The 50331-nt window shown below is 69.8% G+C and carries 44 protein-coding genes and 7 pseudogenes; 18 read left to right on the plus strand and 33 right to left on the minus strand.

Features of this window, described 5'->3' with window-relative positions; translation table 11 throughout:
• Positions 1-722 precede the first annotated feature (722 nt).
• Entirely contained in the window at positions 723-1001 is a 279-nt protein-coding gene (locus ACFV3E_RS41020; RefSeq protein ID WP_500540802.1) for a hypothetical protein, read from the plus strand.
• Between the two features lie 79 nt (positions 1002-1080).
• On the opposite strand, the gene ACFV3E_RS41025 is transcribed toward ACFV3E_RS41020, so the two are convergent.
• The 3 genes from ACFV3E_RS41025 to ACFV3E_RS41035 all read right to left on the minus strand — a co-directional run bounded on the left by ACFV3E_RS41025 (position 1081) and on the right by ACFV3E_RS41035 (position 3310).
• Entirely contained in the window at positions 1081-1284 is a 204-nt protein-coding gene (locus tag ACFV3E_RS41025; RefSeq protein ID WP_500540804.1) for a hypothetical protein, read from the minus strand.
• Positions 1285-2087: 803 nt separating this feature from the next.
• Positions 2088-2726: a PP2C family protein-serine/threonine phosphatase gene (locus ACFV3E_RS41030; protein WP_500540806.1), complete on the minus strand. Its 639-nt coding sequence runs from the start codon at positions 2724-2726 to the stop codon at positions 2088-2090.
• Complete coding sequence (locus tag ACFV3E_RS41035) at positions 2726-3310, minus strand: GAF domain-containing protein (protein ID WP_500540808.1); 585 nt, start codon at positions 3308-3310, stop codon at positions 2726-2728. The genes ACFV3E_RS41030 and ACFV3E_RS41035 overlap by 1 nt, the downstream gene beginning before the upstream one ends.
• A 1578-nt stretch (positions 3311-4888) precedes the next feature.
• On the opposite strand from ACFV3E_RS41035, the gene ku (ACFV3E_RS41040) reads away from it, so the two are divergent.
• Complete coding sequence (ku, locus tag ACFV3E_RS41040) at positions 4889-5425, plus strand: non-homologous end joining protein Ku (protein WP_500540810.1); 537 nt, start codon at positions 4889-4891, stop codon at positions 5423-5425.
• A gap of 417 nt (positions 5426-5842) precedes the next feature.
• Here ku (ACFV3E_RS41040) and ACFV3E_RS41045 read toward each other — a convergent pair whose 3' ends face one another.
• A complete protein-coding gene (locus ACFV3E_RS41045; protein ID WP_018562898.1) occupies positions 5843-6010 on the minus strand; it encodes a hypothetical protein in 168 nt (55 codons plus the stop codon).
• 172 nt (positions 6011-6182) lie between these two features.
• Here ACFV3E_RS41045 and ku (ACFV3E_RS41050) point away from each other — a divergent pair, with 172 nt between their 5' ends.
• The 5 genes and pseudogenes from ku (ACFV3E_RS41050) to ACFV3E_RS41070 all read left to right on the plus strand — a co-directional run bounded on the left by ku (ACFV3E_RS41050) (position 6183) and on the right by ACFV3E_RS41070 (position 14906).
• Positions 6183-6734, plus strand: coding sequence for a non-homologous end joining protein Ku (gene ku / locus ACFV3E_RS41050; RefSeq protein WP_500540812.1), 552 nt, complete (start codon positions 6183-6185; stop codon positions 6732-6734).
• A gap of 172 nt (positions 6735-6906) precedes the next feature.
• Positions 6907-8189 (plus strand): annotated as a pseudogene (locus tag ACFV3E_RS41055) (IS701 family transposase).
• Between the two features lie 230 nt (positions 8190-8419).
• Entirely contained in the window at positions 8420-9061 is a 642-nt protein-coding gene (locus ACFV3E_RS41060; RefSeq protein ID WP_500540814.1) for an SH3 domain-containing protein, read from the plus strand.
• A gap of 194 nt (positions 9062-9255) precedes the next feature.
• Entirely contained in the window at positions 9256-12033 is a 2778-nt protein-coding gene (locus ACFV3E_RS41065) for a helix-turn-helix transcriptional regulator (protein ID WP_500540816.1), read from the plus strand.
• Positions 12034-12140: 107 nt separating this feature from the next.
• A complete protein-coding gene (locus tag ACFV3E_RS41070) occupies positions 12141-14906 on the plus strand; it encodes an ATP-binding protein (protein ID WP_500540818.1) in 2766 nt (921 codons plus the stop codon).
• A 73-nt stretch (positions 14907-14979) separates the two neighbouring features.
• On the opposite strand, the gene ACFV3E_RS41075 is transcribed toward ACFV3E_RS41070, so the two are convergent.
• The 9 genes from ACFV3E_RS41075 to ACFV3E_RS41115 form a co-directional block, all read right to left on the minus strand.
• Positions 14980-15837, minus strand: a complete 858-nt coding sequence (locus ACFV3E_RS41075) for an alpha/beta fold hydrolase (protein WP_500540820.1) — start codon at positions 15835-15837, stop codon at positions 14980-14982.
• A 38-nt stretch (positions 15838-15875) separates the two neighbouring features.
• Positions 15876-16352, minus strand: a complete 477-nt coding sequence (locus ACFV3E_RS41080) for a cupin domain-containing protein (protein ID WP_500540821.1) — start codon at positions 16350-16352, stop codon at positions 15876-15878.
• A gap of 2 nt (positions 16353-16354) precedes the next feature.
• Entirely contained in the window at positions 16355-17359 is a 1005-nt protein-coding gene (locus tag ACFV3E_RS41085) for an alpha/beta fold hydrolase (RefSeq protein ID WP_500540823.1), read from the minus strand.
• Between the two features lie 16 nt (positions 17360-17375).
• Positions 17376-18182 (minus strand): SDR family NAD(P)-dependent oxidoreductase, encoded by an 807-nt coding sequence (locus tag ACFV3E_RS41090; RefSeq protein WP_500540825.1) that lies wholly within the window; start codon positions 18180-18182, stop codon positions 17376-17378.
• Positions 18179-18988 (minus strand): alpha/beta hydrolase, encoded by an 810-nt coding sequence (locus tag ACFV3E_RS41095; RefSeq protein WP_500540827.1) that lies wholly within the window; start codon positions 18986-18988, stop codon positions 18179-18181. The genes ACFV3E_RS41090 and ACFV3E_RS41095 overlap by 4 nt, the downstream gene beginning before the upstream one ends.
• A 93-nt stretch (positions 18989-19081) precedes the next feature.
• Positions 19082-20161 (minus strand): MBL fold metallo-hydrolase, encoded by a 1080-nt coding sequence (locus tag ACFV3E_RS41100; protein WP_500540829.1) that lies wholly within the window; start codon positions 20159-20161, stop codon positions 19082-19084.
• Positions 20162-20527: 366 nt separating this feature from the next.
• Entirely contained in the window at positions 20528-20806 is a 279-nt protein-coding gene (locus tag ACFV3E_RS41105) for a hypothetical protein (protein WP_500540831.1), read from the minus strand.
• The gene (locus ACFV3E_RS41110) at positions 20803-23577 is read right to left on the minus strand and encodes a tetratricopeptide repeat protein (RefSeq protein WP_500540833.1); all 2775 of its coding nucleotides are present in this window, start codon (positions 23575-23577) and stop codon (positions 20803-20805) included. Before ACFV3E_RS41110 ends, ACFV3E_RS41105 begins: the two co-directional genes overlap by 4 nt.
• A 50-nt stretch (positions 23578-23627) precedes the next feature.
• A complete protein-coding gene (locus ACFV3E_RS41115) occupies positions 23628-24098 on the minus strand; it encodes a hypothetical protein (protein ID WP_500540837.1) in 471 nt (156 codons plus the stop codon).
• An 806-nt stretch (positions 24099-24904) separates the two neighbouring features.
• Between ACFV3E_RS41115 and ACFV3E_RS41120 the strand changes: the two genes are divergently transcribed.
• Entirely contained in the window at positions 24905-25639 is a 735-nt protein-coding gene (locus ACFV3E_RS41120) for a spermidine synthase (protein ID WP_500540839.1), read from the plus strand.
• A 102-nt stretch (positions 25640-25741) separates the two neighbouring features.
• Here ACFV3E_RS41120 and ACFV3E_RS41125 read toward each other — a convergent pair whose 3' ends face one another.
• Positions 25742-25906, minus strand: coding sequence for a hypothetical protein (locus ACFV3E_RS41125; protein WP_500540841.1), 165 nt, complete (start codon positions 25904-25906; stop codon positions 25742-25744).
• Between the two features lie 84 nt (positions 25907-25990).
• On the opposite strand from ACFV3E_RS41125, the pseudogene ACFV3E_RS41130 reads away from it, so the two are divergent.
• Positions 25991-26116 (plus strand): annotated as a pseudogene (locus ACFV3E_RS41130) (IS630 family transposase); the annotation flags it as partial.
• 2 nt (positions 26117-26118) lie between these two features.
• Complete coding sequence (locus ACFV3E_RS41135; RefSeq protein ID WP_500540843.1) at positions 26119-26730, plus strand: SMI1/KNR4 family protein; 612 nt, start codon at positions 26119-26121, stop codon at positions 26728-26730.
• Positions 26731-27101: 371 nt separating this feature from the next.
• Here ACFV3E_RS41135 and ACFV3E_RS41140 read toward each other — a convergent pair whose 3' ends face one another.
• Positions 27102-28085 carry a helix-turn-helix domain-containing protein gene (locus ACFV3E_RS41140; RefSeq protein WP_500540845.1) on the minus strand — a complete coding sequence of 328 codons (984 nt, stop codon included), beginning with the start codon at positions 28083-28085 and terminating at the stop codon, positions 27102-27104.
• Between the two features lie 635 nt (positions 28086-28720).
• On the minus strand, positions 28721-29731 hold the full coding sequence (locus ACFV3E_RS41145) for a helix-turn-helix domain-containing protein (protein WP_500540847.1): 1011 nt from the start codon (positions 29729-29731) through the stop codon (positions 28721-28723).
• A 301-nt stretch (positions 29732-30032) separates the two neighbouring features.
• Between ACFV3E_RS41145 and ACFV3E_RS41150 the strand changes: the two genes are divergently transcribed.
• From ACFV3E_RS41150 to ACFV3E_RS41165, 4 genes are all read left to right on the plus strand, one after another.
• Positions 30033-30380 carry a hypothetical protein gene (locus tag ACFV3E_RS41150; RefSeq protein ID WP_500540849.1) on the plus strand — a complete coding sequence of 116 codons (348 nt, stop codon included), beginning with the start codon at positions 30033-30035 and terminating at the stop codon, positions 30378-30380.
• Between the two features lie 397 nt (positions 30381-30777).
• A complete protein-coding gene (locus ACFV3E_RS41155) occupies positions 30778-31257 on the plus strand; it encodes a TRADD-N-associated membrane domain-containing protein (protein ID WP_500540851.1) in 480 nt (159 codons plus the stop codon).
• A gap of 180 nt (positions 31258-31437) precedes the next feature.
• Positions 31438-31737 (plus strand): transposase, encoded by a 300-nt coding sequence (locus ACFV3E_RS41160; RefSeq protein WP_500540854.1) that lies wholly within the window; start codon positions 31438-31440, stop codon positions 31735-31737.
• On the plus strand, positions 31734-32657 hold the full coding sequence (locus ACFV3E_RS41165) for an IS3 family transposase (RefSeq protein WP_500540856.1): 924 nt from the start codon (positions 31734-31736) through the stop codon (positions 32655-32657). Before ACFV3E_RS41160 ends, ACFV3E_RS41165 begins: the two co-directional genes overlap by 4 nt.
• 174 nt (positions 32658-32831) lie before the next feature.
• On the opposite strand, the pseudogene ACFV3E_RS41170 reads toward ACFV3E_RS41165, so the two are convergent.
• The 5 genes and pseudogenes from ACFV3E_RS41170 to ACFV3E_RS41190 form a co-directional block, all read right to left on the minus strand.
• A pseudogene (locus ACFV3E_RS41170) lies at positions 32832-33500 on the minus strand (3'-5' exonuclease); the annotation flags it as partial.
• Between the two features lie 50 nt (positions 33501-33550).
• Entirely contained in the window at positions 33551-34354 is an 804-nt protein-coding gene (locus ACFV3E_RS41175) for a phosphatidate cytidylyltransferase (RefSeq protein ID WP_500540859.1), read from the minus strand.
• Positions 34351-36114 carry an aminotransferase class I/II-fold pyridoxal phosphate-dependent enzyme gene (locus ACFV3E_RS41180; protein WP_500540861.1) on the minus strand — a complete coding sequence of 588 codons (1764 nt, stop codon included), beginning with the start codon at positions 36112-36114 and terminating at the stop codon, positions 34351-34353. The genes ACFV3E_RS41175 and ACFV3E_RS41180 overlap by 4 nt, the downstream gene beginning before the upstream one ends.
• A gap of 944 nt (positions 36115-37058) precedes the next feature.
• A pseudogene (locus tag ACFV3E_RS41185) lies at positions 37059-37304 on the minus strand (transposase family protein); the annotation flags it as partial.
• 180 nt (positions 37305-37484) lie between these two features.
• Positions 37485-38315 carry a glycine-rich domain-containing protein gene (locus ACFV3E_RS41190; protein ID WP_500540863.1) on the minus strand — a complete coding sequence of 277 codons (831 nt, stop codon included), beginning with the start codon at positions 38313-38315 and terminating at the stop codon, positions 37485-37487.
• 643 nt (positions 38316-38958) lie between these two features.
• Here ACFV3E_RS41190 and ACFV3E_RS41195 point away from each other — a divergent pair.
• The gene (locus ACFV3E_RS41195; protein ID WP_500540865.1) at positions 38959-39303 is read left to right on the plus strand and encodes an Imm32 family immunity protein; all 345 of its coding nucleotides are present in this window, start codon (positions 38959-38961) and stop codon (positions 39301-39303) included.
• A 585-nt stretch (positions 39304-39888) separates the two neighbouring features.
• Positions 39889-40446 (plus strand): GNAT family N-acetyltransferase, encoded by a 558-nt coding sequence (locus ACFV3E_RS41200; RefSeq protein ID WP_500540867.1) that lies wholly within the window; start codon positions 39889-39891, stop codon positions 40444-40446.
• A 110-nt stretch (positions 40447-40556) separates the two neighbouring features.
• Here the strand turns inward: ACFV3E_RS41200 and ACFV3E_RS41205 are convergent, their stop codons facing one another.
• The 11 genes and pseudogenes from ACFV3E_RS41205 to ACFV3E_RS41255 form a co-directional block, all read right to left on the minus strand.
• The gene (locus ACFV3E_RS41205; RefSeq protein ID WP_500540881.1) at positions 40557-41765 is read right to left on the minus strand and encodes a cytochrome P450; all 1209 of its coding nucleotides are present in this window, start codon (positions 41763-41765) and stop codon (positions 40557-40559) included.
• Positions 41766-41816: 51 nt separating this feature from the next.
• Positions 41817-43184: pseudogene (locus ACFV3E_RS41210) on the minus strand (NAD(P)/FAD-dependent oxidoreductase); the annotation flags it as partial.
• Positions 43181-43408: a ferredoxin gene (locus ACFV3E_RS41215; protein ID WP_500362223.1), complete on the minus strand. Its 228-nt coding sequence runs from the start codon at positions 43406-43408 to the stop codon at positions 43181-43183. The gene ACFV3E_RS41215 and the pseudogene ACFV3E_RS41210, both read right to left, overlap by 4 nt.
• A 52-nt stretch (positions 43409-43460) precedes the next feature.
• Complete coding sequence (locus ACFV3E_RS41220) at positions 43461-44837, minus strand: cytochrome P450 (RefSeq protein WP_500540869.1); 1377 nt, start codon at positions 44835-44837, stop codon at positions 43461-43463.
• A 166-nt stretch (positions 44838-45003) separates the two neighbouring features.
• The gene (locus ACFV3E_RS41225) at positions 45004-45459 is read right to left on the minus strand and encodes a DUF6529 family protein (protein WP_500540871.1); all 456 of its coding nucleotides are present in this window, start codon (positions 45457-45459) and stop codon (positions 45004-45006) included.
• A gap of 55 nt (positions 45460-45514) precedes the next feature.
• Positions 45515-45715: pseudogene (locus ACFV3E_RS41230) on the minus strand (hypothetical protein); the annotation flags it as partial.
• Positions 45633-45833: a hypothetical protein gene (locus ACFV3E_RS41235; protein ID WP_500540873.1), complete on the minus strand. Its 201-nt coding sequence runs from the start codon at positions 45831-45833 to the stop codon at positions 45633-45635. The gene ACFV3E_RS41235 and the pseudogene ACFV3E_RS41230, both read right to left, overlap by 83 nt.
• Positions 45834-45837: 4 nt before the next feature.
• The gene (locus ACFV3E_RS41240) at positions 45838-46275 is read right to left on the minus strand and encodes a hypothetical protein (protein ID WP_500540883.1); all 438 of its coding nucleotides are present in this window, start codon (positions 46273-46275) and stop codon (positions 45838-45840) included.
• A 53-nt stretch (positions 46276-46328) separates the two neighbouring features.
• Complete coding sequence (locus ACFV3E_RS41245; protein WP_500540875.1) at positions 46329-46568, minus strand: hypothetical protein; 240 nt, start codon at positions 46566-46568, stop codon at positions 46329-46331.
• 226 nt (positions 46569-46794) lie between these two features.
• Entirely contained in the window at positions 46795-47325 is a 531-nt protein-coding gene (locus tag ACFV3E_RS41250) for an SMI1/KNR4 family protein (RefSeq protein WP_500540877.1), read from the minus strand.
• Between the two features lie 230 nt (positions 47326-47555).
• Entirely contained in the window at positions 47556-47948 is a 393-nt protein-coding gene (locus ACFV3E_RS41255; RefSeq protein ID WP_500540878.1) for a hypothetical protein, read from the minus strand.
• Positions 47949-48315: 367 nt separating this feature from the next.
• Between ACFV3E_RS41255 and ACFV3E_RS41260 the strand changes: the two genes are divergently transcribed.
• Both ACFV3E_RS41260 and ACFV3E_RS41265 read left to right on the plus strand, forming a co-directional pair.
• Complete coding sequence (locus ACFV3E_RS41260) at positions 48316-48918, plus strand: sigma-70 family RNA polymerase sigma factor (protein WP_500362231.1); 603 nt, start codon at positions 48316-48318, stop codon at positions 48916-48918.
• A gap of 7 nt (positions 48919-48925) precedes the next feature.
• On the plus strand, positions 48926-49738 hold the full coding sequence (locus ACFV3E_RS41265; protein WP_500540880.1) for an anti-sigma factor family protein: 813 nt from the start codon (positions 48926-48928) through the stop codon (positions 49736-49738).
• 395 nt (positions 49739-50133) lie between these two features.
• Here ACFV3E_RS41265 and ACFV3E_RS41270 read toward each other — a convergent pair.
• Positions 50134-50251 (minus strand): annotated as a pseudogene (locus ACFV3E_RS41270) (IS5/IS1182 family transposase); the annotation flags it as partial.
• Positions 50252-50331: the final 80 nt, after the last annotated feature.

Raw genomic sequence — 50331 nt, forward strand, 5'->3', positions numbered from 1 at the left:
GTGGCTGTGCCGGTCTCGGCGCGCTTCACACAGATCTCCAATGTCTTCCGGTACGCGTTTCCCCCGGCCCGCGTGCGTCGCGGGCCACGGCCCTCTGGCCCTCGATCGAGCCTTGCTTTGCATACGTACGACCTGCCGGGGTCGTCGGTCCGTGACCGCATCCCGGGAAGTGTGGGGCAGAACACGTGCATGACCGGGCTCGCTTTCGTGTCCCATGCAACGCTCCTGGCCCATGAGGGATCGGGGCTGGGCTGGCAGATTGCGCACTTGCCAGGGCGTGCCTCTCGACCCGCACGCTGAACTGGTGGGCTTGATGCGCTTCGACAGACATCTGAGATCAGGGGTTGAGTCCCCGGAAAGGATGTCCACCATGGAGAGCATGAGGAAGAAGAAGCCACGTCCTCGCCGCTCGTTCACGCCGGATTCCGAGGCCGAGATCGACCACCACACCATTGGTGTCCGTCAAAGCGGAACAAGCTCAAGAAGCCCCCGCAGGATCCACCGGCGAGGGGCTCCTTAGCTTGGGGCCGACGTGCACACCGTGCCCTCATTGCCCTCGTCACGTCCGCGTAACGCACCTTCCGGGCCGCCGGAAGTAGGGTCCCGCCATGCTGCTTTTCCACTTCACCAGACCGGGGTCATGGCCGCTGATCCTGGCCGACGGGGAGATCCGGCCGACCTGACCGTTAGACCCGGCTGAGCTGCCGGAACTGTCGCGGACCGTGCACCTCACCGCCGATCCGAACCCGGCTGCCCTCCCCGATTCCTTCCGCGACTGCACGGTGCGAATCACGGTGGAGGTGTCCGAGCCAGCACACCGGTGGCATGCCTGGGCCGGGAGCATGTTGCCGAGTTCTGCCGCCGACGTACTGACGGCGACGCACTTTGGCGGCGGTCGGCCCGACGAATGGTTCGTGCTGGAGCGGGCAATCCCAGCCGCCGAATGGGTCTCGGTCATCGACCTGGCCGCGCGGACACCCCTTTGGCCCGAGGCGGTATAGCCGCCAGGCCGGGGTAGCCGCTCCTTAGGATCTCCTGCCCGACCACGAGTGATCCCAGCAACCGGGTCAGGCAGGGGATTCACCACACTGTTGGACCTGCACCGCGCCAATCGAACAACTCCTCGTCCAGATGGAACGAGTCGGGGTCGAGTCCAGCCCGCCGCAGGAACTCCATCAGGTCCCGAAGGTCGTACGCGATGCCGAGGTCCTGGCAATCCAGGCGCACCCGCCGGCCGCCACCCTCAGAAGGCGGCGGATACACGACCACCTGGTGCCCCTCCATACGCTCAGGGTGCCTCCGCCCTAGGACAGGGCGCATCCTGAGAGTGCGGCCCTGCCCGTCTGTCCGCACCCGTCGCGCACTCCAGGGCGGGGCCGTTCATCACTCGGGCGATCCGCCCGGCTTGTGACGCAGAACTAAGGGGAGCACGCTGGAACGAGTGCTTGAGGGCTCTCCCTCCCCCCCTCGATCCCTCGGGCACGATAGAGGCCCCCGCCGCGGCGAAGCGACGGGGGCTTGTCTCTTTCTTCGGACCGGCGCCCGCTTCACGGAAGGGGGCCTCTTCCGCGGCTGCCCGGGCACGCCGGCCACCGCTCGTCGAAGGCGGTTGGACGACCACTCGACTTCCCTCAGGGTGCACCGGCCCGGTCCGACTCGCACCCTGAGAAGCTCGCTTCGAGAGCCTGTCTCCACGCATCGCCGGGCCACGTGAGCGACTATCGGCCGTGCAGTCCGCGGGTTGCACAGCGAGCTGCCTCGTTCTGTGAAAGAGGCGCATGCTGGAGATGCGGCCCCGCCCAAAGCGGACGAGATCCAGCCCTCGGGGGCGGGGCCGCGTTGCCGCAGGTGTCCGCCCGACTGGTCGTGTGAGTGCTCCACTAGGCCCGGGCCATAGCCCGGCGGGCTCGGCAAGCCTCCCGCTGCGCGCGCCGCGGTAGGAAGGTCATGGCCGATGCCGAGCGCTGACCAAAGAAGACGAATCGCGCTGGACTCATCGCCGTCGACGCCCAGGCTTACGGGTCCCGTCGCGGCCAGACGCAACGAAGGGGTGCAGTGCGGTGGCTGCCTCGTCTTCGCGTTGAGGGTCAGTGGCGTGGTGGAACGCGTAGGGCGAGGAGGGCGGTGTCATCGCTGGCCCAGTCGCCGGTGTATTCGGCAAGGAGGTCGCCGATGTGGGTGACGATGCCTTGCGCGTCCAGTTCGTGGCACGCGGCGAGTGCAGCGACGAGGGAGTGTTCGCCGTATTCGGGCTGGGTGCCGGATGAGGCGGTGCGGCGGGCTCGGGCTTCGGTGGCACCGTCGGTGTAGAGCAGCAAGGTGTCCCCGGGGGCAAGCCGGAAGGGTGTGTCGGCGAGGGTTACGTCGGTCAGGACTCCAAGCAGGCTTCCGTGTCGGCCGACCTCCTGAACGCGGCCGTTAGCGCGGCGGATCAGCGCCGGCGGGTGGCCTGCTGTGCACAGCCGGCCTGTGACGCCGGCGGCCGTGGTGCGGAAGGTGGCATAGACGGCGGTCAGAAATCGCTCGCCCTTGCGCTGTTCGATGAGGGCGGTGTTCAGGCGGTCCAGGACGGCCGCGGGGGACATGTGCTGGGTGGCCTCCGCCCGCAATGTGTAGCGGGCCAGGGCGGTGACCTTGGCCGCTTCGGTCCCCTTGCCGCACACATCGCCCATCACCGTGCACCACCAGGGCCCCTTGGCGTGGAAGAGGTCGTAGAAGTCGCCCACTACGGTGGTGCCACCCGCTGCGGGCAAATACGAGGCGGCCGCCCCAGGCCGGGCACCTTCTGCAGGATCGGCGGCAGCAGGCTGTTTTGAAGGCTGCGAGCCAGTTCGGTGGCGGTCCCCAGGGCGTGCTCCGCGACGGCGAGCGAGGTGCGGAGGTTGATCTCATTGCTCACCGCCCGTGCCATCGTGCCCAAGGCTGCTAGTTCATCGGGCTGCCAAGCGTGGGGATTCTCGTCGATCACGCACATGCTGCCGAGTACTTCCCCGCCGGGGGCAAGGATCGGATACCCGGCCCAGGCTCCGATCTTCATGCGCGTGATCGCCGGATGAGCATTTGTGCGGGGGTCAGCGGCGGCGTCCTCGACCACGAACGGGTCCCCATGAAGGCCGACTAGGAAGTAGCAGAAGCTTTCGGCAACTGGGTTCTGCCGTTCGGCCGGCCCCTCGGAGTCCACTCCGACAGTGGATTTCCAGAACGATCGGTGATCGTCGACCAGGGTGATGAAGGCTCGTCCGCAGCCGGTCACTGCGGTCGCAAGCTGGGCCAGGTCATCGAAAGCGGCCTCCGGGTCGGTGTCCAGCAACCCGGTGGCCTCCACCGCAGCCAATCGGTGGGGATCAGACAAGGACGCGGGCAGACCGTCGGCTCGCAACCGGCCAGCGAACACGTCGCCCTCCGGCCAGCCTCTACCAGCTCCCAAAGCGGCCTCCGTGAGATCGGACGGTGCCGGAATGCGTGCAGACCGGCGTCTTCAGAACACTTGCCCAACGGCAACGGTAGCCATTAGCGATACGCGGGTTCCAGACTCGGCGGCGATCGCCACGGGATTGGGTATGGCTGACTAACGTATGGCTTGGTGCGCCGGTGTTTCCACAGCGAGCAACGGGTCGGGCGTGCATCGTCGCCGCCGGGCCCGCTGCTCCTCTGTCCACTCCAGCACTAGGCCCGTGGCACAGCGGTGCTTGCGCACCTCCTTGCGGGCCACATCGTACGATCTCTGCAGGTCAGCCCGGGGATCGAGAACGCTGAGGCCACGCGGAGCGTACGCGTCGGCCCCGACATCGCCGGGGAGCCCCGGCCACCGGCCCCGGGACGACGGGGCCGCGTCGTCGACCAACCCAACCGTCGCGCGCCATCACCGCACATGGGTCGGGCGGCCAGCTGGGTTGCCCCTACGGACTCCGTTCCGCGTGGGCGGGGGTCAGCAGGTCCAGCCACCGCCAAACCAATTTTTCGGGACCGGCGGGAAGGCGTGCCCCTGCACATCTGTGCTGGTGAAGCAGTAAGCGTCACTGCAAGCACACTCGCAAATGCTGCTGACCTGCACTTTCTTGCCAGGGCGATCATGCGGGTCGTCTCGTGCATGCTGACCTCCTCGCCGACCGAGGCCCTGAGTGGGCGGGACCTCGGTCTGCAAGGGCGCTAACCGCCGAGGGACGGGAGGCCGCCCCGGGGAGCCGCCCGACGGGAGGAGTCAAAGGCGGACGGCTCCGCAGGTCGCCTTGCCTCACACCTGCCGCCGAAACCCGGCGAACGAAAACCTCACCACGAATCCGGCTTGGGGAACGCAACGATCCGCATGCGCGCCCGCCCGGGCGGAGCGGTCCGCGCTCGACTTCCAGGGACTCGGCCGTCTTCGAGGTCCGGGCATCGGTCACCGCCGTCAGCCCCGCCGAGCAGCAGCTCCTGGACGGCGACGCGGTCCGGATCGGCCGCGGTGAGATCCCGCCGGACCAGATCCCGAAATACGAGAGCTTCCAGCCCGGGCGGCAGCCGCGGGTGCAAGTGCGGGTGGGCGGCCGGTGGCACGACGGAGTGGTCTGGCACAAGATCCGGTACCGGGACGGGAGGCACGCGGTCCAGGTGAAGGTGACATTTCTGGAAGGCGACGGCTTCCCCGTCGTGTACTGGCGCACGTATTGGTGGAACCCGGACGCGATCCGCGTTGTGCGCTGATCACCTGGAAGGTGGTGCGGCTCCGCCCAAGGTGGAGGAGGGCGAAGCCGCGTCCCATTTCTACCTCGTTAAGGAGGGTGTCAATCGCGATGGTTCACAGCCCGGCCATGACCCGAGCTGCTGACTTGTCGCTGGCGTGCCCTTCCAGAGCGGCCCACTCGGCGACGTCGAAGGGCCAGCCCGTGTCGGAGTAGGCGATGACGACGTGGCGGCCGTCCTGCCGGACGGTGTGCTGCCGGTCGCCAGGCTCAGCCCCGGCGGCTACGACGGCGGCAGCCGAAGCAGCATTGCGGCACAGGTCCACGCGAGCGACGGAGCCCGCATCCGGCACCGGAGGGTGTGTGAGCGCGAAGATGTGGAGGTCCCGCAGTCGGAAGTCGCGCGCGGCTGGGAGCGGCCAGACGGCCGCACCGTCGTGCTCCTCGATGAGGACCTTGCCGCGCTTCCCCTCCCGACCAAGCGAACGGTCGACGTTCTCGGCTTCGTCGACGAGCGTGACGTCGACCCGGTGCTCTACGCCAGGCCCTATTGGGTGGGGGCCGCCGGCGAGCAGGGCCAGCGTCCGTACGCGTTCCTGGTGGAAGCACTGGCCCGGCACGGGACGGTCGCGGTCGCCGAGGTCACCTTGCGCACCCGGGAGCGGCTGGCGGTACTGAGGCCGCGGCACGGCATGCTCGTGCTCCACACGCTGCTGTGGCCGGAGGAGATCCGGGAGGCAGACGACCTGTCGCGGCTCCGGTGACGGAACGGGAGCGGGCGGGGCACGGCCCCGCCCGAGTGCGTGCGACGGAGGTCTGGACAGGCCCGCAGCCCCAGGGTGCGCGACGTGCCGGGCGAGAGCACGCTGCGCAGCGCGACTCGAGCGGTCGTCCTACCGCCATCGAGGACCGGTAGCCGCGCGGCGAAGGGGCTCTGGGAGTGGCCCGCACCAGGCATACGCGCATTGTTGTCTGTGGCCACCTCTACTCGGCCACTTCTACTCGGCGGCCGAGGAGCACGGCACCGGCTTCCACCAGATCCACGCAGGCGACGGAACGCGCATCCGACACCGGCGGTGTGAACGCGAGGACGCGTAGCGGAGGCCACGCTGCTCGACGAGGCGGAGCGGGAGTTTCAGCAGGCCAAGGGCCGACAGCGGCCGAGCCGTGGAGGCGGCCCCTCAGCGCAGCAGACTTTGACGCCTGTGACGCCCTCTCGCGACGATGTAGACGAAGTCGAGCACGAGGACCACGATGCCGATGATCAAAAGATAGAACAGACCATGGGCGACCGCGCCGATCAAACCCAGGATGATCGCCGCGATAATAAGCAGCAGGAAAAGCACCATTTCCGAGCACCTCCTCGACGCAGCTCCGCGACGGGCCCGGTGTCACCGCCACCCCCGCGACGGAGTGAGCGGTGGCCTCCAGTAGGGCGTCTTGCCCCGGGCGGGCCTGGGAAACCACTACGCCGGAGTAACTCACCGCGCGCCGAACCGCCCTGCATTCGACGCTGTCGGCATGCGCGCGATCTGGACCGGCTACGTGTCTTTTGGCCTGGTGACACTGCCTGTCCACCTCTACTCGGCGACCGAGGAGCGCGGCACGGGGATCCACCAGGTTCATGCGCGCGATGGCTCCAGGATCAGGCACCGGAGAGTGTGTGAGAGTGAGGACGTCGAGGTCCCGCAGTCGGAGATCGCGCGCGGCTTGGAGCGGCCGGATGGCCGCACCGTCGTGCTCCTCGAGGAGGACCTGGCCGCGCTTCCCCTCCCGACGAAGCGCACGGTGGAGGTCCTGGGGTTCGTCGACGAGCGGGACGTCGACCCGGTCCTGTACTCAAAGCCGTACTGGGTCGGGGCAGCCGGCGAGCAGGGGCAGCGGCCGTACGCCCTGCTGGTGGAGGCGCTTGCCCGGCACGGCCGGGTGGCGGTCGCCAAAGTCACCTTGCGCACCCGGGAGCGGCTGGCGGTCCTCAGGCCGCGGCACGGGATGCTCGTGCTCCACACCCTGCTGAGGTGCTGCACTGGGACGAGGGTCTGGTCAGCGCCAAGCACCCGAGTGACGTGTTGATCGCCAAGATGTGCGAGCTCGGCAGGTACTTGGGGGCTCGGGTGCAGGGTGACGACGGTGAGCACTACGACAGTTGAGCGCGGACACCGCGAGATGATCAAGAGTTGTGTGGACTTTTGAAGAGAGTGCGATGGCCGCGGGCCACAGCATAAGTGCAGCCCGTTGGCGGGCGATGTTCGACCAGGCCATGTCGAGGATTGCCGGCCGGTTCCGCCGGGTCGAGCCGCGGGCGACGGCCCGCGCCTACCTGTTCGGACTACTCTCCGGCGTCGAGCGGAAGAACTGCTGGCAGCTGGCCGAACAGGCTGGCCACGCCCGACCTGGGCCGCTGCAGCGCCTGCTACGAACCGCGCGCTGGAGTGCGGATGACGTCCGCGACGACGTTCGCGCCTACGTCGTCGAGCACCTCGGCGCCGACGACGGCGTGCTGATCGTCGACGAGACCGGATTCTTGAAAAAGGGCCGCGGTTCGGCCGGGGTGCAACGGCAGTACACCGGAACCGCAGGACGGATCGAGAACAGCCAGGTCGGCGTGTTCCTCGCCTACGCTTCCCGCCACGGGCGGGCCTTGATAGACCGCCGCCTGTAGCTTCCAGAGCAGGCCTGGTGCCAGGACGACGAGCGCCGGGCCGGGGCTGGCGTCCCCGACCACGTGGAGTTCGCGACCAAGCCCTCCCTGGCCGGGCGGATGATCGAGGCTGCGCTGGACACCGGGATCACCACCTCATGGGCGACCGGTAATGAGGCCTACGGCCAGGACCCGGGCCTGCGGGCCCTGCTGGAAACCCGGCGGATCGGCTACGCCTTAGCCGTCGCTTGCAGCACCCGAGTGTGGATCAATGAGGACCGCACCGCGGTCCGAGTGGACGCCGCCGCCGACCACCTTCCCGCCTCGGCCTGGCACCAGCAAAGTGCTGGATCCGGGGCGAAGGGACCCCGCTACTACGACTGGGCCTGGATTGAGATCGGCGCCGACGGCCACACCATCTGCTCGTCCGCCGCAACCCCACCAGCGGCGAACTCGCCTTCTATCTCTGCTGGAACCCGCAGCGAGTGCCGCTATCAGAGTTGGTCCGGGTCGCTGGCACCAGGTGGTGCATTGAAGAGTGCTTCCAGGCGGCGAAAGGCCAGGTCGGACTGGACCACTACCAGGTCCGCCACTGGACCGCAAGGCACCGGCACATCACCCTGGCCATGCTCGCACTGGCCTTCCTCACTGTCCTGGCTGCCGACGCGACGCCGACCAGACCGACCGAGACAAACCGACCCGCGCGGAGCAATGAACCGATCGACCTGACCGTTCCTGAGATCCGCCACCTGCTGGGCGCACTGCTCAGCCCACTCAGCAACACCCCGAGCAGGCTGATGGCCTGGTCAACCTGGCGCAGGATCCACCAGGCCACAGCCCGCCGGAGTCATTACCGACGGCGGATCTCAGCCCTCTCCACCGCTTAGACCACAAAGCCGCACTGGAGTACTAACGGTCGTATCAGAGGGATTGCAGCCTTCTCAGACTTTGCAGCACCGCAGGTCCAGGCCGCCCAAAAAACACATCGCCCTCAATGTCGGATTCTCAAAATCTACAGCACCGCAGGTCAGAGCCTTGATCATCTATATCGGTACCGCAATCTGGCTGCTCCGACACAGACGACGGCACCATCGGTGTCGGCCCGGTCGGCAGCGTCGTGACCATCGCCCCCACCTTCGCCGAGAACCTGCAGACGTTCACCGCCTGCCCGTCCGACGACCCCACGGGCGGCACCACCGAGTGCACCCCGAAGACGGTCCCGGCGGGCTCGCTCTTCGTGCACCAGGGCCCGAGCGAGGACTCCCCGCTCATCCTGGACGCGAACGTGCACCCGGGCGCCACCAGCGGCACGAACGACGTCAGCGACTGGAGCACCACGGTGCAGGCCGGCCAGCAGTTCGTCGTCGCCGACCAGCAGGGTGACTGGACCGCCATCTGGTTCGACGGCCAGAAGGGCTGGATCGACAACCCCAAGGGCAGGAACACCGTCCCGACCACGGCTGTGAAGATCATCACCGCGGCCGGCGCGAGCACCGCGCCGGTCTACGGCACCGCCTTCCCCGACCCGTCCGAGGTCCCGGCCGGCTGGGGCGCCGACCCGCAGAACCCGCTCACGGCGCCCAGCTACGGCATCCCCGCGGGCCAGGCCTACGTCGCCGACCAGCCCCCGGTCAACGGCCAGGACCTCTTCCCGAGCCGGCAGGGCGTCGCCACCGGCACGAAGCAGTACTACACGGTGCAGTTCAACCACCACTACGTGTACGTGAACGCGGCCGACCTCACCGCCACCACGGCCTGACGCCCACACCGCTGACCCACCGCACGGCCCCTCGGCGCAAGGCGGCCGGCCTCCCCGGCCGCCCGCCCGCCGGGGGCCCTGCCGCGTCCATCCGTTGGGCGTGCGGGCAACCACCGTCATGTGACGGTCGATTGCGTCGCTGCCGCGCGACTAGCGTGTTTTCACGTCAGGAACTCGATGAACAGGGGATTCCCATGGCGTGGCGCGGGGCTCGTTCCGCGACGGGGCGGGCGATGGTCGGCCGCCCCGCCGAACGCGAGGCGATCGAACGGCTGCTCGAAGCGGTACGGGAGGGACTCAGCGGCGTCCTGGTGCTCGTGGGCGAGGCCGGGATCGGCAAGACACGGTTGCTGGACCACGCGGCGGCCGAGGCCACCGGCGTCGTGCTGACCCGGCTGGTGGGCGTCGAAGCCGAAAGGCCCCTCGGCTACGGCGCGCTGCACCGGCTCCTGCGGCCGCACCTCCACCGTGCCGACCGGCTTCCCGCCCGGCAACAGGACGCCTTGAACGGCGCGTTCGGCCTCGAAGCGTCGCGCCCGGACCGGTACCTCGTCGGTCTGGCGACCTTGACCCTGCTGTCCGACGCGGCGTCGGAGCTGCCGATGCTGTGCCTGATCGACGACGTCCACTGGCTCGATCCCGAGTCGGCCGCGACACTGGCGTTCGTCGCCCGGCGGCTCCACGCCGACTCCCTGGGCCTGATCTTCGCGGCCAGGGACGGCCTCGACGACCGGGGGCTGTTCGACGCCCTGCCCTCGCTGCGGGTCGGCGGGCTGCCCGCCACCGACGCCCGGGAGGTGCTGGCCCGTGCCGCCGCCGGGCACCTGGACCCGGCCGTCGCGGACCGGATCGTGACCGGCACCGGGGGCAATCCGCTGGCGCTCGTCGAACTGGCCGCGCACCTGGGCGCCGAACAGCTGGCCGGGGTCGCGCCGCTGCCCGAGCCGCTGCCGGTGAGCAGGCTGCTGGAGGAGCATTTCCGGCAGTCCGTGGCCGGGCTGCCGCCGGACACCCGGACGCTGCTCCTCCTCATGGCGGCGGCGCCGACCGACGACATGGCGGTGGTCCGGCACGCGGCGGGCGCGCTGGGCCTGCGGGCCAGTGCCGCGGCCGCGGCCGTCGAGGCCTGCGTGCTGGAGCACGGGCCCGGCGCCGGGTTCCGGCATCCGCTGATCCGGTCCTCGGTCTACGCGGCGGCCTCCGGGGACGACCGGCGGCGGATCCACGCGGCCCTCGAAGCGGCCAGCGACCCGGTCCGCGTTCCCGACCGGCGGGCCTGGCACCGTGCCGAGGCGGTCCTCGGCACCGACGACGCGGCGGCCGCGGACCTGGAGGCCGCGTCGGACCGGGCGCGGGCCAGAGGCGGCTACTCCGCCCAGGCACTGTTCCTGTCCAAGGCGGCCGAACTCACCACCGAACCGGCCAGACGCGCCGAGCGCTACCTCGGCGCGGCACAGGCCCATCTGGCCTCCGGCGACCACGCCGCCGTGCACCCCCTGCTCGACCTCGCCCTCCCCGCCCTCGACCGGCCCTCCGCCCGCGCCCGCGCGCTGCGGATCCGGGCCTCGGCCGAGCTCTTCGACACCCGCAACGACCGCGTCCCCGCCATGATGCTCGACGCCGTGGCCGAACTCGGCGACGCGGATCCCCGCATGACCCGGGAGCTGCTCTACGAGGCCATGCACGCCGCCGTCATCGCCCAGAACACCATGCACCGCACGACCTTGGCCGAGGTGGCCAAGGCCGTGATCGGCGCCTCCCACGACCAGGACGCCCCGGACTGGAGCCCCGACCGGCTGATCGAGGGCCTGGCCCTCCGTACCGCCTACGGCTACGAGAACAGCGTCCCGGTGATCCAGGAGGCCCTGGCGGGGCTCCGCGCGTCGGCCGAACTCCACGACATGGCCAGCCCGCTCAGCATCATCGTGGGCCTCGTGGCGGGCGACGTGTGGGACATCGACGCGTACGCCGGGATCGCCGGACGGCTCGCCGCCGAGAACCGCAGCCAGGGAGCGCTGTACAGCCTCACCCTGTCCCTGACGGTCCAGGCGTACACCGAGATCTGGAACGGGCGGCTGGCCACGGCCGACGCGCTCCTCGCCGAGGCCGACGACTACGCCGCGGCCATCGGCCTGGCGACGCAGGGCGATCTCAACAAGGCCCTGCTGTACGCGTGGATGGGCAAGGAGAGCGAGGTGCGCGCCGTCGCCGCGACGATGGACGCCGTCGCCGCGGAGTACGGACTGGGCATGCTGCGCCAGCTGGCGCTCCACGCCCGGTGCATTCTCGCACTGGGCATGGCCCACTACGACGAGGCGCTGCGCCACGCGCTGCCCGCCTACGAGGAGGACTTCCCGTCGGAGGGCAATCTCATGCTGCCGCTCCTCGTCGAGGCCGCCGTCCGCGCGGGCGACCGGCCCACGGCGGCCCTGGCGCTCCAGCGGCTCGAACACCGCGCGCGGCTGGCCGGGACGCCGTGGGCACTGGGGCTCCTGGCCCGCTGCCGGGCCCTGACCGAAGAGGACGCCGACGCCGAGAAGTGGTACCGGGAGTCGATCGACCTCCTGGGCAGCGTCCCCCTGGCCGCCGAACACGCCCGGTCCCGGCTGCTGTTCGGCGAGTGGCTGCGGCGGCGCAAGCGCCGCGCCGAGGCCAGGGACCACCTGCGGGCCGCGTACGAGTCCTTCGCCGCCTGGGGCGCGACCCTGTTCGCCGAACGGGCCCGGATCGAACTGCTCGCGACCGGGGAGAAGGCGCGCCGGCGCGTACCGGAGACCAGGTCCGATCTCACGCCCCAGGAACGGCACGTGGCGCTGCTGGCCGCTTCGGGACTGACCAACGCCGAGATCGCCTCCCGGCTGTTCATCACGACCTCGACGGTCGAGTTCCACCTGAACAAGGTGTTCCGCAAGCTCGGCATCACCTCGCGCCGGCGGATCGCCGCCGCACTCGGCGGGCCGACGACAGGTTGATCCCCACCCGGCCTCAGCGCTCGTGCCTCCGGGCCCCGGTCGCGCGGCCGGGCCGCGATCCGGACGCAGGTGGACATGCGGCGCCATCGACCGCATGATCGAGTCTTGTGAGCACGACCAATGACCGGCGTCTCCTCGGCCGCGACGACGAACTGCGATCCCTGTTCGGGCACCTGGACGCCGTCGATTCCGGAGGTCGTGCGATCGGGCTGTTCGGGGAGCCCGGGGTGGGCAAGAGCGCGCTGCAGGCGGAGGTCGTGGAGCACGCGCGATCCACCGGGTTCACGGTGCTCACCGCGCGGGGCAGCCAGTCCGAGACGCACCTCCCGTTCGCCGGCCTCCATCAACTGCTGCGGCCCCTGCTCCCCCGCGTCGACCGGCTGCCGGCCCCGCAGCGCGACGCCCTCCTCGTCTGCTTCGCCATGAGCGACTCGATCGAGGTGCAGCCGTTCTTCACCTCCTTGGCGGTCCTGGAACTGCTCGTCGACGCGGCGGGGGAGAGCCCGGTCCTGGTCTGCCTCGACGACCTGCACTGGCTGGACCAGCCGTCGACCGACGTGCTGGCCTTCGTCTGCCGCCGGATCGCCGGTGAGCGGTTGATCGTGCTGTGCACGTCGCGACCCGAGGCCCCGCCGTTCGCCGACCCCCACACGATCGCGTGGACGGAGCTGGACGGCATCGACGACGCCGCGTCGGCAGAGCTGCTGGACGCGCGGGCGCCGCGGCTGCCGCCGGCCGTGCGCGAGCGCGTGCTGCGGCAGGCCCGCGGCAATCCGCTCGCCCTGGTCGAGTTCGCCGGCGCGCTGGAGTCGGGGCGGTACGCGTGGACCGAGTTCGACGAGGACCTGCCCATGACCACCCGCCTGGAGCGGGCGTTCGCCATACGGGCCGAGCACCTCGACCCGGCCGTCCGCGCCGTCCTGACCGTCGCCGCGGTCGACGACGGCGACGACCTCGACGACGTCCTCGCCGCCGCGGGCATCCTCCACGGTTCGCCGGTCGACCTCGGGACGGCGCAGCCGGCCCTCGAACACGGGCTGCTGACCGTGACCGGCGAGCGGTACCGCATCGCCCACCCGCTGGTCGGCTCGGCCCTCCGGCAGGGCATGCCGCCGGCCGCACGCCGGGAGGCGCACGCGGCGCTCGCGCAGGTCCTGACCGGTCATCCGGACCGCGCGGTGTGGCACCGGGCCTCCTCGGTGTCGGGACGCGACGAACGGATCGCGGCCGAGCTGGAACAGGCCGCCGGGAACGCCCGGCGCCGCGGTGCGATCTCCTCGGCCGCCGCGTGGCTCGAACGGGCGGCCGCACTGAGCCCGGACCCCCGGTCGCAGGCCGCACGCCTGCTGGGTGCCGCCGAACTCGGCTTCCAACTGGGCCGGTTCAGCCACGTCGAGCAGATCAAGGCCCAGGTCGCGGGGATGACGCTCCGGCACCGCGACCGGTCGCGGCTGGCGTGGCTCGAAGGCGTCTTCCACGACGGCTCCACGGGTGAACCCGCGGAAGTGCGCCACCTGGTGGGCCTGGCCGAGCACGCCACCGGCGAACAGGACGTCGACCTCGCCATGCAGCTGCTGGTCGGTGCCGCCCGGAGAGTGTGGTGGCGCGATCCCGGTCCCACGCTGCGGCACGAGATCGTCCGGGCCGCGGAGCGGGTGAACCTGCCGGCGCACGACCCGCGGCTGCTGGCCCTGCACGCGCTGTGCGGGTTCCACGAGCGGACGCCGATGGTGGTCGAGCAGCTCGCCCGGTGGCCGGCGGACGCCGACGGGCAACCGGAACTCGCCGGCCTGCTGGGCATCGCCGCCTTCTGCACGGGCGATTTCCGGCACGCCGTCGGCTTCCTGTCCACCCCCGTCCGGGAACTCCGCGCCCAGGGCCGCATGAGCCTGCTCGCCGAGGCGCTCGCGATCCGGGCATGGGCCGAGGTCTACCTGGGGGTCTTCGACCCGGCGCGCTCGGCGGACGAGGCCATGCGGCTCGCCGACGAGACCGGCCAGTCGCTGTGGGCCGCGACCGCGCGCATCGCCGTAGCCCTGATCGACGCGGTGCGCGAAGGCTGGGACACCCGCCACCAACTGCTCTCGGAGGCCGAGCACGTGGCGCTGCGCACCCCGAACGCCGCGTCGTCCCTGCTGGCCGGCGTGCAGCTGGCCCGCGGCACCGCTGAACTGGGCGCGAACCGGCACGAGCAGGCGTACGGCGAGCTGCGCCGCATGTTCGAGACCGCCGACCCCGCGTTCCAGCGGATGCAGCAGGTGTGGGCGCTCGGCTACCTGGCCGACGCCGCCGTCCGCACCGATCGGCGGGCCGAGGCGAGAACCGCGCTGGCCTCCGTCGAGCGGCTCGTGGGTGCCTCCCCGCCCACGGGGGCGGCCATCGCCCTGGAGTACGCGAGAGCGGTGCTGGCCGACCGCGCGTCGGCCGAGTCGCTGTTCCACGCCGCCAGGGACGGCGCGGCTTCCCCGATGCCGTGGCACCGCGCCCGTATCGATCTGGCGCACGGCTCGTGGCTGCGCCGGCAGCGACGTGTCCTGGAGTCCCGCGGACCGCTGCGGGCGGCACGGTCGGCGTTCGACGCCGTCGGTGCCCGCACCTGGGCGAACCTCGCCGACCAGGAGTTGCGTGCGACGGGCGAGCGCGGGTGGCAGCCCACGTCGAACCCGCGCGAACTGCTGTCGCCGCAGGAGACCCAGATCGCCGAGCTGGCCGCGCAGGGGCTGTCCAACCGCGAGATAGGACAGCGGCTGTTCCTGTCGCACCGCACGGTCAGCTCGCACTTGTACCGCATCTTCCCCAAGCTCGGCATCGCCTCCCGGGGCCAGCTGGCCGCCGCGCTGACCCGCCACGGCGATCAGCCCTCGGCCGGTTGACACCCGCCGCCCGGCGGCGGGACCGCGCGGTGCCGCACGGTCCCGCCGTTCGGTGCTCACCGGTACGTGTGGGTCAGGCGGTGGCCCGGGCGGCCGCCTCGACGAGGTCCGCGACGGCTCCCGGATGGGAGACCGACACGGCGTGCGAGGCATCTCGTACCGTCACGGTGCGGGAGTGGGCACGCTGGGCCATGGCCCGCTCCGCGGCCGGCGGGATGGCCTGGTCGGCTCCGGCGACCAGGTACCACGACGGGATGGTCCGCCAGGCCGGTGCGCTGCTGGGCGCGGCCAGCGCGCCCACGGCCACCGGGCGCTGCCCGGCCGCCATCAGGCGGGTCTCGCGGGCCGGCACGTCCGCCGCGAAGACCTTCTGGAAGGCGGCGGGGTCGATGTAGGCGTCCTGGCCGCCGCCGGGGAACGGCCGCACCACCAGGGACGACGGCAGCCGGCTGCCCGGGTACTCACTGGTGATCCCCAGGGCGCTCTCGCCCTGGTCGGGCGCGAACGCGGCGATGTAGACCAGGGCCTTGACGTTGGTGTGGCCCGCGGCGGCGTCGGTGATGACCGCGCCGCCGTAGGAGTGCCCGACCAGGACGACCGGCCCGGGGATGCTGTCGAGGACGCTGGAGACGTAGGCCGCGTCACCGGCCAGGTCGCGCAGCGGGTTCGCCACGCCGAGGACGGGGTAACCCTCGCGCTCCAGCCGCGTCACGACCCCGTTCCAGCTGGAGGAGTCGGCGAAGGCGCCGTGCACCAGGACGACCGTCGGCTTGGCCGTGTGCGCGGCGGCGGGCGCCGGGGCGGAGAAGTGCGGCACGGCCTCGGAACTCGCCGGGACGGCGAGCAGGGCCGCGGCCACCAGCGCGGGGATCACCACGCTCCTGCGTCGCAGCAGGGCCCGTCCGGACGGCACCGGCAGGGTGTACTTCATGTCAGCTTCCCTTCTGGATGTCGGCAACTGATGGAGCGTCACAACGTGGGCGGCGGCCCGGTGACGCGCAGCTTGAAGGCCTCGGCCGAGCCCACGATCGACGCCAGGTCGAAGGCCGGCGGAATGTCCCTGGCGTCGGTCACCGGGACACCGTTGACCCTGAACCACTCCTCGATGCCGGCCGGGCTGAAGACGACGGCGAGCCGCGCGCCCTCGGAACGGACCAGGTAGCTGTGCGGCACACCGCGCGGGCCGAAGGCGACCTGCCCTGGGATCAGGTCGTGGCGCTTGTCACCGACAAAAAAGGACACCTCGCCGTCCAGCACGAACCAGAGCTCTTCCTCGTTCTCGTGCACATGGTGCGGCGGCGCGTGGCCTATCGGGTCGGAGAACTCCATCACGCTCATCGCGTCGCCAGTCGCCCGGCCCGGGAGCAGGATCCTGGCCTGCCCGCCGAGGAACCAGAACGGCTCGGTGTCGGTTGAGGCTTCGAAGCCGGGGAAACTCTTGATCACGATCACTTCTCCAGATGCGGGGAGGGACGGTCGAGGAAACCGAGCAGCATGGCGGTCAGTTCCTCGGGGTGTTCTTCGTAGATCCAGTGGCCGGAGTTGGCGATGGTCACCCCGGTGACGTCGGAGGCGTACTTGTCGGTCTGTTCGCCCTCGGCGTCGCCGAGGCTGCCGGAGGCGCCGATGGCGAGCACGGGCATCCGCAGCGGGGTCTTCGCGAACTCCTCGTTGTCGCGGATGTCCTGCGGGAACACGCGGAACCAGGCGAGGCTCGCCTCGAGGTGGGCGGGGTCGCGCAGGTAGTGCGCGAACACCCGGATGTCGGCGGGGCTCACCGCTCCCCGGACGCCCTCGAACCCGCCGATGAAGCCGGCGGTCCAGGCGACCTCCCGGCCTCTGATCATGTCCTCCGGCAGGCCGTCGGTCAGGTTGAAGAAGCCGAAGTTCCAGACACCGGGCCCCTGTTCGGTCAGTGAGGGGATCGAGTAGATGCTCTTGTCCGGGATCGGCGCCTCGCTGAGGACCAGCTTCTTCACCGTCGCCGGGTACTGCGCGGCGTAGGAGTAGGCGACCATCGTGCCGATGTCGTGGCCGACGATCCGCACGTCATCGGCCCTGTTGAGCGACACCAGCAGCGCGTGCAGCTCGGCGGCCATCGTCTTCTTGTCGTAGCCGGAGGGCGGGGCGTCGCTCTGCCCGGCGCCGGGCAGATCGGGGGCGACGACCGTGTAGTGCTGGGCGAGGGCGGGCATGATGCCGTGCCACTCGTACCAGGTCTGCGGGTAGCCGTGGAGGAGCAGCAGCGTCGGCCCGTGGCCGCCGATGACGTAGTGCAGGCCGATACCGGCGACGCGGGTCTTGTGCTCGCTGAACCCCGCGGGCAACCGCTCGCCGGCGGACGAGGCCGACGCGGGGGCCGCGTTCGTGGTGAACGTGGTCACCCCCAGGGCGACGGCCACGGCGAGGGCCGCGCCGAGCAGGCGGCGGTTTCGGGGCAGGTGGAATCTCACTCGGGCTCCAGAATCATCAGAGGGTGTCGGTCATGCCGCCGTCGATGAGGAAGTCGGCGCCGGTGACGTTGCCCGACCGCCGGCCGGCCAGGAACACGACCAGGTCGGCCACTTCGGAGGGCAGGGTGAACCGCCCGGTGACCGCCTCGGCCGCGGCGGTGTCGGCGACGGCGTGCGGATCAAGGCCCAGGCTCGCGCCGACGGTCGCGGCCACCCCGTCCGTGCCCCGCCACAGCGCGGTCTCGACCGGTCCCGGGCTCACCGAGTTGACCCGTACGCCCTGCGGACCCACCTGCTTGGACAGCGCCTTGCAGAAGTTGGACAGCGCGGCCTTGGCGGCGCTGTAGTCGATGACCAGCGGATCGGGCAGCCGGGCGTTGACCGAGGAGACGGTGACGATCCGGCCGTCCCCGGTGTCGACGAGATGCGGCAGCGCGCTGCGGGTGGTGCGCACCGCGGCCATGAAGTTGACCGTGAACGTCCAGTCCCAGTCGGCATCGGTCATGGCCGCGAAGCCCTCGACCCGCGGCCGCACCGCGCCGACGTTGTTCACCAGGACATCCAGCCCGCCGTGCAGCTCCACCGCGGCGGCCGCCAGCGCGGCCGGGCCGTCGGGCGTGGCCAGGTCGACCTCGACGACGGTGAGCTCCGCCCCCTGCTCGATCAGGTCGTCGAGTTCCTCCGTGCGCTTCCTGGTCCCGGCGACGACCCGGGCCCCGGCCCGGACCAGGCCCTGGGTGATCGCCAGGCCGATGCCCCGGCCGGCGCCCGTAACCAGCGCCCGCTGCCCCTCCAGGCCGAGGTCGTGGGAAGGAGCGGTCATCGCGAGCCCTCCAGGCCCTGCCGCCGCAGCCAGGCCAGCGCCTCGTCCGCGACCTCGCGCCAGCCGCTGTCGATGGTCAGCGAGTGCCCGCGGTCGGGGAAGGCCATGAAGTCGGTGACCGCGTCGGAGTGCCGGTACTGCTTGAGCGTCGCGCGGGTGACGGCCTCCGGGACGGTGTGGTCCTTGCCGCCGGACATCAGCAGCAGCGGGCCGCGCCCGGAGTTCTCGGTGTCGACCTTGGCCGGCGAATGCGGGTTGAAGTTCGCCGCTGCGGCCTCGAACAGTGGCTTGCCCGGCGCGGGAATGGTCCACTGCGCGAACAGGGCGTCCGACTCCTCCTCGCTCACGGCGTTGCCGAACGCGAAGCGGAACTGCTCGGCGCTCAGGGACACCGCGCGGTGCTTGTTCGCCGGGTTCTTGAACACGGGCAGCGTCGACCGCAGCGCCGACAGCGGCAGCGGCAGGACCCCCTTGATCTGAGCCGCGTCGATCGCCACCGCGGCCGCGGCCAGGTCCTGGCCGAGCAGCTTCTGCGCGATCATGCCGCCGAAGGAGTGGCCGATGAGGATGGGCAGCGTGTCCAGGCCGCGGATGATCGACGCGTAGTGCTCGACGACGTCGTCGATGCCGTGGTCGGCGATGCTCTCGGGGTTCTGCCGCGCCTCCTCCACGGTGTCGGGGTCGCCGGGCCAGCCGGGCGCGGACGGGGCGTAGCCCTCGTCGCCGAACAGGTCGATCCACGGCTGCCAGGACGTGCTGTGCAGCCACAGGCCGTGGATGAAGAGGACGGGTGTGGGGCTGGTCATGGCCGTCGGGCCTTTCTCGCGAGCGGAATCGATGGGTGAGCGGGCCCGGTCGGGACCGGGCGGAAAATCAGGAGCGAAGCTCAGGAGCCGGCGTCAGGGGCGGGTGCCGAACGGGCCCAGCGTCCCGGCGTCGATGCGGAAGGACTCGACCAGGGCCGCCGCGTTGTCGAGCGTGAACACGTCCGCGGCCGCGAGGACCCCGGTGTACTTCGCGGCGACCGGTGCGGCGGCCTGCGCCGCCACCGCGTCGAGATAGGTCTTGAAGATCGCCCACGAGTTGCCCTGCGGGCCGTACTTGTCGAAGTAGGGCGTGGGGTCCAGGTTCATGGCGGCCCGCGTGGAGGCTTCGAGGTCGGCCATGTAGGCGCGCTGGAGGTCGCCGTCCGCGCGCACGCCGAGCCGGCCGAGGTGGCCGCCGACCAGGGTCCGCCACGGGTACCCCATGGCGATGTCCTGCGCCCGCAGCCAGGCCGGGATGTCCTGGGAGACCGCCAGGTTCTTAAACGGCACCCAACCCGGATACAGGATGTCGACGACCATCAGCGTCCTGTGCTCCGGCGCGTGGATGAAGATGTTGTCCGGGGAGTGGTTCGGGCCGTGGTGGGCCAACTCCAGCCGTTCACCGCCGACGTGCAGTGTGTAGCGGTCCTCGAAGGTGACGGTCGGCGCCGGGCGGTTCGGGTCGGCGGCGCGCAGCAGCAGGCGCCGGCACTCGGCATGTCCGATGCGCACGACGTCCTTGCCGAAGATCGACGAGGCGCCCACGTGGTCCGCGTGCGAATGCGAGTAAACGAGGTGGGTCACCGTTGCCGGACGGCCGTTGGCCCGTGTCACCTCCGCGATCGCCCGCAGCAGGTTGTGGCCGATGGTCGGAGGGGCGTCGACCAGGACGACGCCTTCCCGGGTGCTGAGGAACATCGCCTGGTAGAAGCCGTCGGTCACCCAGTACAGGTGTCCGTCGATCCGGCCCACGAAGTAGCCCGCGTCGTTGATTCTCGGCCCGGTCGCGGCGGGCGGGACGGGCGCGAAGTCAGGAAGCCCGGGGGTGTCGGCCGCGGCGGCCGCCGTGCCCCCCAGGGCCCCGCCGGCCAGCGCGGCGGCGGCGGGCAGCGCGGCCGCCGTGCGCAGCAGGGACCGGCGGTTCGCCGCGGCATCCCAGAATGTCGTCTTCATGACCGGCCTTTCAGGATCAGGCGATCGCGGCGGACGTCTCTCCGGCCGGGCCTGGGGCTCGGCATGGACATCGATGTCAGCGGAGTTCCTCGCGATCATGGGCACGACCGCTAGGACACCACCGGGCCCGGTCCCTTCGAATCGGGGAAAGACCCCTGTCCCGGAACGCCCCGGCCGCTCGGCACGGCCTGGGGATCGGCCCCGGTGCGAAGCCGGAATGCGCCGTGGTGAAGTCCCCTTCGGGGCGTACCCGCGGCGACGAGAGGTGGCCGCCCTAGAAACCGACCCCATCGTTGTGCGCACGATCACCTGGCCCTGCGACCGCCGGCGCGGCCGGAACGCGCAGTGCCACACCGGCCGGGCTGGTCATACCCCGGCCAGATTCGCTGCGGCATCCAGCGCCCGGTGCCAGGGATAGTCGGCGGGCTTTCCGGTTCCAGGCCGGTTCGGGACGAAGCCGCCGTCGCCGTACAGCACGGTCACGCCCATCGCCCGCAACTTCGCGACGCTCTCCTCAAACTGGAGGTTCTGCACATAGGCCGCGTTCACACAGGGCACCGCCACGATCGGGATGCCCTTGCCGATGCCTTCGGCGGCCACCCCCACCACGAAGTGATGCGTGAGCCCCAGCGCCCAAGAGTTCACCGAGTTGAACGTGGCCGGCGCGAAGACAACAGTTCGGCAAGGTACGCGTGAGCGGCCAGGACGTGGGGATGGCCAGGTCGCAGGACCCGTTGCTGGTCTGCGAGCAGTTGCCGGAAATCGGCAATCGCTCCGATGACGTCACCGGATTTTGCCCGCTGCTCGGCGAGGTCCTGCCGGGTTTCCAGGGTGTCGGGGTGGTTTGGGCCGAGGACGCGGAGTTGGTGATCCAATAGCTCACGGAATTCCGCCACGGCACCCGCGGTGTCTCCTGCCTTGGCCTGCCAGTAGGCGAGGTTATGCCGGACGGCCAGGGTGCTGGGATGGTCCGGGCCGAGTATCGGTACCTGGTCGTCGAGGAGTTGCCGCAGCCCAGCTACGGCTGCGGGCGCGTCTCCCGCTCTCCCCCGCCAGTAGGCGAGATTGTGCCGGGTGGACAAGGTGTCCGGGTGCGCGGGCCCGAGGATGTGCAGCCGGTCGACGGCGAGCGGTTCCAGTACTTCCAGGGCCGCAGCTGCGCCGTGCGCCTCCCCCTGCCAGCCCGCAAGGTTGTGTCGGGTGCTCAAGGTATGGGGGTGTTCGGCGCCGAGGATTCGCGTCTGATCGGCGAGTAGCTCCTGGAAGTCCTCCGCAGCCGCGGCCGCGTCACCGGCCAGCCCCCGCCATTCCGCCAGGTTGTGGCGATTGGTCAGCGTGTGGGGGTGGTCGGGGCCGAGTACGCGCAGCCGGTCGCCCAGTAGTTCGGCGTAGTCGTCCACGGCGCCGACCGGATCACCGGCCCGCCCTCGCCAGAAGGCCAGGTCGTCCCGGGCGTGCATGGTGTCGGGGTGATGCGGCCCAAGCACGCGAGAATAGTCCGCGGCAACCAGTTCGAGGGCGGCGGCGGCCTCGGCGGCGGCGCCGGCCCGCCCGCGCCAGTACGCGAGGTTGCGGCGGGTGTCGAGGGTGTCGAAGTGGTCTGGGCCGAGCACTCGCAGCGAGTCGGTGAGCAGTTCGGCATAGGCTTCGGCCGCGCCGGCCGGGTCTCCGGCCTTTCCCTGCCAGTCGGCGAGGTTGTGCCGTGCGCTCAAGGTGCTGGTGTGGCCCGGGCCGAGCACCCTGACCATGTCGGCGATCACTGCGTGCGTGTCGGCCGCCGCGCCGGCGGGATCTCCGCCATGTCCCCGCCAGAACGCGAGGCTAGCGCGGGTGCCCAAGGTGTCGGGATGGTCGGGGCCGAGCACGCGTAGCCGGTCGGCAAGCAGCTCGCGCTGGCTGTCGGCGGCGCCGGCGAAATCCCCGGACTCCCCCCGCGATCTTCCGAGGGCGTACCGGGCCCGGAGCGTGCTGGGATGGTCAGGGCCGAGCATTCGTGCGGCCTGGTCCACCGCGTGCCGGAAATAGGCGACGGCGTCTGTGGCCAGGCCGGCCTCGCCGAGGCTGTCCCCGGCCCGGAAGATGATCTCGTGTACCGCGGGCTGCCACAGCTCGTCTGAGGTGCGGCGGGTCAGCGTGGCCGCGCTGGAGCGCAGTGCCTGGGCCAGGTCGATGTCGCGTTCGATCGCGGGCCAGGCCGCCAACAGGGCGTCGGCGGCGGCACGTGCCAGCGGGCCGCGGCGGGCTTTGGACAGGCTTTCGCGGGCGGCGCGCTGGATGAGGCTGTGCACGCGCACCGCCCGGTGCGCAGCGGCGGGGTCGAGTTCGGCCAGGCTGAGCCGGCTCAGGCAGCGCAGCGCGTCGGCTGCGTCCCCTGTATCAACCTGCCATCGCGCATCGAGGCTTGTGCCGCTGGTGACCGCGCCGGCGGTGCGGTACCGGGTCAGGTAGGCACGGGCGGGCGGGCTGGTGAGTACCGCCTGGGGGATTCCGTTGGGGTCCAGCATGCTGGCCAGCTCCAGCATGGGGCGCGCCAGCCCAGCCGGGCGCAGCCGGTCGGCCTGCTCGGTGGACAGCGACCAGGTGGCGGCCAGCACGGTGCGGTGGTCGTCGGGCAGGCCGCTGTCATCCGGGGCGAGGTCGGGCAGGGTCCGGCGGCGATCGGCCAGTCGGTCCCGGTAGGTCGCGCAGTCCAGGTCCCGGTCGGTCAGGTAGGCCGCGGCCTGGGCCAGGGCCAGCGGCAGGAATCCCAGGTCCGCGGCCAGGTCCGCGATCTGGTCAGGCTGGTCTGTCCGCTGGTGGGCGGCGAGCTTGGCGGTCAGGTACGCGCCGGCCTCACCAGGGGTGAACAGGCCGACGTGGATCAGTCGCCGGCCTCCTCCGGTCAGTGCGGCATCGCGGCGTCGGGTGGTGACCAGCACCCGGCCGCGGCCGCTGGCCGGTGGCCACAACCCGCGCAGGTCGGCGGGGTCGGCCACATCATCCAAGACAATCAGCCACCGCCGGTCGGTGGTCTCCAGCCACGTAATGAACCGTCCCGCGGCCTGTTGCGGGTCGCCCGGATCAGCTCCCGCCACCTCGACGCCGGCCTGCACATACGCCGCCACCACGGCATCACGGCTGCCGGCGTTGACCCACGCCAGCAGATCCACCGTGCCCGCCTGCCACGCCGCACGCGCATACGCAGCGGCCAACTGTGTCTTGCCCACCCCGCCGGTCCCGGCCAGCACGAGGCACAGCAGCGCCGTCCCGTCGTCGGCCACTGCCTCATCCAGCACATCGGCGACACCACGATGCTGGAACGATTCGGCCTGGCCGGGCACTGCGCCGACCCGCCACGGCCACGACACCGGCGCCCGCCCATCGACAATCACCGATCCGGCGTGACCGACAGCCACACCGCCGTACTGGGCCAGCACCGAGGCGCCCGCGGCAACGTCCGGGCTGCCAGGAGAAGTACCGGGCGGGGTCAGGCCTGGACCGCGCCCGGCCCGGGAGGGCCCGGCGGCGCCACGTTCCCGTGGATCACCCCCGCGGCAATCGCGCCGCCAGATGCCGAGATGTTCACATCCCGCCCCGCCGCGACTGCGTGATCCCCTGCGGACACCGCCCCGGCCGGCAATACCACCTGGATCTCGTCGACCAGGGCCCGCAGTTCAGCCTCCACGTCGGGGTCTTCTTCCAGCAGGTCCGCCAGCCGCCCAGCCCATCGCTCCGTCTGGAAGGTACGGGTCTGCTCCAGCTCGGCACCCCCCGCCCTCGTCAGTTGCCGACGTGTCTCCTCCAGCCGATGCTCCACCAGCTGTTCCTGCCTCGAGTCGCCACGGCCCAGCAGCCGGGCGAACCTGTACCTGGCCGTCTCCCATGCATCGGTGGTGGCGGCAGCCACCACCGTGCTGCCGGCCAGCGACGCCAGCGCCGTCAGGGCCTCCGCCAGCATCTGCCGCCCCCTTCCCTGCTGCCTGTTACCCAACCGTCGCACGGCATCCCGCGAGCACGCCATCAGCTGATCGCCGGGTACGACAAAGCTAAGTAGCTGCGACTCGGCCGCCGCAAGTCCTTCCTGCGGGTGGCCGCGTGAAACAGCCCGCGGCCAGTCGCGCCGTCAAACGACGCCCGGTCTGCGCCCCGAGGGAGCACCATGGGGAACCTCAACTGATGCACGGAATCTCATGGAGTCGATGGGTTCCCGGGCCAGCGAGCCAAAGGACCAGCTCAGGTCAGATCGAGGCAGCAGCGCCCCGTCTCATTCGATCGCCGGATGGCAAGGTCAGAACGCTGACCGTGGTCGCCATCCCCAAGAAACACGGAGACTTCACACCCGCCGCGCGCACCGGCAAGCCCAGATCATCACCCGGAGCGCGCGGCGGGCCTCCTCCCGTCACAACGCCAGCCACCCCACCAGAAGAACTCCCGGCCACCGGGTACAACGTGCCCGTCCCGGCGGCATCCGCAGCTTCCGACATGGACGGGCTGCACCAACTCGCCGCTTCCACCCCCGCCCCCTCACCGGCGCCCGGGGCCTGGCCCTCATCCAGCCCTCCTCCGACGAACCGGGGCGCCACGACGGCTACAAACCCGCCCGGGTCAGCAGCTAATCCATGCGATCGACGAAAAGGAACGGCGAGGCACCGGCGGCCTCCGCGACGCGCTCGCAAGGGTCGGCGAGGAGTCGGAACAAGGACGGGAGCGGTAGGTTTCGGTGGGGCGCGACCGCGCTGCGGACGCGTTGAGGAAGGCGAACGGATGAGCGCGCGTTTCGAGGAGATCGACTGGCGCACGACGCCGCTCGGCGACATCAGTCTGCGCCGTCGGCGGGACCCCGAGTCCGGCAACGACGTGTACGAAGTCAAGCTCGGTGACGAGTTCTTGATGTCCAGCCTCTTCACAGCAGGCGAGATCGCGCTCACCCAACTCGGCCTGGCGAAGACGCCGGGCACCGAACTGGACGTCGCCGTGGGCGGACTCGGCCTCGGCTACACAGCAAAGGCGGCACTGGACGACCCTCGGCTGCGGTCGCTGATCGTGGTCGAGGCACTCGCCGAGGTAATCCACTGGCATCAACGCGGCATGGTGCCGCTCGGCGCCCAGCTGACGTCGGACCTCCGCTGCCGACTGGTCCAAGGCGACTTCTTCGCGATGGCCGGCGACCCGCACGGCCTCGACCCCCAGACGCCGGGCCGCCTTTTCCACGCCGTCCTGCTGGACATCGACCACTCACCACGTCACGTACTGCACCCCCGCCACGCCGCGCTCTACCGGCCCGCGGGACTGCACGCCCTTGCCGAACAGCTTCACCCCAACGGAGTCTTCGCCCTGTGGTCGAACGACGCACCGGACGAGAACTTCAACGCGGCACTCGCACAGGTCTTCGCAGAATCAGAAGCCCACGTCGTCGAGTTCGACAACCCACTCCAAGCAGGCACAGCGGCCAACACCATCTACGTGGCCAAGAAGGCAGCAAGCACAGCCATCATCTAAAGCATGCCGTACCCGCATCCCCCTCCCCACCTGCCCTGACCCCGGACACGACGGCGGTCCCCCACCCAGCCCAGGTGCGGAGCCGCCCTCGGTCGCAGCCAGTCAGGCGACCGGCTTGACCCGCTCCACCGCGCCAACCCGCACCGACTTGATATCGGAGACCTTGTCAAAGTCGGCGTGGTCCAGTCCGTCGCGGGCGCTAAAAAACTTGCACAGCTGGTAACGGTGGGGATTCAGCAGCCCGTCGTCAACTCCCCGAGTCGTCACAGTCTTTACTGACTTCGGCTCGTCAGGGTGAATCTTCGCGAAGTCCCTGAAGGGCCTTGGGGGGGTGGCTGTATCCCGTGATGTGTGAGGTATGCGGATGGGGGCGGGCTGACCGCTGTGGAGCGGCAGCGCCGGGAGACGGTACGGATGCAGACAGCCGAGCTGTTCGAGCAGGAGATCAAGCCGGATGAAGTCGCCCCTATGATGCGCCGGTGGGATCTGTCACCGAAGCATGGGTTCGAATCGAAGCTTGGCTGCTGCGGCACACGCCGACGAGTGCCGCGTTCCTGGCTCCTCCGGCGACCGCCGACGCGATCGGCACCGCCGCGGACAAACTGGGAATGACCTTCCCGACCGACCTGATCGAGTCCCTGCACCGCCACGACGGAACGAGGGAGTGGCTGCGGATCCTGCCCGCGGCGCCCACGCTGTCCGTGGCCGGCATTGTGGGTGAGTACGAGGAACGCATGGACATCGCCGAGGACGTCGACGGCTTCACCGCCTCCGGCCCCGACGGCGAGTCCTGGTGGAATGAACGCTGGCTACCGTTCGGGGCTTCGGACGGAGGTCTCCAGATCATCGACCTGCGGCCGGGGGCGGGCTACGGCCGAGTCGGATGGGCACCGGGCGACAACCCCGCCGACTTCTCCGACGGCTGGCCGTCACTGGGCACCTACCTGGCCGACGTCGCCGAGGCCCTCGAGAGCGCCGGAGCTGTCGGCGCATGGCATCCCTACCTGACCGTGCGCGACGAACTCTGGTGGACCATGGCGGAAGCGACTGAGGTCAACGGCGAGCCCCTCCGCCCGGCACCTCAGCTCTGACACCCGCTCTGTCAGATGCCCGGATCCGCGCCTATCTGACTTCGGCTTGTCAGGGTGAGGCTGGGTCGTCGAGGGTCAGGCCGGTGCCGGCTATGAAGCCGTCGAGGGTGTCGGGCCGGTTCGGAGCGTCCCGGAGGACCGGGCGGCCACTCTTCCAGAGCCATCAATGGCAACGGTCTATCAGCCATACCCGGTCTCCCGGACCGCTTCATATTCGTAGGGACGGTCTATGTCTGGAGCTGCTCGGCGGGGTGATCGGGTCCGCCGACCGCCTCGGCGCGCTCGCGCCCTGAGGCCGGCGGGTGTCGTCGCCCACCGGTCCCGAGCGTTGGAACCCCCTGGGTCACGGAAGCCCGGCACGGGGCCCGGCGTCAGTCAGGCTGGTGAGAGTCGGCTCTCCCCGCCGTGTGTTGCAACCGCAGCTCGCGGGGGCTCAGGCCGTACGTGGTCTTGAAAACGCGACTGAAGTGGGCCGCGCTGGCGAACCCCCACCGGTGGGCGATGGCCTCGATCGTCATGAACTGATGCACTGGCGAGGCCAGTTCTTTCTTGCACTCCTCGAGGCGCTGCGTCCTGATCCATTCACTGAGGGTGATACCCGCTCGGGACAGGGTCACGTAGAGCCAGCGTACGGAAACGTCGTGCTCGGCGGCGATACGTTCGGCGGTCAGGTCGGCGTCTGCCAGATGCAGGCGGACGTATTCCTGAACGCGCACAAGAAGTGTGCTGTTCAAAGGCGCTCTGGCCAGATCGTCCCGGTCCAGGGCCACGGTGACCACAGCCCTGATCAGGTCGACACTGGGCTCCGCGAACAGGGCGGTATCAGCTTCGCCGGCTGCGGCCTGATGGCGGGCCAGCCGGGTGAAGAATGCCGCTGTGGCACCCACGACCGGGCGCTCCGAACTGATTGGCACTGCGGTGATCTGGTCGAGCAAGGACGGCCGCAGCCCCAGGACATGCGTGGGCACGCGCACGAGAACCGAATCTGTTGAGCCGTGGAAAAGGACCTCATAGGGCTTCGCATTGTCGAGCACCGTGAGATCCCCGGCCCTTCTCAGTGCGTGCCTACCCCCTTGGCGGACATCGGAGACCCCCGCCTCCTGGAGATGGACGAGAACGTGCGGCACCATGTCCTCGTCCACCGGGGCAGCGGTGCACAGGAGGCGGGCCACGTTCCAGCCGATCTCCGAGACTTTCACCGACCCCAGCGTGTTGGTGGTCGCATAGGCCCGCTGGCGGTGCGGATTCGGCGGAAGGTCCACCTCTACGCGGCCGTTGATGGACCACGAGAATTCACGGATCGCGTCCGCACGATGACCAGGAGCCAACGACGCGGCGTCGAGTCGAACTGCCATACGGACTTCCTCCTGAACAGGTCGCGGAGCCTGCGTAGCGGGCACGTTTTCCGTGGTATTGCGGCCAGTGGCCCATTTCGCAGGTTTTACTGCGTTGCGCATCTTTATTTCTGCTTGGCCTTGCGGTACACCGGCGGGCCGCCGCTGAGGATCCGGGCCGCTCCGGGGGCGGGTTCACCAGCACGCTCCACCTGAGCGCCGACGGCTGCTGCCGCCCGCCCCCTGCTTCCTCGGTTCGGGCCGCCGGGACCCGCAAGAAGTCCGACAGCCTCGCAGCGGACAAGGCTTACAGCAACGGACCCATCCGCGCGTGTTTGCGTCGTCGCCGTATCCCGCACACCATCCCCGAGAAGACCGATAGCAAGGCCGCCCGCCTGTGCAAGGGCTGGGTGGACGGCCACCCGGCTTCGACGAAGACCGGTACAGGAAGCGCAACACCGTCGAGCGAACGATCAACCGGCTCAGGCGGCACCGGGCCGCATCCTTCGCCACCAAGCGGCGCGCATGTCGTCGGCCAGTTCGGGCAAGCCAACCCCGGGCTGCGCCGAGCCATCCAAGGCGAAGGCCGCAGGACGAGCCTGCCTGTCGATGCATGCGCCCGCATCGCGTGGCGCGGATCGGTACGGCAGCACCGATCACCCGCCGTGTTGGTGAGAGGGGAGATCGAAGGCCTGCAAAGGATCAGTCTGCAGGACGCCGGTCTGCCGCCACTCCATGGGAGACACGCCGTAGACCGAACGGAAGGTGCGGCTGAAGTGCGCGTGGCTGGCGAAGCCCCAGCGGTGTGCGACGGCCGCCACGGTCTGCCCCGCGAGTTCCGGGGATACGAGGTCCCTTCGGCATGCCTCGAGTCTGAGGCGCTGGATCCAACGGCCGACGGTCATGGGCTCGTCCTGGAAGAGCTGGTACAGGTAGCGAACGGAGATGTGGTGTTCGGCCGCGAGTGAGGCCGGGCAGAGTGCGGGGTCTTGCAGGTGGGCGCGAATGTAGCTGCGCAGGCGTCGCAACAGGTCCGCCTCCGCCGCAGGCGTGGCTACTTCCTTGATGTTGCCCTCCAGGGCGACCAGGGCCGTCAGCACGTCGACGATCCCCCGTTTGAGGAAGTCCTTCGGAGTCGGCGCGTGGATGCAGCGGTCTGCCATCGTGACGAGTCCGTTCACGTACGACGCGAGAATTCCGCTGATGCCTTGACCGGTTGAGTAGGTCCGGCCGGTGACCAGGCGCAGTGCCGAGTCCGGGAGATCCAGCATCTCGCGCGGGACTGTGACGAGGTGCCGTCGTACCGGGCCGGTGAACTCGACGGCGTAGGGCCTGCGGGTGTCGAGGATGACGAACTCGCCGGCGGCGACCGGGGTCTCCTGGCCGTCCTGACGCGCGACGCCGGCACCGGTTCGTTGCAGGCTCACCACCAGCGACTCGTCGCTGTCCGCGGCGATGAGCGGCGCGGTCCGGGCCAGCCGTTGCGGGCTTGTCTCGATGAAGCCGGCTTGGACGCCCGCCACGCATGCCCGTCGAATGGCGCCATGGATCATGGCCTCTCCCAGGCTACGGACCTCCATCTGGATGAACGCCTGGCCCACGGCGTCTGCCCAGTACTCGGTCCGCTCGCCGGGCGGTTTGATGTCAGTGCGGAATGCTTGGATCACGATGCCCTCGCAAATTGCCAGGGAGCCATTGCGTTCCCGGGACCTGCGCAACGCGTCCACGCATCGCGCGACGCCGGGAAGCCCGTACCCTGCCAACGTAAAGCCCAGCCGCGGTCACCGACCGCCTCCCGGGCGATACTGCGGGACACCCCCAGACATGCGATCGGGAAACTGCGGGAAAACCCGGATACCCCGGCCGGCAGGTTGTGCCGGAGTCCGGCGCCGGGAGACCCGAGCCGCGCACGAGGCGATCCGGGCCGCGCTCCCCGATCACACTCTCATCGCCCCAGAAGGCAAGTCTGTGCTGCCCGACGCCATCGAGCGCGCCGTGCGGCTGCCCTGCTGCGTGCTGTGGCCGGACAAGGACGGCGACAACCTCGGGGGGACGGGCGTGACGGCCAACAAGCTCGGCGTCGGCATGGTCCCCACCGGCAACACGGTCCCGCTAGAGGAGGAGATCACAAACGGCAAGGTCTCCGGTAACAGGTCGGTGAAGGTCGTCGACGTGGAGCAGACACCGACCGCCGGCTTACCGGCGTCGAGCGGCGGACGCCACCTGTGGACGGCAGGGGCCACATTGCCGTGTGTCACGGAACGGGTGGACGACACCCGGGGCGGTCGCCATGCTGTTGCTCATGCCGAGCAGTGATGAGCCCCAGGCGCCGACCACCAGGGGCACGAGTACGGCGCGGCCTCGTATCAGGCCCTGGCAAGCGTTCGGCTCGGTCTTGCCCTCTGCGGTCGGCGTTTGGGCCGTAGTCCAATACGGCTCACCGGAAGTGCAGTTGATCGCCACCGCGCTACTTGCGATATCAATTGCGCTATTCGCGATACGCGTTAGCGTCCTATTTGCCAATAAGTCTGCGATTGAGGCTAGTCGCGTTCGCGTCCGGGAGGCGGAGCGCGACCTAGAGAATGCTGTTCGCCTCCACGCCCATACCATCGTCGTAGGTAACGACGGACCCCCCGTCAGCACGCCTTCATCGAACAACACCCCCATTGGGCAAGACGGCAACCCGTATGCAAGCCAGGCCGAGAGCCACCGCTTGACCCTGGCAGAGCAGTGGAAGCTCACGCATGCGCGGCTCGATCTCTACCACCAGATCGCACTGGAGCAGGCAAAGAAGTCTTTCCGGAATGCCCAGATCTCAATGGGGCTAGGGTTTGCTCTCCTCGTCGGTTTTGTCGTCGTCGCGTTGAAGGCGAGCACTACTGCGGGAAGCATCGTCGCCGGTGGCCTCGGCGCGGTCTCCGCAGGCTTGGCCGGCTACGTCAGCAAAACGTTCGTCCGGTCCCAGGAGGCTGCGGCTACACATCTAAGGTCGTACTTCGACCAGCCGTTGGAGTTCTCCAGGTTCCTCGCTGCAGAAAGGCTCGTGGCCGATGCCGGTCTGACCGCCGAGCAGCGGCGCGAGGTTGTGGTGGCCATCGCTCAGGCCATGGTCGCCCCGGCTGCTGCTCCGGTAGCTGCCAACGGGGAGCAGCAGGCTGCGCAGGTCCCCCCGTCGCGCAATGGAGCTGCGTGACGGGGAGGGGCCCAGTCAGGGGGTGTCGTTCCCAGACCCGGGCAAGTTGGTTCTGCCGGTAGACGCTCCGGTAGGTCGGGGCGGGCGTGCACTCGTAGACATATGCCTGGGCCTTGACCCCTGATCTTGGACACACGAGACACTGGATCCTGAGGATCTGAGAACGGACATCTCGTGGTCATGAAGCACTATCCGCCGCAGTTCAAGGCGGACGCGGTCGCGCTGTACCAGTCGCGGCCCGAAGCGACGATCAGGTCGGTTGCCTCCGATCTCGGGATCAACCCCGAAACCCTGCGGAACTGGGTCCGGGCGGCCGGTGCGAGCCAGCCCCGCGGGCGCCGGGCGGAAGTACCGGCCGGGCCGCCGACGCCGTTGGAGGCGGAGAACGCGGCTTTGCCCAAGAAAGTCCGCGAGCTGGAAGAAGAACGCGAGATCCTGCGGAAGGCAGCCAAGTATTTCGCCGGGGAGACGCGCTGGTGAACCGCTTCCAGTTCGTTGCCGACCACCAGCGCCGCTACGGCGTGAAGCGGCTGTGCACCATCGTCGGCATCGCCCGCTCCAGCTATTACTACTGGCGCGCGACGGCCGGGGACCGGGCCGCCCGGCAGGCGGACGACGCCTGCCTGGCTGCCCGGATCCGGGCCGTGCACCACGAGTCCGACGGCACCTACGGCGTCCCCAGGATCACCGCCGAGTTCCGCGAAGGGGGCGAGCGGATCGATCACAAGCGGATCGCACGCGTGATGCGGAGCATCGATCTCGCGGGAGTGCGGCTGCGTCGCAGACACCGCACCACGATCGCGGGTGCTTTGACTGCCACGGTGACGCCGACGAGCACGGCGAGATCTGGATGCAGTTGTTGTGGTGAGCTTGACATTGACATGCCATTTCTTCGCCACCAGAATCAGCCCGTCGAAACGGCATCACAGGGGGAGAATTTGATCAAGAACAAGCTTCGCATCGCAGCCATCGCCCTCCTCACGCTCGGGGCGAACGCCCTCACCCTCGCAGGCCCGGTGTCAACGGCTCACGCGGGAGCGTTCGGGACGGTAGAGAACAGGCTGCCGTCGAGCTACACCGTCAAAACCGCCCGCTTCCTCAGCGACGGCGCCAGCAAGTGCAACATCTGGAACCCCAGCGGCGGGAACGACGGCAGCGCCAACGTGGTTCGGGCCACCTGGAACTGCAACACGCGATGGCTCCCGTCCGGAAAGTCCAGCGACAGCGAATTCGGCTGGTTCTACGACGCGGACGGCGTCATGGTGGAATCGAACTACATCTATCAGGACGGCAGTTGGGCCCAGTCCCCCACGTCCTTCATGTGGACACGCTTCCACGATTACGACAGGGTCATCTGCGAACTCGACTACTACGGCCGGCCTCACTGCTACACCGCATAGCCTCACACACCCTGTCGAAACGGTACTTTGGGGGCGGGCCATGGGCTGGGCCGCCCCCAGATCCACAGCCAGGAGGGCGGTTTCGCAATGACCTTGCGATGTCGCCGCCGGATTCACGCTACGCGTGCCAGAGTCAATTCGGCAGACGGTTCGAGCCGGATCCTGCGACCACTGCGGATTGCCATCGGGGGGTCCGTTGATCCAGGTCAGCCCGCCGAGGTCGAGGCGGGTACGGGCGCGGGTGACGGCGACGTAGGCGAGGCGGGCGTCGGCGTCGGCGTCCGCGTCGGCGTCGGCGTCGGCGATCGGACCGGGCAGGGGGCTTCCGTGCTCGTCGGTTTCGTCGCTGTCCTCGGATGGGTGGGAGTCGTCGGCGATCTCAACCTGGGGCCATTCGCGACCCTTGGCTTTGTGTGCGGTCGACACGGTCACCTGCGCGGCCTGTTCGCGGACCAGGAGGTTGACCGCGGCGAGGATGGCGTCGGTGCCGTGGTAGCCGACGAGGTCGGCCAGGGGCTGCAGGTCAGCGCCGGCGGGGTCGTGTTCGGCGTAGTCCTGCAGTTGGCCCCAGGGGGTGAACAGCACCAACTCGGGGTGGGAGGTGCGGCGTCCGTCTTTCAGGTCGCATCACGCCAGCGCCAGCGCCTGCAGGGCAGCTCCTCCCCCGGCCGGTGCGACCCTGCGGCTCTTAGCGAGGAAGCAGAAAATCTGGGCCATGGCGACGATGTTGCTGCGGCACAGCACTACGTCCGGCTGGATCACCTTGCCGACCTGGGTGGGGATCGCATGGCTGCCTTCCAAACGGATCGGGGTGTCGGCGATCGCCAGCCACCGGTTGGCCTCCAGCCAGCAGGGGTTCGAGCTTGCCGCGTATGAAGCCACCGCCCCGTGGCTCACTCCAGCACCAACAGCACCGCCAGAGCGACGAGGAGGGAATCGATCCGGTCGAGGATGCCGCCGGAGCCGGGCAGCCACCGGCCGGCGTCCTTGGCGCGGGCGCCCCGCTTGACCATCGACTCCAGCAGGTCCCCGAGCGGGCCGCCGACCGCCACGGCCACCGCCGTCTGCCACGTCAGGGAGGACAGCACGGCCAGCGTGAGGAGACCGGCCGCGGCCCCGGCCAGCGTGCCGCTCCACCGCTTGGCGGGCGACAGCGGGGAGAGCCGGGGGCCGCCGAGACGGCGACCCGCCGCGTACGCGACGATGTCGGCGATCGACACGGCCACGAACAGGACGAGGCCGAGAGCGCCGGACGATACGAGGCCGGCCAGGGCGCCCAGCCACACGAGCCCCAGCAGGCCCGCCCCCAGGCGGCGGAGCCCGTGCTCCACGTCGCCCGAGAGCAACGGCACCCCGGCAATCGCAAGCGCCCCGGCCGCCGCCACCCGAAGCACCTCCCCGGGGGCAAGCCAGGCGGTGAGGACGAGTCCGACGATCGCCGCGCCCAGCACCGCCCGGTCCACCGGACCCAGCCGGAGCAGCCCGCCGAACTCCGCCACCGCGACCACACCGACCACGGCCGCGAGCACCGCGATCCCCGGTGGACCGAGCCAGAACGCGGCGGTCACCAGAGGCACTCCGAGCGCCCACACGCACCAGCGGACCATCAGTTCACGGCGCTGGGTCGCCGCCACCGCGACGCCACCGACCGCCAGTGCCCCGCCGAGGTACGGCACGAGACCGGCGACCGTCGTCACCGGGAGGCCCGTCCCGGCGCGCCCGACACCACTGCGGCCGGCGTGCGCAGCGCGTCCAGGGCGCTCTGGCACGCCGCCACGATCCGCGCGTTCTCCGCCGTGTCGCGGACGGCGATCCGGACGGTCCGCCCCTCGTACGCCGGGGACATCGGCGACAGGTCACGCAGGAACACGTCGTGCCGTCGGCACTCGCGCACCAGCCGCGCCGCGCTCGGTCCCTCCGGCGGCAGGGTCACCGTGAGGAAGTTCGCCACCCCCTCGTCGACCGAGGAGAACCCGTCCAACTCCTCGAGGTCGCACGCCAGTCCCCGGCGCAGCACATGGGTGCGGGCCCAGCGCTCCGCGTAGTACGCGGGGTCGCGCAGCGCCGTCACGGCAGCCAGCTGGGCCGGCAGGCTCACGGGCCACGGCGGCGTCCAGCGCCGCAGCTCCCCGGCCGTCTCCGGACCGGCCACCAGGTACGCGGCCCGCATCCCCGACAGCGCGTACATCTTCGACAGCGAGGTGCAGACCACGACCCGGGCGTCGACCGAGGCGAGCCCGGCAAGCGAGTCCGCCGGATCGACATACCCCAGGTACGCCTCGTCGATCCACCACCGGGTCCGCACGGGCGAGGCCTCGATCACCGCGCGCAGCGCGTCGGCCGGGGCGTGGCGGCCGGTCGGGTTGTTCGGGTTGACCACGACCACGAGGTCGTACCGTCCGTCGCCGGTCGTGGTGGCGAGCCGGGCCGGGTCGAGCAGCCAGCCGTCCTCCCGGCGCAGCTGGAGCCGGTCGACCCGGCAGCCGATCACCCGCTCGGTGACATGGGCGTACTCCCCGTAGCCCGGATCGAGCAAGAGCACCCGGCTGCTCGGCGTTAGCCACCGGCCGAACGCGCGGAAGATCAGATCGGACGAGCCCGCCCCGACGACCAGCGACTCCACCGGCAGCCCGCGGACCCCGGCGATCTCCGCGAGCAGTCCCTCCGCGCCCGTCGGCGGCGAGGTCCGGGCCGCCCACCCCGGATCCTCCGAGAGGACCGCGCGGACCCCTGGGGACGGCGGGAACCAGGCGTCCAGCACATCCGCCGCGACCACCTCGTGACGGCGGGTCAGGGTTCGGAAGTCGGTTCCGATCGCCGAGAAGAACGCCCCGCCGTGCTCACAGCCGTCCGCACGCGGCGCGAACGGCACGTCGAGCCGCCAGTCGAGGCCCGTCCGCAGCCGCTCCAGGATCCGGCCGTGGCGCTCCGCGACGGTCCTCGTCAGCTCGGCCACGGAGCCGCTGAGGACTTCGAACGAGACTGCGCCCGAGCGGACCGTGCGCCCCACCGGCCGCAGCCCGGCGGCGAGGTACATGTCGAGCAGCTCCGTGCGTCCCATCGCCACCACCCGGCGGCCGCCCCGCGCCGCGACCCAGCGCAGCGCCGCGTACATAAGGAGTGGCGCCGCCACGGTGGACCGCCAGTGCTCCTCGACGGTCAGGACGCGGATCTCGAACGGCGCCTCCTCGGTCAGGACCGGCAGCTCCTCGCGCGTCAGGTACTTGTCGAGTGAGTAGCGGCCGACCCACGGCGGGGTGAGGCTGACGAAGCCGATCCGCGTCTGGCCGCGCGCGGCCACGAGATAGACGTTGTCGCCGTCGAGTCCGTCACTCAGCCTTCCCGACGGATCCACCGGATGCTGGCCGAGCTCCTCCGCGTACACGCGGTGGCGCAGTTCGTGGATCCAGTCGTGATCCCGAGGAGTGGCAGTGCGCAGCTGCAGGGCGTGGTCCATGCGTATGTCCCCCTGAGACGGTCCGGCGTTCGCCCCCAGCATGGAGGAGTCCGGCAGACGGCACCTGAGTACGCGTACTCAGCCGGGCAGCGGAGGAGTTGGAAGCGGTCCAGGTCAGAGCCGAGTCCATGGGCAGGTGCCGAACCACCGGCGCTGGCCGTGCCCTGGCACAGATGTTCGGCCGCGCTTGCTTCCAACTCCTCTGGAAGCGAGTCCTGTTGTCGTGACGGGCAGATGGCGTCACAGAAGTTGTGCCAGAGCCGAAACTCGCAACAGCAGCCGCCACGGCGCCGACGATCGCCGCGGCGTAGGCCAGAGTTGTCGCGCTGTTGCGCCTGTTCCGCCCACCGCGTGGGGGCGGTTGTGACTCGGGCTCGGGGGACGTTGCGGAGTTGTCGCTCGTGCTGCTTGTCGTCGCGGAAACCACCTTGGTGCGCTGACCAGGAGAGACCCACTCCGTTCCTGTTGCCGCAGAAGAAAGGCTCACGTCTGAGGCACAGGAAGCGTAGGAGGCGCGCAGGCCGATTCCCATGCGCCCCTTCGCTCAGACAACGGCACCACTGCGGACCGAGCAACGGGCGCTCAGTCGCAGGCTCCACTACGCGACCCCGCGATGGGGTGTACGCACTCGGCCCCGGCGTCGCCCTCCCCCATCCAGCGACCAGCCCAGCGTGGGAGCAATCATCGGCCCGAGCTCGTCGATGCAGACGACCGTGGCGCCGACGGGTGGACTGCGGTAGAGCGCTCAATGCGCCGCTGAAGTGATGGCGACGAGGGTGTCGAGCACGTCCACCGGCCAGGCACCACCTTTCGCAGTGACCTACCTCAGGCGGGATATGGGTCTTGGTGCGGCGGTCGGCGTCCGAAGTCCATTCCTCAAGGTTGTCCCGTAAGTGATCTCGCCGGCCCTGCGGACGCGGGCAACCGGAGCGCGGTCGGCCTGGTTATCCGGTGAGGGCAAGGTTGCACAGGCGGGCAATGCCGAGCATGGCGTGGTGGACGCCGTAGCCTTTCAGGTGGCAGTCGCGGAGGATCTTCCAACCCGTCATTCGGGCGAAGATGTGCTCCACGCGTGCCCGAACTCGCCTGTGGGAGCGGTTGTGTTCCTCTTTTCAAGCCGGGAGTTCCTTGCCCTTGGTGCGGCGGTGCGGGATGACGAGTCCGGTGCCCTGATAGCCGCCGCGCGCTGGATCGGCTGTCTCGGCCGTACGTGGCTTTCGCCCACGCGTGAAGCAGCTGGGGGCGGGCGGAGGGCCGCGCAAGACGCCTCCGTCGGCGGCCTGAGCACAGGTACAGCGGCCCGGGCCCCGCGTGGGGGGTCCGGGTCGCTGCACTGTGCCGTGGCAGGCGTCAGGCGATGCGCAGGCTCGCTACCACCAGATGACGACGTATCCCTTGACGCCGTTGAGGGCCGGTTGCGGCCCGCTCGGGGCACCGTCACCGCCCGTGCTCGCACCCGGCGGGTCGGTGTCAACGATGCCGTCCACCGCAGGTCGCCCACCCTGGCCCGGCAGTACCGCGGAAATGTTGGGAGGCGTGCCCTCCGCGCCCTGCCGGGTCGTACCGCCGGCCGAACAGGAACCCTCCCCGCCGGGACTGGGAACCAGAGGTGTCGCGCCGAAGTGCCCGCCGGTGCCGCCGAAGGCGGTCGCGAGAGTACCGCCGGGGCCGGACACTGTGGTGTCCCCTCCCTTCGCACCGTCCGTGAGCTGGGCCGTGGCACCGAGCCCGCCTTGGCCGACGACCACGGTGTAGGCCGTCCCGGGCGTCACCGGTATGGCGCACCAGGCGAAGCCACCGGCACCGCCGCCTCCGCCGATGGCGATGGGGAAGCCGGCCCCGCCGCCGCCCCCGCCGCCGCCCCACAACTGGACGAAGACCTGGGTGACCCCGTCGGGCGGGGTGAACGTCCCGTTGTCGGTGAAGTCCTTCAGGTCGTGCGGGGCGGCCGGAGTCCCCGGCGGACCCGGAGGACCCGGAGGACCGGGACGACCGGGCCGGCCCGAGTGGCCGTGGTCCCCTGGGCGGCTGGGGCAGTACCCGGGGAAGTGGGGGAAGAGGTTGCACGGGTCGGCGAGACTGTTCTGAACGCCCGGCTTCGCGGCGTCGGCCTGGCCGCCGTCCGCGCTCTCCGCGTTCGCGGCACCTGTCAGGGCACTGGACGCCAGGGCCACGCTCGCGGCCATAGTCCACATCCGCATGCAGCCTCGGCGTCCTCGTACGGACGCCTGAGGCATGGCTATTCGGGACAACACGTCACCTCCGGGAAAGGGCTCGCGACAGGCGGCAGACGCCGCTTCCAAGAGAGGGAAGCTGTCGTGGACAGCGGCGAGCCCACACCAAGAATCACCCTGAGTGGCCTCATGTGCACTTTTGGTAGCCGACTGGGTGATCCCGGCGTCCGGGGCATTGCGGCCACACGGCAGCCCGCCCGGCACCGCGGGTCCCGGTCCGGCACGGCCAGAGAAAGGCCGCCCGTTCGCAGGGCCGACAACGGAAGACGCAACCGCAGATCCCGCCGCGGAAGTTCGCCGCGCCGACGGGAGAACCGCGCACGCCACGCCGTGAAGAGCATGGGCGCGGCGTGCGCCGTTCCCGACCGGGGGCAGCACCCCGGTCACCACACATGCCGGGGTCGTTCCGGCAGTGACTACCTCGACGACGCCCCTCCACCGGCAGGCGGGCGAGGAACGGCATCGGCCCGGCGCAGGCGCACCACGGAGTCGTTGCCGCCATCGGTAAACAGCTCAGCCTCTATTCGTTCCATCGGAGCCCCCGTCTCATTCAGCGCCGTTCACGAGGGTTCAGGGTGGGATCGGAGCCAAGCGTCGTACACAGCCCTCTGTGACATCAACAGACTTGGAAAGCGTGCGCGGGGACCCCGTGTGGTTCATCTTGAGTGGGGAGACCGTGATGGCCGGCATGGCACCTGAGTCGAACCCCGGCCCGCCCGCGTCGACGCACCTGACGACAGTCACCGATGCCGTAGGTCAAGGTTTCACGTGGGACGACAGCGCGCGCATCGAGGTACGCGGCCTCGGGAGCGAGATCATTGTCGAGACAAGCGCTGGCAGGCTCAGAACCTTGGCACGTCACTTGCTCACGCTCGCTGAGGACGGCACCCCGGACGGAGCGCATCTGCATCCGCTCTTTCTCACCCTGACCGATGCGAAGAGGCGGCTGCTGTAGATCTCCTCGGCCCGCCGCGGCGCCTGCAGCGAGATCACGGCCGCCCGCTACGACAAGCTGTGCGCGTGGCTGCGGGCACTTGAGTTGACTGCCGTGGCCGACCTGGGAATCGTCGGTCTGGACGACGGCAACGGGGGGCAGCCGGCAGTCGTCACCGGGCAAGGCGAGCGGCGGCAAGCGGCTCTCCTCGCCGAATAGGGTCTGAACCAGCTGATCAGCAGCCTGCGGGCCACGGTCGAGCACGGCTTCGCGAGCCTGAAGACCTTCCGGATCCCGACCAAGGTGCGCATGCATCCGCGTCACGCGACCGCGCTGGTGCGGGCCCTGCTTTTACTGACGCACCACCAGGTAGCGCGGGGACGGACGATCTCCACGCGACGATCACCCTGATGAACGGCGCGAGCACCCCAACGACTCATCCCACCAGACCCGGTGATCTGCACGAATCACGATGAAACGTGACTGATTTGGTGGTCAGGCCGGGGTGGGGATCCAGGCAACTGGCACGCATCTGGCACGGGGCCGGCAGCGCCGCCTCGGCGTGCCTGTTGGCCTCGCGCGCAGTGCAGCGTGATCGTATAGGGCATGGCATCGTCCTGGACCGGTAAGCGGGTGCGCCTGCGCACTATTGAGCCCGATGACTGGTCGGCGTTCGCGCGCTTCGCGGACGATGACGGGCGGCGAGTGGGCCGGTTGGAACTGCCGCGGTCCGCCGAGAGCTATCGTGCCTGGGCGAAGGAGCAGGCCGTTGCCGAGTGCGATGACGACCGTTTCCGGTTGGTGGTCGAGACGACGGCCACGGGGGAATTGGTCGGCGCGGTCGGCTCACATCGCACCGGTCGTTGTTCGGGCTGGTTCGAGTGTGAAGTCATGATCGGCGCCGGCCACCGGCGCAAGGGCTACGCGGCGGAAGCCGTGGTGCTGTTGCTGCGCTTCATGTTTGCCGAGCGGCGCTATCACAAGTGCCTGGCGGCGGTTTTGGCCGACAACGAGGCGTCGTTGGCGCTTTTTCGTCGGCTCGGCTTCACCGAGGAGGGGCGCTTGCGGGAACACGTTTTCTTCGCCGGCGGGCATCACGACCTCGTCATGATGGGCGTGCTCGCCGACGAGTTCGATCGGCGACACACGATGAGCGGGCCGTGAGCAGATCGTCCGGGCGTGTGCGGAACGGTACTCGGACTTGATCGAGGTTCGTCTGTTGAGCCAGCCGGTTCGTCCGCGGCGCGACCTTGCAACTGCCCTCGGTTGCCGCGTCAGCCGTCACCCTGCTGGATGTCCAGATGGATCGGGCCCCGAAGAACGGGGCTGGGCCGGTACGGCGGTGGGTCGGCGACCAGCCTGGGGCGGTCGAGGCGGTGTACCAGCTCGGTCAGCGCGATCTGGGTTTCCCGCCGGGCCAGCGGGCCGGCGAAACACAGGTGGATGCCGCTGCCGAACCCCAGGTGCTGATTGTCACGCCGATCCGGGTCGAAGCGGTCCGGATCGTGGAAGCGCTTCGGATCGCGACTGCCTGAGGCCAGCAGGAGCATGATCTGCGAGCCCTGGGGGATGGTGGTGTCGGCGACGGTGATGTCGCTGTACGCCGCCCGCCAGGGAATGATGTGCACGGGGGGCTCGTAGCGCAGCAGTTCCTCGACCAGCGGCACGACGAGGTCCGGTTCTTCGCGCAGTCGCTGCAGCACCTGCGGGTGGCGCAGCAGCGTCAGCATGCCGTTGGTGATGAGGTTGACGACGGTCTCATGGCCGGCAATGAAGAGCAGTCTGGCGGTGGCGACGATGTCTGCGTCGGCCATCCGACCATCGGGCCCGTCGTCGTTGGCCAGCCGTGACAGCAGGCCGTCTCGCGGCCGGCCATGGCGCTGTTCCACCAGCTCGCCGAGACACTGGCGCAAGTCCTTGCGGGCCTGTATGCCCTTGTCCAGTTTCTCCTTCGGGTCGGTCTCGGGGTTGTAGTCGATCGAGTTCATGATGTCGTTCACCCAGAGGTGGAACCTCGGCTCGTCCTCGCGTGGCACGCCGAGCAAGTGACAGATCACGGTTACGGGCAGCGGGAAGGCGAAATCGTCGACGACGTCGATCTGCTCCTTGCCCGCCAAACCGTCGATCAGGCTGCCGACGGTGGCGGTCAGGAAGCCTTCAAGTCCGGTCACCAGCCCAGGGGTGTGCGGGGGGCCGAAGTGACGCATCGCCATACGCCGCAGGCGATCGTGCTCGGGCGAGTCCATGTGGATGAACGAGGACGTGACCCGTTCCGGGGCTGCGGGCATCGGCGGACGCGTCAGATTGCGCGCGTCGGAACTCAGATGCGGGTCGTTCAGTATGTTCGTGATCTCGCGATAGGTGCTGATGACGTAGCTGCCGTCCTCCTGCCGAGCCACCGGCGTCTTGCGCAACTCGGCATACAGCGGGTAGGGGTCGGCCCGGGCGGAGTAGTCGAAGATCCGTTGCAGCGTGCCGGGCATGTGGGTCGTGGTCGTCCGGCCTTTCTCCTGCCCATGCTGGTGCACGGCCGTGACGCGGCACTCACCCGGGTCATGGCCTGTGACGACCGCCGTGGCTTCCTGCGCGAGCAGGGCGGGGCCGGGGAAGTCGGCGGGCACCGGTTTCATGTCGGTCGGCTGGTCCGGCGTGGGGCAGGAGGGCGGGAAAGGTGCGGCTGTCTCGATCAACCGTCGGTAGTGGTCCAGCCACTTACCGTTGTTGAAGCTGGCGGCGGCTGTGACACGGCCCCGATAGCCATATGCGGCGACGAAACGGTGGTCGTCGAGCGATCCCTGGGTGACCAGCACCTCGTCGGCGAAGGTCGGCACGCCGACGGACTTGATGTTGACGCCGAACTGGATCGACCAGAACAGCGGGACGGACAGGTGGGGCCGGCGGTCCGCCTGGGCACTGACCATGTTGTGTGCCGCGACCTCTGCCTGCTCCACGGCGTTGGCCCAGTGCTCCATTGAGATGAGCCGGTAATCGTAGATGGGGTTCGGGCAACGTGCCACGTCTCCCGCGGCGAAGACGTCGTCGATGACGCGGCCATGGATGTCGAGGGCGCGGCAGCCCGTGTCACAGGTGATTCCCCACACGCCCGCCGCCAGTCCCGACCCCCGCAGCCACTCGGTGTTGCGAACGCTCCCAAGTGCCACCACCGCCACATCGGCGTCGACCGTACTGCCGTCGTCGAAGTGAGCACGGCAAAACCGTCCCTGCGCGTCGCCCTCCAGCCGGGCGACCTTGACACCGCACCGCAGGTCGACACCGTGAGCGCGCTGCATGTCGGCCGCCACCTCGCCGATCATGGCGCCGAGCGCCCCGACCAGCGGGGCCGGCGCGAGTTCGGCGACCGTCACCGGGATGTCCCGCTCGCAGCAGACGGAGGCGATCTCGGAGCCGGTGAATCCCGCACCGATGACCAGCACCCGGGAGGGCCGGGCGGCAAGGGCCCGCTGCAGGCTCTCGGCATGCTCGCGTGTACGCACCACGAACACTCCGTCCAGGGCCGCCTCGGACTCGACGAACCACGGCCGGGCCCGTACCCCGGTGGAGATCAGTACCCGGTCGAAGGGAACCTCGCGTCCGTCGGCCAGACGCACGTGGTTCGTCGCGAGGTCCAGCCGGCCGGCGGGCACCCCCAGCAGCCACTCCGCATCGATGCCACGACGGCGGGGCAAAGTGGTGCCCCCGGCCGGCACCCACCCGGTCAGTACTTGCTTGGACAGGGGAGGCCGGTCGTAGGGCTCACCCAACTCGTCACCGATCATGGTCAACGATCCGGCGAAACCCTCGTCTCGCAGAGCCTCCGCGGCCCGCAGCCCCGCCAGCGAAGCCCCGACAACCACGATGCGGCCATCGCGCTTGAACGCACGCAGGTTGTCGACACCGGTCATGACGGCGGCGCCTCCGCCGGTGCATGCCGCGCCTCCAGTCGGTCGACCAGGATCGCCTGGACCGGGCAGGCCGCCGCGGCGCGGAGCACCTGGTCGCGCTGGGCGTCGTCGGGGTTCGGGTCGTACATGAGCGCTTCCTGACCGTGCATCCGGAACGCCTCCGGAGCCAGGAACGCGCACTGCGCGTACCCCACACATCGGGAAAGATCAACGACGACTTTCACCCCGACCTCCACAGGGAGTGGGAGCTGCAGACCCTCACGTTGAGGCGGTGTGTCACCGAAGGCAGGACGGCGCTCGGCCGCGCACGGAGGCACGCAGGTGCAGGCCGGGGGTTGCGAGACCTTCGAAGGTGGTGACCCGGTAGCCGGGTTCCGGGCCGGGTGGCTCGCTCAGGTGGTAGCGGTGGGCGGTGTGGGCGGTCAGGACCGTGAGCATGGCCATGGCCAGGGCAGCTCCCTCGCAGCTGTGGGGCCCGGTGCCGAAGGCGAGGAAGACCCCGGGTTTCGCCGGAGAGCACGAATCATCGAGCCAGCGTTCGGGTCGGAACCGGTCCGGCTCTGGGTGTTCCCGTGCGTCGCGGTGGGCGGTGTAGGGGCAGACGAGAACGGTGGACCCGGCGTCGATGGTGTAGTCGCCGAGCTGGGTCCGCTGCGGGGCGCGCCGGGTCAGCAGCCAGCTCGGGGGGTGTAGCCGGAACACTTCGCTTACCAGCGCCCGAGTGTATTGCAGGCGCTCGAGGTGGGTGCTGGTCGTCGCAGCCGCGTCTGCGGGCAGTAGGGCGGCTTCGGCCGCGATTCGGTCTGCGGCCTCGGGGTGGCGGGCCAGGTGAAGCAGGATCCATCCGGCTGCCCGGGAAGGTGTCTCGAAGGTGGCGACGGTGATTCCGGGCAGAGTGTCGAGGATGGCCCCTTCCGCCAGTGCGCCGTAGCGGCAGGAGGGGCGGAGCATCTGTCCGAGCACGTCGTCACCGAGCCGACCCGATGAACGGCGCCGCCGGACGATGGGCCGCAAGGCGTCGGTGAAGGCGACCTGTTGCCGGGTGCGGAACCGCCGAGCCGGTGTGGGGACCCAGCCCGGCCATACCCAGCGCGTGGGGCGAACGAGCACCTCCCGGGCCACGAAGAGCTGCCAGGCGAAGGGCAGCAGGCTGGGAGCGTCTTCGGAGAAGAGGTAACGCACGCCGACCTCCGCCAAGACCGGCCGGACCAGGGGCAGAATCTCCACGTCCCGACCCGTGGGCCACTGGTCGGCAATCCGAACGGTCCCGGACGCGATCTCACCGATCCGGGCCGCAACCGCCTGCGGACGCAGCCCGCGCATACGGGCGGCGCGCGCGTGCGCACGCTCCTCGGACGTCGGCGCGCCGCCGCCGGCCCGCTTCAACGGCGGGAAGAGGGGCGAGGGCGGCTTGGGGAAGTCCTGCGCACGGTGCAGGACTTCTTCACACGGCCCGGCCGTGGCGGCTACGTAGACACCCGGCTCCAGCTGCCAGACGTCCCCGCACTCGTCAGCGCCACGGCGCGCCAATGCCAGCCGGTCACGGCTCCAAGCCGCGAAGTTGCCCTCGGGCAACCGCGGCGGCTCATTCACTCGGCCCATGAGATCGCCCTTGACGCTCGTACCTTTCCAGGTCGATATCGTCGGCAGCACGGCCGGGCGCCTGTGGCGCCCGGCAGCGCGGTCACGCCTTGTCGGCGGACGTACCCCAGTCGTGGGCCCCGTACGCACCGTAGTTGCGAGTGAACGACAACTTGGCGAGCAGCTTGGCGATCATAATTCACTCCTCTCGCCTGCCTTGGGTATGATACGCCCCACTTTACACACATGTTCCAGAGCGATATAAGGCGCGTGCTTGCGTGCGGGCCCGCAGCCGGCCAACCCCACCCCGGTGTCGGCGGTCGGTGCCGCCCCGGCCGCGAGGTACGCCGGCGCCGGTCACCTCAAGAACCGGCGGCACCAGCGCCCCGAAGGAACGGAACGGCATTCGCGCGAACCGGTCACCTCGCACCTTGGGAGGCGGCGGGTTGGTGACCACTGCCAATAGAGGCCGACGACGGCACCGAACCGGCGCCGTCCGCCTACAGACCGGGCGCGCACAGTACCCGTCCAGGTACCAGAACGCCGCCGAGTACCAGGCCAGGGCGATCATCATGACGAGCGCGCCACCGGCGAGCGGGAGCGCCCAGCCCGGCCAGCGGCGGTGGCGCACCACGACGACCTTGGCGACAAAGGCCCCATAGAGAAAACAGCCGGCGAGCGAGTGCAGCGCCACCGGTCCCGGTCAGGCTGACGCCGTCGGAGATGATGCATTCCTGGGCGATCGGGATGGAGAGCAGGAAAGCGACCAGACCGATCAGGCGGTGCACGGTGGGCACCGGTGCGGTGCGGCCCGCAGGCCGGGCAGCCGGCCGTACATCCACAGCGCGAGGAGCAGCCGGATCAGCGTCAGGCCGGCAGAGCGCTGCCCAGCTCGGCCTTGAGCAGGAAGACGCCGTGGCCGTGCACCCCCAAAAAGGCTGCGCCGGCACTCCGGGTGGTGTGCATCCGCCCGTGCCAGATGAGGACGGCGGTCACAGCCAGGCGCATCAGCAGCCACAGCAGCCCCAGGAGCTGCCGGGATTCGGTGCGCGAGGCGAGGCGTGGCATGTGATCAGCCGCCCCCGCCGTCGGCCTTGCCGCCCCGAGGAGCGCCGGCCCGAGCGGACGCAGTGCGCGGCGGGCCGGTGATCAGAAAGCCCACGAGCGAGGTCACAGCGCCGACGGCCTCGGCGATCGCGCTGCCGGTCCTCTTCGGCCCCCAATACGGCTCGTACATGTTCGGCAGCGGACCGAGAGCGCCCACGTTCACATACCCATAGAGCAGCACGGCGCCCAGCGCGGAGACGGACACCAGGAACGCGAACATCCACACCAGCCGCCGGCGACCGAACAGCAGGACCAACAGCGCGGCCAGCGACGCCACGGCGGCTTCGAGGCGAAACAGCGTTCCCTGGCTGATCTGACGCCCGACCACATCGTAGGGGCCGGCGAGGTCGGCGTGCACGTAGGCGTCCACGGCCAGTGCGGCCGCAGTCACCACTTGGAGCATCACTCGGATGACCGTGTGGCTGCGCGGACGGTCGCCGGGACCGGGAGCCATCACTACTGCTCGACCGCGCTTGCCGCGGCCCTGCCGGGCACCGGGGACGCCGGGCCGTTCCCGCCGACCTGGAGGTGGGTGTCCATAGCGAGTTCCTTGTGCTTGTCGATGGGACTCGGTCCCCGGTCAGGGCCGGGGCCGAAACTGCTGGAGCACGCAGTGGCAGCGGTCAGCACGGCGAGTGGCAGGAACCGCAGTCCGGCGCGGACGCCACGCGGGAATTCCACAACGTGCACGACCATGTTTCGCGGCCTCCCTTCCGAGACGAGACTGGCCCAAGTTCCCGATCACGCCAACGCCGACACTCGCCCCGCACGGGCCATCACCCGCTCGGGCGAGGGTATGCCCGGTGCACGCCCCAGATCCTTCGACAGCAGCTCAACCCATGGCTGTACTGCGATCTGGAGTCTCTGACCCTGGCGCTGTTCAGCAAGATCCGCGAAGCCCTCCTCTCCGCTCGCCAACCGATCAGGCAGGCTCGAAGAACGGCTCGGGCATGGCCTGTGCCACGGGCCCACACACGGCCTGCGCCGCGGAGGGTGGCCAGAACCCGGGTTCGGTGAGGATCCGGTACAGGAGCTCCGCGGCGGTCATCTCGAAACGGTTCCACTCCCAGGTGTCCACCTGCATGGTGAGGACCGGCCATGCGTCCACCGCGCCGCCCGTGACCTGCCAGAAGAACCAGTCGCCCGAAGCCGAGGATCCCCATGGGATCAGGCCCCCCGTCGTGCCGGGCTCGTAGATCCTGTAGGGCGCGAACGGACCGTCCGAACTGTTGTCGCTCTCCAGCAGGGAGCGCCGTGTTGTCACCAGATCCAGCACGCGGGTCTCATCAGCGCACAGCACCGACATCTCCTGCGAGAACTCGCCGGCGCCGAAGGCCTGACACAACAGCTTGAAATCGTTAGGGAGCTCGGTCCCCAGCGCCGCTTCGATCTCCGCCCAGGGCTGTGCGACGTCCCGCGCGTCCCAACCCGTGCGACGGAGAAGAGAATCCACCCACACGACAAACCTCGCCTGCCCAGTAACGACCAGTGCTCATCCGTCAGATCCCTGCGCAACACAGAACGAGATCATCACACACCAAGGTCCACTTTCGATGCACGCCCAGGGGGTTCGCCCTCGCTGCCATTCGCAGGTGTTGTTGACCGGACGCAGCACGTTTGTGCCCTATGCGGGCTCTGGCTCGAGAGGTTCGCCAGAGCCCCCACAGCGGCCGTATAAGCGGGTCAGTAGGCGACCTGGCCCGAGCTGGGCCGGTCAAACTGCAGGTAGAACGAGGTGTTGTCCAGGACGTCGGTTGCCGCCAGTCCCCAGGTTCCGGCAGCTATCCAGCGCTTGCTGTTGCAGTAGTAGTTGCCGTTGCTGGGGTTGAAGCAAGTTTGCACGTAGACGCCGTTGTTGGGCTTGACGTTGATGTCGTTGCAGCTGGACGTGGTGACGGCCCAGGAGGTGGTGCCCTCAGGCCAGTAGTTGTAGGTGGGGTCGCTGTTGTAGCCCTTGGCGGCGCCAAGGCAGGACGTTGCGGCGGCACTGGCCGACGTGCTGACCGCTGCGGTGAGTCCGGCAGCTGCCAGCGTGGCGGCCGCGAAGACACTGAGGGCACGGGATCGGATACGCATGGCCTCTCTTTCTCGATGTGCACCTGCCAACGAACCAGGAGGCTAGAGGTTCGAACGACTTTCCGAACAGTGCAAGATTGGCCAATACCGAGGCGGACCCTCATCGGCGCGTCGAGGTCGGGCGCGAGAGCAACTCACCGCAAACCGAGACTCGCCGCCAGCCCGCACGGAGGTACGGGAGGCCCCGAGGGGCGGCGGAATCTTCTCGGTCATCTCGGCTCACTCCTTGTGGGACGGGAAAGGGGATCTCGGGGATCGATGCTTATCGGTGCTGGTCGGGTTTCACGGGTGCCGGGGCCGCACGGTTCGGCACGTAAGCACCTTTTGTAGAATTTTGAAGATTTGCATGATATGGGATCATTGTCTTATGCCGTGGAGTCTTCCGAAGCGCGATCCGACGCGTCAGCCGGATCGCCCCGGAAATCGCGTCTCCGAGCGGGGGACCATTTCCTACGCGGACGAGGAACTGCTCCGCACGCTGTACGCCGAGCATGCCGGGCCGCTGTTCCACTTCGTCCTGCGATTGACCTCGGGAGACTGGCAATGGGCCGAGGATGTGGTGCAGGAGACACTGCTGCGGGCCTGGCAGCATCCCGCGGCGTTCGACCCCGAACGCGGTCCGGCCCGGGCGTGGCTGTGCACGGTTGCGCGGCATCTGGTCGTCGACGCCCACCGGGCCCGCCGGGCCAGGCCGACCGAGGTCGATGGCGAGGCGCTGGAACAGGTCGTGGAGCAAACGGCCGGGGAAGACGAGATCGAGCAGGCGCTGCAAAGCTGGGCGGTGGCCGACGCCATCCGGACGCTGTCCCCCGAGCACCGGGCCGTGCTGCTGGAGACGTACTACAGGGGCCGGACGATGGTCGAGGCGGCGAAGGTGCTCGACCTTCCGGTGGGCACCGTGAAGTCGCGGACGTACTACGCCTTGAAGGCGCTGCGGCTGGCGCTGCAGGAACGGGGTATCGAGCCGTGACAGCGGCATGGAGGAGGTGCGGACCATGAATGGCGGCCATGACGCCGTCCGGTTCTCCCTGGGCGGGTACGTGCTGGAAACGCTGTCCCCGGCGGAGACGGAGCAGGTGCGCGCCCACCTCGCGGAATGCGACGAGTGCCGCGCCGAGCATGCCGAGCTGGCGGGATTGCCCGCGCTGCTCACGACGGTCAGCGTGGCCGAGGCCCAGGCCGTGGCCGAGGCCGCGCCCGCGGCAAGCGAGGAGCTGGCCGATCGCCTCGTACAGCGGGCCGCCGCAAGCGCACAGCCGCAGCCTGCAACCGCTGCCGTACCGGCCACCCCGGGGCGAACCGAACGAGGCCGGCTCGACCGGTTGCTCCAGCAGGCCGCGTCCCGACGTCGTACCGTCTGGCGAAGGCAGCTGGTCGGGGTCGCCACGGCCACCACGCTCATCGCGGCGGCAGCATCGGGCGGCACGTGGCTGGCCACCATCGCCTCCACCGGCAGCCAGGTGGCGCAGCCTGCACCGACGTCACCGGCCCCGGTCCGCACTTTTTCCGGAACCGACCCCACCACAGGCGTGTCCGCCTCGGTGGAGGTCTCGCCCGCCGCCTGGGGCAGTGCCCTGCAGGTCTCCGCCAAGGGAGAACCCCCCGGGATCACGTGCAGCCTGCAAGCGGTCGGGGTCACGGGCACCACAGCGACCGCCGCCACCTGGCAGGCCGTCACGTACCCGGGCGGCGCCAGGATTTCCGGGTCGGTACCCATGTCCCCGGGAGAGATCAGTCACTTCGCCATCTACGCCGACAACGGCCAGAAGCTTCTCACCATCTCCGCGTGAGACCTCGCCCCACCTCGTACCTCGTGGCCGGCGGTGATTGGTCCGCCATCAGCTCTCGTATCCCACCAAGGCCACGCACGCAGGGGGATGTGTGCGGCGTCGACGCGGTTGGCGGTTCCAGGCCTTGCACTTACCCGGAAGGCACGGCCTTTGGCGGTGCCTTCCGGTCCTGTGCGACGCGACGGCTGTGTCCACGTTGGGGAGCCGACCGGGTGACAAGGCGTAGCACGTCGGACCGGTGTGTGGCCGAAGATGCGAAACGTGCCATGTCGGGCAGGCTCGTCCGGGAAGCGGGCTCACGGGTCACGACGTCGATGACGTGACCGGTCAGGACAGGGGCGAAGGACGGCGTGGCCTTCGGCCACGGCACGCAGAGGCCTGGCCGGCTGCCCCCAGGGTCTGTCTGACAAATGATCATTGGGCGGGCTCGCGGAGCCAGAGGATGAGTGCGGCGAGACAGAGGCCGGCGCGATAGGGGTTGGCGAGCTTGTCGAAGCGGGTGGGTGCGCCACGAGGCGCCATGGAATCGAGTGAGGTGAGAGACCTTCACCGCCGGGTTGTCGCAGCAATCCGGTCGAAACTGGGGGCAGTTC

It is taken from the genome of Streptomyces sp. NPDC059718 (genome assembly GCF_042733315.1).
Taxonomy (GTDB): domain Bacteria; phylum Actinomycetota; class Actinomycetes; order Streptomycetales; family Streptomycetaceae; genus Actinacidiphila.

Coding starts and splice junctions, on each gene's coding strand:
- ACFV3E_RS41090 (WP_500540825.1), bottom strand. CDS start 18,182: ATGACCGCTCCTTCCCACGACCTCGGCCTGGAGGGGCAGCGGGCGCTG.
- ku (WP_500540812.1), top strand. CDS start 6,183: ATGCGCGCGATCTGGACCGGCTACGTGTCTTTTGGCCTGGTGACACTG.
- ACFV3E_RS41240 (WP_500540883.1), bottom strand. CDS start 46,275: ATGCTCCAAGTGGTGACTGCGGCCGCACTGGCCGTGGACGCCTACGTG.
- ACFV3E_RS41180 (WP_500540861.1), bottom strand. CDS start 36,114: ATGGACCACGCCCTGCAGCTGCGCACTGCCACTCCTCGGGATCACGAC.
- ACFV3E_RS41140 (WP_500540845.1), bottom strand. CDS start 28,085: ATGGCAGTTCGACTCGACGCCGCGTCGTTGGCTCCTGGTCATCGTGCG.
- ACFV3E_RS41045 (WP_018562898.1), bottom strand. CDS start 6,010: ATGGTGCTTTTCCTGCTGCTTATTATCGCGGCGATCATCCTGGGTTTG.
- ACFV3E_RS41075 (WP_500540820.1), bottom strand. CDS start 15,837: ATGAAGTACACCCTGCCGGTGCCGTCCGGACGGGCCCTGCTGCGACGC.
- ACFV3E_RS41115 (WP_500540837.1), bottom strand. CDS start 24,098: ATGCTGGCGGAGGCCCTGACGGCGCTGGCGTCGCTGGCCGGCAGCACG.
- ACFV3E_RS41205 (WP_500540881.1), bottom strand. CDS start 41,765: ATGCCCGGCACGCTGCAACGGATCTTCGACTACTCCGCCCGGGCCGAC.
- ACFV3E_RS41100 (WP_500540829.1), bottom strand. CDS start 20,161: ATGAAGACGACATTCTGGGATGCCGCGGCGAACCGCCGGTCCCTGCTG.
- ACFV3E_RS41065 (WP_500540816.1), top strand. CDS start 9,256: ATGGCGTGGCGCGGGGCTCGTTCCGCGACGGGGCGGGCGATGGTCGGC.
- ACFV3E_RS41265 (WP_500540880.1), top strand. CDS start 48,926: ATGGAGGAGGTGCGGACCATGAATGGCGGCCATGACGCCGTCCGGTTC.
- ACFV3E_RS41245 (WP_500540875.1), bottom strand. CDS start 46,568: ATGGTCGTGCACGTTGTGGAATTCCCGCGTGGCGTCCGCGCCGGACTG.
- ACFV3E_RS41255 (WP_500540878.1), bottom strand. CDS start 47,948: ATGCGTATCCGATCCCGTGCCCTCAGTGTCTTCGCGGCCGCCACGCTG.
- ACFV3E_RS41190 (WP_500540863.1), bottom strand. CDS start 38,315: ATGCGGATGTGGACTATGGCCGCGAGCGTGGCCCTGGCGTCCAGTGCC.
- ACFV3E_RS41200 (WP_500540867.1), top strand. CDS start 39,889: ATGGCATCGTCCTGGACCGGTAAGCGGGTGCGCCTGCGCACTATTGAG.
- ACFV3E_RS41025 (WP_500540804.1), bottom strand. CDS start 1,284: ATGGAGGGGCACCAGGTGGTCGTGTATCCGCCGCCTTCTGAGGGTGGC.
- ACFV3E_RS41160 (WP_500540854.1), top strand. CDS start 31,438: ATGAAGCACTATCCGCCGCAGTTCAAGGCGGACGCGGTCGCGCTGTAC.
- ACFV3E_RS41260 (WP_500362231.1), top strand. CDS start 48,316: ATGCCGTGGAGTCTTCCGAAGCGCGATCCGACGCGTCAGCCGGATCGC.
- ACFV3E_RS41120 (WP_500540839.1), top strand. CDS start 24,905: ATGAGCGCGCGTTTCGAGGAGATCGACTGGCGCACGACGCCGCTCGGC.
- ACFV3E_RS41235 (WP_500540873.1), bottom strand. CDS start 45,833: ATGCCACGCCTCGCCTCGCGCACCGAATCCCGGCAGCTCCTGGGGCTG.
- ACFV3E_RS41095 (WP_500540827.1), bottom strand. CDS start 18,988: ATGACCAGCCCCACACCCGTCCTCTTCATCCACGGCCTGTGGCTGCAC.